General features: G+C 61.2%; 54 protein-coding genes (1 of these 54 running past the window's edge). 12 read left to right on the top strand and 42 right to left on the bottom strand.

Annotated elements, in window-relative coordinates; all coding sequences use genetic code 11:
• Positions 1–41: 41 nt before the first annotated feature.
• The 7 genes from AC30D9_RS16605 to AC30D9_RS16575 form a co-directional block, all read right to left on the bottom strand.
• Positions 42–812, bottom strand: a complete 771-nt coding sequence (locus AC30D9_RS16605) for an iron-containing redox enzyme family protein (RefSeq protein ID WP_490144417.1) — start codon at positions 810–812, stop codon at positions 42–44.
• Positions 813–889: 77 nt separating this feature from the next.
• Positions 890–3,349 (bottom strand): EAL domain-containing protein, encoded by a 2,460-nt coding sequence (locus tag AC30D9_RS16600; RefSeq protein ID WP_307571505.1) that lies wholly within the window; start codon positions 3,347–3,349, stop codon positions 890–892.
• 190 nt (positions 3,350–3,539) lie between these two features.
• Positions 3,540–5,366 carry an ABC transporter ATP-binding protein gene (locus AC30D9_RS16595; RefSeq protein ID WP_490144416.1) on the bottom strand — a complete coding sequence of 609 codons (1,827 nt, stop codon included), beginning with the start codon at positions 5,364–5,366 and terminating at the stop codon, positions 3,540–3,542.
• Entirely contained in the window at positions 5,359–5,961 is a 603-nt protein-coding gene (locus AC30D9_RS16590; RefSeq protein ID WP_307571636.1) for a DsbA family protein, read from the bottom strand. Before AC30D9_RS16590 ends, AC30D9_RS16595 begins: the two co-directional genes overlap by 8 nt.
• 36 nt (positions 5,962–5,997) lie before the next feature.
• The gene (trhO, locus tag AC30D9_RS16585; protein WP_134923331.1) at positions 5,998–6,939 is read right to left on the bottom strand and encodes an oxygen-dependent tRNA uridine(34) hydroxylase TrhO; all 942 of its coding nucleotides are present in this window, start codon (positions 6,937–6,939) and stop codon (positions 5,998–6,000) included.
• 296 nt (positions 6,940–7,235) lie between these two features.
• Positions 7,236–7,535 carry a BolA family protein gene (locus tag AC30D9_RS16580; RefSeq protein WP_003199206.1) on the bottom strand — a complete coding sequence of 100 codons (300 nt, stop codon included), beginning with the start codon at positions 7,533–7,535 and terminating at the stop codon, positions 7,236–7,238.
• A 12-nt stretch (positions 7,536–7,547) separates the two neighbouring features.
• Positions 7,548–8,069 (bottom strand): DUF2059 domain-containing protein, encoded by a 522-nt coding sequence (locus AC30D9_RS16575; protein ID WP_042732949.1) that lies wholly within the window; start codon positions 8,067–8,069, stop codon positions 7,548–7,550.
• 202 nt (positions 8,070–8,271) lie between these two features.
• Between AC30D9_RS16575 and AC30D9_RS16570 the strand changes: the two genes are divergently transcribed.
• Complete coding sequence (locus AC30D9_RS16570; protein WP_109751384.1) at positions 8,272–9,666, top strand: class II fumarate hydratase; 1,395 nt, start codon at positions 8,272–8,274, stop codon at positions 9,664–9,666.
• Between the two features lie 127 nt (positions 9,667–9,793).
• Here AC30D9_RS16570 and AC30D9_RS16565 read toward each other — a convergent pair whose 3' ends face one another.
• Entirely contained in the window at positions 9,794–10,756 is a 963-nt protein-coding gene (locus AC30D9_RS16565) for a DMT family transporter (RefSeq protein WP_134923330.1), read from the bottom strand.
• Positions 10,757–10,945: 189 nt separating this feature from the next.
• Between AC30D9_RS16565 and AC30D9_RS16560 the strand changes: the two genes are divergently transcribed.
• Positions 10,946–11,143, top strand: a complete 198-nt coding sequence (locus AC30D9_RS16560) for a DUF6316 family protein (RefSeq protein WP_134923329.1) — start codon at positions 10,946–10,948, stop codon at positions 11,141–11,143.
• A gap of 177 nt (positions 11,144–11,320) precedes the next feature.
• On the opposite strand, the gene AC30D9_RS16555 is transcribed toward AC30D9_RS16560, so the two are convergent.
• Both AC30D9_RS16555 and pap read right to left on the bottom strand, forming a co-directional pair.
• The gene (locus AC30D9_RS16555) at positions 11,321–12,505 is read right to left on the bottom strand and encodes a thiolase family protein (protein ID WP_490144415.1); all 1,185 of its coding nucleotides are present in this window, start codon (positions 12,503–12,505) and stop codon (positions 11,321–11,323) included.
• 103 nt (positions 12,506–12,608) lie between these two features.
• Positions 12,609–14,123 carry a polyphosphate:AMP phosphotransferase gene (pap, locus tag AC30D9_RS16550; RefSeq protein ID WP_134923327.1) on the bottom strand — a complete coding sequence of 505 codons (1,515 nt, stop codon included), beginning with the start codon at positions 14,121–14,123 and terminating at the stop codon, positions 12,609–12,611.
• 150 nt (positions 14,124–14,273) lie between these two features.
• On the opposite strand from pap, the gene mnmC reads away from it, so the two are divergent.
• From mnmC to AC30D9_RS16525, 5 genes are all read left to right on the top strand, one after another.
• Complete coding sequence (gene mnmC / locus AC30D9_RS16545) at positions 14,274–16,256, top strand: bifunctional tRNA (5-methylaminomethyl-2-thiouridine)(34)-methyltransferase MnmC2/FAD-dependent 5-carboxymethylaminomethyl-2-thiouridine(34) oxidoreductase MnmC1 (protein ID WP_490144414.1); 1,983 nt, start codon at positions 14,274–14,276, stop codon at positions 16,254–16,256.
• A 278-nt stretch (positions 16,257–16,534) separates the two neighbouring features.
• Positions 16,535–18,307 carry an N-acetylglutaminylglutamine amidotransferase gene (locus AC30D9_RS16540; protein WP_490144413.1) on the top strand — a complete coding sequence of 591 codons (1,773 nt, stop codon included), beginning with the start codon at positions 16,535–16,537 and terminating at the stop codon, positions 18,305–18,307.
• A gap of 3 nt (positions 18,308–18,310) precedes the next feature.
• Positions 18,311–20,056, top strand: coding sequence for an N-acetylglutaminylglutamine synthetase (ngg, locus tag AC30D9_RS16535; RefSeq protein ID WP_307571508.1), 1,746 nt, complete (start codon positions 18,311–18,313; stop codon positions 20,054–20,056).
• A 178-nt stretch (positions 20,057–20,234) separates the two neighbouring features.
• Positions 20,235–21,425, top strand: a complete 1,191-nt coding sequence (locus AC30D9_RS16530; protein WP_134923324.1) for an osmoprotectant NAGGN system M42 family peptidase — start codon at positions 20,235–20,237, stop codon at positions 21,423–21,425.
• A 231-nt stretch (positions 21,426–21,656) separates the two neighbouring features.
• Complete coding sequence (locus AC30D9_RS16525; protein ID WP_003199186.1) at positions 21,657–21,884, top strand: YheU family protein; 228 nt, start codon at positions 21,657–21,659, stop codon at positions 21,882–21,884.
• Here the strand turns inward: AC30D9_RS16525 and csrA are convergent.
• From csrA to AC30D9_RS16510, 3 genes are all read right to left on the bottom strand, one after another.
• The gene (gene csrA, locus AC30D9_RS16520) at positions 21,873–22,073 is read right to left on the bottom strand and encodes a carbon storage regulator CsrA (RefSeq protein WP_057448496.1); all 201 of its coding nucleotides are present in this window, start codon (positions 22,071–22,073) and stop codon (positions 21,873–21,875) included. The genes AC30D9_RS16525 and csrA overlap by 12 nt on opposite strands.
• A 151-nt stretch (positions 22,074–22,224) precedes the next feature.
• The gene (locus AC30D9_RS16515; RefSeq protein ID WP_134926592.1) at positions 22,225–22,557 is read right to left on the bottom strand and encodes a YnfA family protein; all 333 of its coding nucleotides are present in this window, start codon (positions 22,555–22,557) and stop codon (positions 22,225–22,227) included.
• Between the two features lie 57 nt (positions 22,558–22,614).
• Positions 22,615–23,430 carry an SDR family oxidoreductase gene (locus tag AC30D9_RS16510; protein ID WP_134923323.1) on the bottom strand — a complete coding sequence of 272 codons (816 nt, stop codon included), beginning with the start codon at positions 23,428–23,430 and terminating at the stop codon, positions 22,615–22,617.
• 289 nt (positions 23,431–23,719) lie between these two features.
• Here AC30D9_RS16510 and AC30D9_RS16505 point away from each other — a divergent pair, with 289 nt between their 5' ends.
• Positions 23,720–23,872, top strand: a complete 153-nt coding sequence (locus AC30D9_RS16505) for a DUF3309 family protein (RefSeq protein ID WP_003183939.1) — start codon at positions 23,720–23,722, stop codon at positions 23,870–23,872.
• A gap of 65 nt (positions 23,873–23,937) precedes the next feature.
• On the opposite strand, the gene AC30D9_RS16500 is transcribed toward AC30D9_RS16505, so the two are convergent.
• The 11 genes from AC30D9_RS16500 to ccmA form a co-directional block, all read right to left on the bottom strand.
• Positions 23,938–26,031, bottom strand: coding sequence for an LTA synthase family protein (locus tag AC30D9_RS16500; RefSeq protein ID WP_490144412.1), 2,094 nt, complete (start codon positions 26,029–26,031; stop codon positions 23,938–23,940).
• A gap of 295 nt (positions 26,032–26,326) precedes the next feature.
• The gene (locus AC30D9_RS16495) at positions 26,327–26,734 is read right to left on the bottom strand and encodes a hypothetical protein (protein ID WP_109751374.1); all 408 of its coding nucleotides are present in this window, start codon (positions 26,732–26,734) and stop codon (positions 26,327–26,329) included.
• Positions 26,735–26,748: 14 nt separating this feature from the next.
• On the bottom strand, positions 26,749–27,951 hold the full coding sequence (gene ccmI / locus AC30D9_RS16490) for a c-type cytochrome biogenesis protein CcmI (RefSeq protein WP_307571509.1): 1,203 nt from the start codon (positions 27,949–27,951) through the stop codon (positions 26,749–26,751).
• The gene (locus AC30D9_RS16485) at positions 27,944–28,417 is read right to left on the bottom strand and encodes a cytochrome c-type biogenesis protein (RefSeq protein ID WP_134923320.1); all 474 of its coding nucleotides are present in this window, start codon (positions 28,415–28,417) and stop codon (positions 27,944–27,946) included. The genes ccmI and AC30D9_RS16485 overlap by 8 nt, the downstream gene beginning before the upstream one ends.
• The gene (locus AC30D9_RS16480; protein ID WP_307571510.1) at positions 28,414–28,950 is read right to left on the bottom strand and encodes a DsbE family thiol:disulfide interchange protein; all 537 of its coding nucleotides are present in this window, start codon (positions 28,948–28,950) and stop codon (positions 28,414–28,416) included. Before AC30D9_RS16480 ends, AC30D9_RS16485 begins: the two co-directional genes overlap by 4 nt.
• Complete coding sequence (locus tag AC30D9_RS16475; RefSeq protein WP_490144411.1) at positions 28,947–30,935, bottom strand: heme lyase CcmF/NrfE family subunit; 1,989 nt, start codon at positions 30,933–30,935, stop codon at positions 28,947–28,949. The genes AC30D9_RS16480 and AC30D9_RS16475 overlap by 4 nt, the downstream gene beginning before the upstream one ends.
• 3 nt (positions 30,936–30,938) lie before the next feature.
• Positions 30,939–31,394, bottom strand: a complete 456-nt coding sequence (gene ccmE, locus AC30D9_RS16470) for a cytochrome c maturation protein CcmE (protein WP_109751369.1) — start codon at positions 31,392–31,394, stop codon at positions 30,939–30,941.
• Complete coding sequence (ccmD, locus tag AC30D9_RS16465; protein ID WP_134923317.1) at positions 31,391–31,567, bottom strand: heme exporter protein CcmD; 177 nt, start codon at positions 31,565–31,567, stop codon at positions 31,391–31,393. Before ccmD ends, ccmE begins: the two co-directional genes overlap by 4 nt.
• Positions 31,564–32,319: a heme ABC transporter permease gene (locus AC30D9_RS16460; RefSeq protein ID WP_134923316.1), complete on the bottom strand. Its 756-nt coding sequence runs from the start codon at positions 32,317–32,319 to the stop codon at positions 31,564–31,566. The genes ccmD and AC30D9_RS16460 overlap by 4 nt, the downstream gene beginning before the upstream one ends.
• Before the next feature lie 94 nt (positions 32,320–32,413).
• Entirely contained in the window at positions 32,414–33,082 is a 669-nt protein-coding gene (gene ccmB, locus AC30D9_RS16455; RefSeq protein WP_003199151.1) for a heme exporter protein CcmB, read from the bottom strand.
• The gene (gene ccmA / locus AC30D9_RS16450) at positions 33,079–33,714 is read right to left on the bottom strand and encodes a cytochrome c biogenesis heme-transporting ATPase CcmA (RefSeq protein WP_490144410.1); all 636 of its coding nucleotides are present in this window, start codon (positions 33,712–33,714) and stop codon (positions 33,079–33,081) included. Before ccmA ends, ccmB begins: the two co-directional genes overlap by 4 nt.
• Before the next feature lie 197 nt (positions 33,715–33,911).
• Here ccmA and fliK point away from each other — a divergent pair, with 197 nt between their 5' ends.
• Positions 33,912–35,483 carry a flagellar hook-length control protein FliK gene (fliK, locus tag AC30D9_RS16445; protein WP_307571513.1) on the top strand — a complete coding sequence of 524 codons (1,572 nt, stop codon included), beginning with the start codon at positions 33,912–33,914 and terminating at the stop codon, positions 35,481–35,483.
• Complete coding sequence (locus tag AC30D9_RS16440; protein WP_307571514.1) at positions 35,480–35,809, top strand: EscU/YscU/HrcU family type III secretion system export apparatus switch protein; 330 nt, start codon at positions 35,480–35,482, stop codon at positions 35,807–35,809. Before fliK ends, AC30D9_RS16440 begins: the two co-directional genes overlap by 4 nt.
• Positions 35,810–36,056: 247 nt before the next feature.
• Here the strand turns inward: AC30D9_RS16440 and AC30D9_RS16435 are convergent, their stop codons facing one another.
• The 14 genes from AC30D9_RS16435 to flhA all read right to left on the bottom strand — a co-directional run bounded on the left by AC30D9_RS16435 (position 36,057) and on the right by flhA (position 50,650).
• Positions 36,057–36,452 (bottom strand): DUF2802 domain-containing protein, encoded by a 396-nt coding sequence (locus tag AC30D9_RS16435; RefSeq protein WP_060738629.1) that lies wholly within the window; start codon positions 36,450–36,452, stop codon positions 36,057–36,059.
• A complete protein-coding gene (locus tag AC30D9_RS16430) occupies positions 36,453–36,938 on the bottom strand; it encodes a chemotaxis protein CheW (RefSeq protein WP_003199144.1) in 486 nt (161 codons plus the stop codon). It lies immediately after the preceding gene.
• Between the two features lie 72 nt (positions 36,939–37,010).
• A complete protein-coding gene (locus tag AC30D9_RS16425; RefSeq protein ID WP_134923312.1) occupies positions 37,011–37,883 on the bottom strand; it encodes a CheW domain-containing protein in 873 nt (290 codons plus the stop codon).
• Between the two features lie 96 nt (positions 37,884–37,979).
• Positions 37,980–38,771: a ParA family protein gene (locus AC30D9_RS16420; protein WP_018606550.1), complete on the bottom strand. Its 792-nt coding sequence runs from the start codon at positions 38,769–38,771 to the stop codon at positions 37,980–37,982.
• A gap of 49 nt (positions 38,772–38,820) precedes the next feature.
• Complete coding sequence (motD, locus tag AC30D9_RS16415) at positions 38,821–39,705, bottom strand: flagellar motor protein MotD (RefSeq protein ID WP_134923311.1); 885 nt, start codon at positions 39,703–39,705, stop codon at positions 38,821–38,823.
• 216 nt (positions 39,706–39,921) lie between these two features.
• Entirely contained in the window at positions 39,922–40,662 is a 741-nt protein-coding gene (locus AC30D9_RS16410) for a flagellar motor protein (protein WP_003199135.1), read from the bottom strand.
• Positions 40,662–41,792 carry a protein-glutamate methylesterase/protein-glutamine glutaminase gene (locus AC30D9_RS16405; RefSeq protein WP_134923310.1) on the bottom strand — a complete coding sequence of 377 codons (1,131 nt, stop codon included), beginning with the start codon at positions 41,790–41,792 and terminating at the stop codon, positions 40,662–40,664. The genes AC30D9_RS16410 and AC30D9_RS16405 overlap by 1 nt, the downstream gene beginning before the upstream one ends.
• A gap of 48 nt (positions 41,793–41,840) precedes the next feature.
• Positions 41,841–44,096 carry a chemotaxis protein CheA gene (locus AC30D9_RS16400; RefSeq protein WP_134923309.1) on the bottom strand — a complete coding sequence of 752 codons (2,256 nt, stop codon included), beginning with the start codon at positions 44,094–44,096 and terminating at the stop codon, positions 41,841–41,843.
• Positions 44,097–44,126: 30 nt separating this feature from the next.
• Positions 44,127–44,912 (bottom strand): protein phosphatase CheZ, encoded by a 786-nt coding sequence (locus tag AC30D9_RS16395; RefSeq protein ID WP_057448511.1) that lies wholly within the window; start codon positions 44,910–44,912, stop codon positions 44,127–44,129.
• An 18-nt stretch (positions 44,913–44,930) separates the two neighbouring features.
• Positions 44,931–45,302, bottom strand: a complete 372-nt coding sequence (locus AC30D9_RS16390; protein ID WP_003199125.1) for a chemotaxis response regulator CheY — start codon at positions 45,300–45,302, stop codon at positions 44,931–44,933.
• A 167-nt stretch (positions 45,303–45,469) separates the two neighbouring features.
• Positions 45,470–46,216 (bottom strand): RNA polymerase sigma factor FliA, encoded by a 747-nt coding sequence (gene fliA, locus AC30D9_RS16385; protein WP_109751358.1) that lies wholly within the window; start codon positions 46,214–46,216, stop codon positions 45,470–45,472.
• Positions 46,213–47,043: a flagellar synthesis regulator FleN gene (gene fleN, locus AC30D9_RS16380; RefSeq protein ID WP_003184001.1), complete on the bottom strand. Its 831-nt coding sequence runs from the start codon at positions 47,041–47,043 to the stop codon at positions 46,213–46,215. The genes fliA and fleN overlap by 4 nt, the downstream gene beginning before the upstream one ends.
• A gap of 116 nt (positions 47,044–47,159) precedes the next feature.
• A complete protein-coding gene (gene flhF, locus AC30D9_RS16375; RefSeq protein WP_134923308.1) occupies positions 47,160–48,509 on the bottom strand; it encodes a flagellar biosynthesis GTPase FlhF in 1,350 nt (449 codons plus the stop codon).
• Between the two features lie 11 nt (positions 48,510–48,520).
• Positions 48,521–50,650 carry a flagellar biosynthesis protein FlhA gene (gene flhA / locus AC30D9_RS16370; RefSeq protein ID WP_490144409.1) on the bottom strand — a complete coding sequence of 710 codons (2,130 nt, stop codon included), beginning with the start codon at positions 50,648–50,650 and terminating at the stop codon, positions 48,521–48,523.
• A 342-nt stretch (positions 50,651–50,992) separates the two neighbouring features.
• Between flhA and AC30D9_RS16365 the strand changes: the two genes are divergently transcribed.
• On the top strand, positions 50,993–52,900 hold the full coding sequence (locus tag AC30D9_RS16365; protein WP_490144408.1) for a hypothetical protein: 1,908 nt from the start codon (positions 50,993–50,995) through the stop codon (positions 52,898–52,900).
• A gap of 316 nt (positions 52,901–53,216) precedes the next feature.
• Positions 53,217–54,383 carry an RHS repeat-associated core domain-containing protein gene (locus AC30D9_RS16360; protein ID WP_490144407.1) on the top strand — a complete coding sequence of 389 codons (1,167 nt, stop codon included), beginning with the start codon at positions 53,217–53,219 and terminating at the stop codon, positions 54,381–54,383.
• Positions 54,384–54,396: 13 nt separating this feature from the next.
• Here AC30D9_RS16360 and flhB read toward each other — a convergent pair whose 3' ends face one another.
• The 4 genes in view from flhB to fliP are tightly spaced (at most 23 nt apart) and all read right to left on the bottom strand, a layout consistent with a single transcriptional unit that may run on beyond the window.
• Positions 54,397–55,533: a flagellar biosynthesis protein FlhB gene (flhB, locus tag AC30D9_RS16355; protein ID WP_307571520.1), complete on the bottom strand. Its 1,137-nt coding sequence runs from the start codon at positions 55,531–55,533 to the stop codon at positions 54,397–54,399.
• Between the two features lie 2 nt (positions 55,534–55,535).
• On the bottom strand, positions 55,536–56,318 hold the full coding sequence (fliR, locus tag AC30D9_RS16350) for a flagellar biosynthetic protein FliR (protein ID WP_134923305.1): 783 nt from the start codon (positions 56,316–56,318) through the stop codon (positions 55,536–55,538).
• Between the two features lie 4 nt (positions 56,319–56,322).
• Positions 56,323–56,592, bottom strand: a complete 270-nt coding sequence (fliQ, locus tag AC30D9_RS16345) for a flagellar biosynthesis protein FliQ (RefSeq protein ID WP_134923304.1) — start codon at positions 56,590–56,592, stop codon at positions 56,323–56,325.
• 23 nt (positions 56,593–56,615) lie between these two features.
• Positions 56,616–56,665 carry the final stretch of a flagellar type III secretion system pore protein FliP gene (fliP, locus tag AC30D9_RS16340; RefSeq protein WP_060738641.1) on the bottom strand. Its footprint extends 700 nt past the window's final position, so only the last 50 of its 750 coding nucleotides appear in the window; the start codon falls outside the window, past its right edge; the stop codon is at positions 56,616–56,618.

Below are 56,665 nucleotides of genomic sequence, written 5' to 3'. Positions count from 1 at the left end.
CTCGCTCCCACATGGGGTGTCGCTATCGGTAGCGGAAGAAATCAGCTCCCGGCCAGCGCCAGGCGCTCACGGGTGGAAGAAGATTTTCCCACAGACTCCGACTGCTCCAGTTGCATGCAACGCTCCAGGAACAGGTACATGTAGTCGTAGCTCTTGCACACGGCTTGGCGCAGCTCCGTTTGCAGGGCCTTGCTCGGATTCATCCCCGCCAGCGTACAGATGATTTCCAGGGCTTCCCAAGGGTGGGCGTCATCATACTGGGCATGCATCTTCAGCCATTTCATGGCCCGCTTGCGATCTTCCTCGGCGAAAGCCGCCGCATAGACGCCAGTGGAACACACCAGCGCCGACCACTCTCCCGTCGCCCCCTCAATGGCATAGTTGGTCGCGGCGATGGCCACGATCAGCGAATCCGAGGAGCTGGTGTGCCAGCACCAGTGGCTCAAGGCATGAAGCTCGGGTGGCACATGCTGGGCTTGCAGGTCTTCCAGGCTCACGCCATGGGCGGCGCTCCAGTTTACCCAGTAGTCGGCGTGGTTGAGTTCGACACGAATATTACGCATCAGCCAGCGACGCGCCATGTCCTCGCCGGGATGGCGGGCGAAGCGGGTCTTGGTGAGGTTCTGTGCCATGTATAAAGCGAACTGTTCGACGACCGGCCAACCACCGATGAGGTAGTGGCGCATGGTCCTGGCGCTGAGCTTGTTGTCGCGCATGCGCTGATACAGTTCGTGTTCGACAACCCGGCGCTTGCTCTCGCTGCAATCGGTAATGAGCTGCTGTGCCCATTTCGGATAGCTCGTGGGGTCCATGAGCGGGCCTGTTCGGTTGAATGTGTCGATCACTGTCGGGCTCCTTTTGATTGTGATTTTCCGGATCAACAAGAGGTTCAGCGGAACGTGCCGGGGGCCTTGAATAACAACGGCTGGGGCCGGGCCGGCCGACATTGCAACGTGTCGCAGGTAAACAATTGCGGGCGTTCGATCACATACCCCTGAGCATAGTCCACCCCAATCTCCAGCAATGCCTGCTCGATCTGGGCGGTTTCAACAAACTCGGCAATCGTGCGCTTACCCATGACGTGGCCGATGTGATTGATCACTTCGACCATTGCACGGTTAATCGGGTCGTCCAGCATATCCTTTACGAAACTCCCATCGATCTTCAGGAAGTCTACAGGTAAATGTTTCAGGTAAGCGAATGAAGACATTCCGGCGCAAAAGTCATCCAGCGAGAAGTAACATCCCAAGCTCTTGAGTTCATTGATAAAGCGGATTGCACTGCCCAAATTCGAAATAGCGCTGGTTTCTGTAATTTCAAAACAAATCATTTCTGGCGGAATCGAGTAGGCCGCGAACTGTTTACGCAGGAAATCAAGAAACGCCTGATCTCCGATAGTAGTGCCTGACAGATTGATCGCACACATCGCCATGGGCCCCTGTCGCGAATCATTCAGGCACTGGCGGATGATCTTGAAGACATTCTCTACCACCCAACGGTCCAGGGACGTCATCAGGCCATAACGTTCCGCCGCGGGAATGAAACTGTCCGGCAGGATCATCCGGCCGGCTTCATCGTGCAGGCGCAGCAGGATTTCAATGTGCCCGCCACCATGATCGCCCGGCCCCAGCGCGGCGATTTCCTGGGCATAGAGGCAGAAGCGATTTTCCTCCAGGGCCATGTGCAAGCGCTGAACCCAGGCCATCTCGCCAAAGCGCAGGGACAGCTCCGAGTCGTCGGCATGATAGACCTGGACCCGATTGCGCCCCTTTTCCTTGGCCATGTAGCAGGCCATGTCGGCAGCCCGCAGGGACGCCTCCAGGGTGGTCGGCGTCTGGGCGATATGCACCAGGCCGATGCTCACGGTGGTCACGAACGGCCGACCCTTCCAGACAAAGTGCAGGTTCTGCACGGTCTGACGCAGCCCTTCGGCGATCTTTTCCGCCGCTTCCGGCGAACAGTTTTCCAGCAAGATCCCGAACTCATCCCCGCCCAACCGGGCCAGGGTGTCGTTTTCCCGCAGGCCTGATTGCAGCAAGGCGCAGATATGCCGCAACAATTCGTCGCCCGCGGCATGGCCGCAGGTGTCGTTGACCAGCTTGAACTGGTCCAGGTCGAGAAACATCAAGGCATGGCGCCCGACCTGGCGGGTAAGGTTGTGCAAAGCCTGCTCGAGGCGATACTCGAACTCCCGGCGGTTCGCCAGGCCAGTCAGGGCGTCATGGGTGGCCTGCCACGACAGGTTGGCGATGTATTGACGCTCCTGGGTCATGTCATGCAGCACCAGCACGGCGCCGCTGACCTTGCCCGCATGACGGATCGGCGCGCCCACCAGGGTGACCGATACGGTGCTGCCGTCCAGGCGCTGGATCAGTTTCGAATGCTCGCTGGCGCCGCTGAGCCGACCGCTGAGGATGTGCTCGATCAGGGTCAGCCCCTCGGTCTGGGCATTGTCATCGAGCAAATTGAACAGCGCGGCCAGGGGCAGGCCCGTGGCGTGTTCGGTTTTCCAATGGGTCATCGCCTCGGCAGCGGGGTTCATGTAGGCGATGGCACCCTCGACGTCAGTGGTGATGACCCCGTCGCCAATGGATTGCAGGGTGATCTGTGCCCGTTCTTTTTCCATCTGCAGCGCATTGGCGAACACTTGCCGCTGGGCCAGCAGTTTATGGGTACGCAACAACGCCAGGACGATCAACCCGAGGGCGGTGGCGAAATTGGTCACCAGCAAGAGTCGCAGGATGAAACGCGACCCCTCGCCCAGTGCATCGCTGAAGGCCTTGGCGGCCGGGGTGACGGAGTCGTTGATCGCAAAGATCTGGGCCTTCCAGCCGCGGATATCCAGCTCCGACGCCAGGCCTGCATTAATGCTGCCGTGCATCTGCCGGGCGACGTCGTCCAGCTCGATCAGGTAGCCGTCGCCCACCGTCCAGAGATCGATGGCTTCTTCCAGGTAGCTGAAGTGACGGAAATTCAGATAGAGCCAGATCAGGCTCGACACATCGTCCGGGTGATTGCCGCCCTTGAGGATGCCGGCCCTCGCTGCTTCCAGGTCCGGCGGTTCGCGGTCCAGCGCCACCCGCAGTTCATGGCCGCCCTCGGGGACGGCGATGGCTTGCTGGTATTTGCGGAAGATCGCCTCGTCGCGACTGTCGGCGTACAGATTGAGGTAATAGATGGCGTCTTTCTGGCCTTTGGACCAGAGACTCTCCCCCGCCACGTAGCCGCGAACGGCGGACAGCACGTAAAGACTGACGCCGCCAAGCAATGCCTGAAATAGCACAACGGCGATAAAGGGCCAGACGATGCCCAGCAGCCGAGGTGTTCCGAGAGTCTGCTTTTGCTTCATGAGGTCCCTTGCACAGGTATTGCCGGACGAACACCCGCCAGAATTCCGCTCCTGACTCAATAGCCTAGGCTAGTTTTCAACCGTTCGAACGAATGAATGAACAGATCGATAGGCTTTGCGTGGAATTCGGAAAAATCGGCGGGTTTGCCTGCTTTTTTTCCGATACTAAGCGCAGAAAAGCTGCGCAAACTCAAGGCTGCTGTATCTGTTGCAAGTGACCGTAAAGTCGGGCGTAGAGGCCGCCCTCGGCAATCAACTGTAAATGGTCGCCGTCCTCGGCGATTTGCCCTCCGTCGAACACCAACACCCGATCGGCCTGCTTCACCGCCGAGAGCCGGTGGGCGATGATCAGCGTGGTGCGTGCACTCAAGAAGCGCGCCAGGGCCTGGTGAAGGTTGTACTCGGTGGCAGCATCCAGTGCCGAGGTGGCCTCGTCGAGAATCACCACCCGGGGGTTGGCCAGTACCATGCGGGCGATGGCCAGCCGTTGACGCTGCCCGCCCGACAACCGCACCCCGGAACGCCCTACTACACTCTCCAGGCCCTGGGGCAGCGCCCGTACGGTGGCATCGAGCTGGGCGATTTCCAGTGCCCGCCAGCAATCGTCGTCACTGCACGCACGGCCCATGGCGAGGTTGGCCCGCACCGTGTCATTGAACAGCGCCGGATGTTGCAACACCACTGCAACATTCTCCCGGATGGTCTCCAGGCCGATCTCCTGTTGCGTGGCTCCACCGAAACGAATGCTGCCTGACTGCGGCGTATACAACCCCAGCAGCAACTGCACCAAGGTACTCTTGCCACCGCCGCTGGCGCCGACGATAGCGACTTTCTCGCCCGGCGAGATGGACAGGTTCAACTGGTTGAGCACCAGCTCTTCGCCGTAACCGAAACTCAACCCCTGGATATCGATACCCACGGTGTCACGCCCCTTGAACGGATCGACGACACCCGTGTACTGAGGCTCGTCGGCCCGGGCCAGCAGTTCATTGATCCGGTTCAAGGCGCCGCCGGCGGCATAAAAGGCGTATTGCAGATTGAGCAGTTGCTCGACCGGACCGATCATGAACCAGAGGTAGCTGAACACCGCCAGCATCTGGCCGATCGACAAGTCGGAAAACACCACGGTAAGCATGGCCGCCGCGCGGAAAATGTCGATGCCGAACTGGAACAGCAAACCACTGGCGCGGTTCGAGGCATCGGTTTTCCACTGCGAACTCACGGCGTAATCACGGACCTCCTTGGCACGCATCCCCAAGCGGCCAAGGAAATAACCCTGGCGGTTACCGGCGCGCACTTCCTGGATGGCATCCAGGGTTTCGGTCAAGGCCTGGGTGAAGCGCGAGGTGCTGTCGTTCTCCAGTTTCTTGAGGTGCTTGACTCGCTTGCCCAACTGCACCGTGGCGTAGATCACCAGCGGGTTGAACAGCAGGATCAACAGCGCCAGTTCCCAGTGCATCCATACCAGGATCCCGGCCGTGCCCACCAGGGTCAACATCGCCACCAGGAAACGGCTGAGAGTTTCGCCGATGAATTTGTCGAGGGTGTCCAGGTCGGTGACCAGGTGAGCTGCCACGGTGCCGCTGCCCAGGCTTTCGTACTCGCCCAGGGAAATTCGCTTGAGACGCTCGATCAGCCGGATGCGAATGCGATAGACGATGTCCTTGGCCAACCTGGCGAACAGGCGCGCCTGCACCACGTTGAACAGCAATGCGCCACAGCGCAGGGCCAGGGTCACAAGCAACATCAGCCCGATATAACCGGCAGCGCGCTGCCATTCCATGGGCAATGCATGGTTCATGACTTTCAAGGCCGCATCGCCATGCCCCAGCAACACCTCGTCGACCAGCAATGGCAACAGCAACGGGATCGGCACGCTGCACAGCGTCGCCAGCACCGCCACGCCGTTAGCGATCCACAGGGCTTTTTTATGTTTGAGGGCCAGGCGGCGGATTTCCGCCCAGCTCAGCCGGTCGATGCGCGGCGAAGCCGATGCAGCTTGCGGCCGCTCAGGCACAGGCCGCGCGCTCGAGCCAACGGCCCAGCAAAGGCGACAGCTGGCTCAGGGGCTGATATCCGTTGGTCAGCAAGGCCAACTGGCCGTCACGCTCGGCCAACAGCGTGGGAAACCCGGCAATGCCCAAGTCCTGCACCCAGGTGAAATCCGCAGCGGTAGCCGCATGTTGGTCGGCGCGGTCGAAAGCCGCGGCGAATTCGATGCGTGGCAGCCCGGCCTGTTCGGCCAGTTCCACCAGGACGCTGGCGTGGGTGACGTCACGGCCTTGCACATAAAAGGCTTCCTGGATCAGCTTCAACAGCTTCCAGGCCAGGTCCGGGGCCAGGCTGCGGGCCGTCACCAGTGCACGGCAGGCAGGCTCGGTGTCGTAGACGAAACCGTCCGGCAACGCACCTTCAAGCTTGAAGGGCTGGCCGGTGGCCTGGGTGACAGCTTGCCAATGTTCAAGAATGTAGCGACGGGTGGTCGGCTCCAGCGCCGAACCGCTGCCAGTGCGCAAACCGCCCACCACCAGGTGCAACTCTACCCCTGCGGCCTGCGCCTGCTCCACCAACGCCTCGGCCACCGGTGCAAAGCCCCAGCACCAGGAACACATCGGGTCCATCACATAGAGCAAGCGTGACGCCATGGTTCAGGCCTCGGAAGATGTCTGCTTATAGTTGTAGCCGATCGGGTGCGGCATGTTGCGAGCCTTGGCCAATTCGATCTGCTTCTGCCGGTCGATGGCGCTACGCCGGGTTTTCTCGCTCAACTTATCCCAGCAATGCGGGCAACTGATGCCCGGCACATAGTGCTCCGAGGCGCGGTCTTCGACGCTGACCGGGGTACGGCAAGCGTGACATTGATCGTAGTCGCCTTCGCTGAGGTCGTGGCGAACGGTCACGCGGTTGTCGAACACGAAGCAGTCGCCACGCCACTTGGTTTCTTCCTGAGGCACCTCTTCGAGGTATTTCAGGATGCCGCCCTTGAGGTGATAGACCTCGTCGAACCCCTGGCCAAGCATATAGCTGGAGGCTTTTTCACAACGAATGCCGCCGGTGCAGAACATCGCGACTTTCTTGTGTTTGGCCGGGTCGAAGTTGGCCTTGATGTACTCGGGGAATTCGCGAAAGCTGGTGGTCTTGGGGTCGATCGCGCCTTCAAAGGTGCCGATGGCCACTTCGTAATCGTTGCGGGTATCGATCAGCAACACTTCCGGATCGCTGATCAGCGCATTCCAGTCCTGCGGTTCGACATAGGTGCCAACCTGCTTGTTCGGATCCACGCCCTCGACGCCCAGGGTGACGATTTCTTTCTTGAGCTTGACCTTGGTGCGATAGAACGGCTGCTCGTCGCAGTACGATTCTTTATGGTCGATGTCGATCATGCGCGGATCGTTCTTGAGCCAGGCCAGCAGGCCGTCGATACCTTCGCGAGTGCCGGAGACCGTGCCGTTGATGCCTTCTTCGGCGATCAGCAACGTGCCTTTGATGCCGTTGTCGAGCATGGCCTTGAGCAAGGGCTCACGCAGCTCGACGTAATCTTCCAGGGTGACGAACTTATACAGTGCCGCCACGACAATGGGTTGTGTCATGGGTGTTTCTCCAGGTGGCTACCCTCGTAAAGGGTGAACCGGATGCGAAAAAAAACGCGCCGGGTGAGCGGCGCGTTGCGGATTCTAACAAAAAACATGTGGGTTGCAGGACTGCAATCCAAGGCCGGATACAAAACCTTTGTGGCGAGGGGATTTATCCCCGCTGGGGTGCGAAGCAGCCCTCAGCCTTTGGAATCGCCGCATATCAAATGGATTGCGTAACTGGCTTCAGGGGCGCTTCGCACCCCAGCGGGGATAAATCCCCTCGCCACAGAAAGCTCCCTCACCACCGCCGATCAGTGTTTGCTGCCACCGGCACAGGTCGGCGAAGCCGGGGCGGCGTCGATCTGCGCCCATTCTTCAGGGGTGTAGGTGTGCAGCGCCAACGCATGGAATTCGCCCATCAGCTCGCCCAGCGTGCCGTAGACCTTCTGGTGACGCTTGACGCGATTGAGCCCCTCGAACTGCTGGCTGACCACCACGGCCTTGAAGTGGGTCTGCAGGCCACGGCTGTGCATGTGGCTTTCATCCAGCACTTGCAAGTACTCAGGCTGCAAGAGCCCGAGTGTCGATTCGATGCGTTGTTGCATGCTCATACCGGGCTCCGCTTACGGCTTTTTCTTGGCGGGGGCAGCGGCTTTTGGCTCGAGCTCGGCCGTCATGTCGGCCAGCAGCTTGTTGACCACCGGTACCGCGCTTTCCAGCTTGGCCTGGGTCAGTTGGGCCGATTGCTGGGTCAACTGTGGCATTTTTTCCAGGACTTTCTTGCCCAATGGCGATTGGTAGAAGGCTACCAGGTCCTTGAGCTCCGACTCGCTGAAGTTGCTGGTGTAGAGCTTGACCATGTCCGGCTTGAGCTTGTTCCAGCCGATAGCCTGGTCCAGCGCGGCATTGGCCTTGGCCTGGTAGGTTTCCAGGGTGGCTTTTTTCGACTCAGGGGCCTTGGTCTGTTCAAAGCGCTGGGCAAACATCTGCTGCACTTGCATGTACACCGGAGTGCCCAGTTTGTCAGCGTGCGCCAGGGTCAGGAACGCTTCGGCGCTGGCGTTGTGGCTGGCGGTATCGGCGAAAACAGGGCCGCTGGCACACACCAGAGCAACTGCGGTACAGATGGCACGAAGACGGGTCATCGAGTTTCCTTTCATTACAGGCGAGGTAAAACCCCAAGGGCGACCATTCTGCGCCTAAAAAACGCCGGGCCTCAACCCCGAAGCTTGCCGGGTCCGATTGACGGGCCGGATCCGCCACGCCTAGATTGGGGGAAGATTGAGGGAACCGGTACCGCCCATCTGGGCCTAAACTGCGCATTCAGCCTTTAAGGAGTTTGACCCGATGAGCCGTATCGAAACCGACAGCCTGGGCCAGGTTGAAGTCCCGGACGACGCCTACTGGGGCGCCCAGACACAGCGTTCCATGATTAATTTCGCCATTGGCAACGAACGCATGCCACTGTCGGTGCTGCACGCCTTGGCACTGATCAAGAAAGCCGCCGCACGGGTCAATGATCGCAACGGCGACTTGCCCGCCGACATCGCCCGCCTGATCGAGCAGGCCGCCGACGAAGTGCTGGCCGGCCAGCATGACGACCAGTTCCCGCTGGTGGTCTGGCAGACCGGCAGCGGCACCCAGAGCAACATGAACGTCAACGAGGTGATCGCCGGGCGTGCCAACGAACTGGCCGGCAATCCCCGTGGCGGCAAGAGCCCGGTGCACCCCAACGACCACGTCAACCGTTCCCAGAGCTCCAACGACTGCTTCCCCACCGCGATGCACATTGCCGCCGCACAGGCCGTCCACCAGCAATTGCTCCCGGCTATCAGCGAGCTGTCCGGTGGCCTGGCGGAACTGGCGGCGCGCCATATGAAGCTGGTCAAGACCGGCCGTACCCACATGATGGATGCCACGCCGATCACCTTTGGCCAGGAACTGTCGGCGTTCATTGCCCAGCTCGATTACGCCGAACGGGCGATCCGCGCGGCGCTGCCGGCGGTCTGCGAACTGGCCCAGGGCGGCACGGCGGTCGGCACCGGGCTCAATTCGCCCCATGGTTTCGGTGAAGCGATCGCCGCCGAACTGGCAGCGCTGTCGGGTCTGCCATTCGTTACCGCACCGAACAAGTTTGCCGCGCTGGCCGGCCATGAACCCCTGACGTCCCTGTCCGGCGCACTGAAAACCCTCGCCGTGACCCTGATGAAAATCGCCAACGACCTGCGCCTGCTGGGCTCCGGACCACGGGCCGGGTTCGCCGAAGTGAAGTTGCCGGCCAACGAACCGGGCAGTTCGATCATGCCCGGCAAGGTCAACCCGACCCAATGCGAAGCCTTGTCGATGCTGGCCTGCCAGGTCATGGGCAACGACGTGACTATCGGCTTTGCCGCCAGCCAGGGCCATTTGCAGTTGAATGTGTTCAAACCGGTGATCATCCACAACCTGCTGCAATCGATTCGCCTGCTGGCCGATGGCTGCAGCAACTTCCAGCAGCATTGCATCGCCGGACTGGAGCCGGACGCCGAGCAGATGGCCGCGCACCTGGAGCGTGGGTTGATGCTGGTGACCGCGCTGAACCCGCACATCGGCTACGACAAGTCGGCGGAAATCGCCAAGAAAGCCTACGGCGAAGGGCTGACCCTGCGTGAGGCGGCCCTGCAACTGGGGTACCTGACCGATGAGGAGTTCGATGCCTGGGTGAGGCCGGAGAACATGCTGGAGGCGGGTAGCCAGGGCTAACGCCGGCCCCCATGTGGGAGCGAGCCTGCTCGCGATAGCGATGTATGAGTCGACTCTTCATCGACTGTCAGGCCGCATCGCGAGCAGGCTCGCTCCCACAGTGGATTCATGTCAGACATGCCACCTTCTATCGCTCTACAGCCAAACGCTCGCGCCGTGCCTTGAGCCCGGCGATGAGCGACGGCCCCAGCGCAACCAGCGCCGACCCCAGCACCACCAGCACCGCCCCGCCATAGCCCAACAGATTGATCTGCTCGGCATGGACATAGTCGGGCCACCACCAGGCCGCCATCGCCACTGCGGCAAAGGTCACCAACGGCGTTATCGCCAGGGTCGCGCTGACCCGGGACGCTTCCCAGTGGGCCAGGGCCTCGGCGAACGCGCCATAGGCAATCAGGGTGTTGAGGCAGCAGGCGAGCAACAGCCAGCCTTGCAACGGACTCAATTGCAGCGCCTCCAACGGATGTACCCAGGGTGTGAGCAGCAACGCGCAGAACAGGTAGATCACCATCATCACCTGCAACGAATTCCACACCGTCAACAGTTGCTTCTGGCCCAAGGCATAGAACGTCCAGACCGTCGACGCCAGCAACACCATCAGGACCCCGGCGGTGTAGTCACTCAGGGACGTCAGCAACTCGCCCAGGCGCTGGTTGAAAAACAGCGTGAAGCCAATCAACAGCACCGCCAGGCCAATGCCCTGCCCCACGCTGAAACGCTCCTTGAACACGAACAGACTGGCGACCAGCAACATGATCGGCCCCATCTGCACCACCAGTTGTGCGGTGCCAGGGCTCAAGCGGTTCAGGCCCATCAGGTACAACACGTAGTTGCCCACCAGCCCGAGCACCGCCATCGCCACCAGCCAGCCACCGCGTGGGCCGAGGACCTTGCGACTGGGCAGACGCCGAGTGGTTGCCAAATAGATGAACAACAAACCGCCGGACACCAGCAAGCGAAACCAGGTCACGGTGACCGGGTCCATCACTTGCAACACTTGCTTGAGCTTGATCGGCAGGATGCCCCACAGCAAGGCGGTCAACAGGGCAAGGAACAGGCCATAGACCCAGCGACCGGACGATATGTGCATGCAACCCTCGAAGCTCAAGACATGAACGACCATTCTAGGCGTCTATCGCTCCGCGACACAGGGACAGTTGGGTAAAGGCCGCCCATGGGATTGTATGGGTCGCAGCCGTCGATCGGCTGGCCAGGCGAGAATCAAGGACTGCGCATATGCTCATTTGAAACTGACCTCGCTGCACCCTGGAGACCCGATATGCTTGGCAAACGCGCCCTGGATCCCGCCCCTACGACCATTTTTCGCAGCGACCGGATCTGCCGGGTCAACGGCGAGTATTATTTCAATACCCGCGAAGGCACCCAGGAAGGGCCATTCGCCAGTCGCGAGGATGCCTTGCGGAAAGTGGAGGAGTATGTGCAGCGCATGCTGCAACTGTCGCAAGTCGCCAGCTAGCGCAGCTCTCGCAGCTGACGTCGCTCTCTTGTGGCGAGGGGATTTATCCCCCCCAAAAACAGACAACTCTGTCAACCTGATACACCGTGCTTGTGGTTTTTAGGGTTGCTGCGCAACCCAGCGGGGATAAATCCCCTCGCCACAAGCAACTGCTCTCGCCAACTTTCAGGTCGTGGGTTACCTCACCACCTCGAACAACCCCGTAGCCCCCATCCCCCCGCCCACGCACATGGTCACGATGCCGTAGCGCAGGTTGCGTCGTTGCAGCTCGCGCACCAGATGCCCCACTTGCCGTGAGCCGGTCATGCCGAACGGATGGCCGATGGAGATCGAGCCGCCATTGACGTTGTACTTTTCCGGATCGATTTCCAGTCGGTTGCGGCTGTACAGGCACTGGGAAGCAAATGCCTCGTTGAGTTCCCACAGGTCGATATCGGCAATCTGCAAGCCCTTGGCCTTGAGCAGCTTGGGCACTGAAAACACTGGGCCGATGCCCATCTCGTCCGGCTCGCAACCGGCCACGGTGAAGCCACGGAAAAACGCCTTGGGCTTGAGCCCCAGCGCCAGGGCTTTTTCCAGGCTCATCACCAAGGTCATCGAGGCCCCGTCGGACAACTGCGACGAATTGCCCGCCGTCACCGATCCGTCTTCGGCGAACACCGGTTTCAGGCCGGCCAGGCTTTCGTAGGTGGTGTCCGGGCGGTTGCAATCATCGCGATCGACCACACCATCGAGAATCTGCACCGCGCCGGTCTGCTTGTCCTCGACCCGGTACTTGACCGCCATCGGGATGATTTCGTCATCGAACAGCCCGGCCGCCTGGGCCTTGGCGGTGCGCTGCTGGCTCTGCATGGCGTAGCGGTCCTGCTCCTCGCGGCTGACCTGGTAACGGCGGGCGACGATCTCGGCCGTCTGGCCCATGGGGAAATAAATCCCCGGCACCTGCTCCTTGAGCAGCGGGTTGATCAGGTTGTCGGTGTTGACGCTTTTCATCGTCAGGCTGATGGACTCCACGCCGCCGGCCACGATGATGTCGCTGCAACCGGAAGCGATCTGGTTGGCCGCGATGGCGATGGCTTGCAGGCCAGAGGAACAGAAACGGTTGAGGGTCATGCCGGCGGTGCCGACGCCCAATTGCGAGAGCACCGCCACGTTGCGCCCGATGTTGTAGCCCTGGGCGCCTTCATTGGACCCGGCCCCGACGATGCAATCCTCGACGCTGGCCGGGTTGATGTCGTTGCGCGTCAGCAGGACATTGACGCAGTGAGCCGCCATGTCGTCCGGACGGGTCATGTTGAACTTGCCGCGAAAGGACTTGGCCAGGCCGGTCCGTACGCTGTCGACGATCACCACTTCACGCATGGCTGTACCTCATTGTTGTAGTCGGTTGAGAGTGAATCGAGCATAGATCCACTGCATAACCGACCGCGACAATCATTCACCCCGCGTATGCGTGTTCATCGTCCTAGCGCTTCTTCTTGCGAGCCTGTCTTGCGCTGCGCTCGAAAGCCGCCTCCAGCGCCTGGTTGAGGGTGCGCAACACCTTGACCCGCGCCCAGCGCTTGTCGTTGGCTTCCACCAAGGTCCAAGGGGAAATCTCAGTGCTGGTGCGGTCGACCATGTCGCACACCGCGGCGCGGTAGGCGTCCCACTTGTCGCGGTTGCGCCAGTCATCCTCGGTGATCTTGAAGCGCTTGAACGGGATGTCCTCACGCTCCTGGAAACGCTCCAGCTGGGTTTCCTTGTCGATGGCCAGCCAGAACTTGACCACCACCACGCCAGCATCGGCAAGCTGCTCCTCGAAATCGTTGATTTCACCGTAGGCCCGCAGCCAGTCGGCCTGGCTGCAAAACCCCTCGACCCGTTCCACCAAGACACGGCCGTACCAGGAACGGTCGAACATGGTGAACTTGCCCCGCGCCGGAATATGCCGCCAGAACCGCCACATGTAAGGGTGGGCACGTTCTTCTTCCGTGGGCGCGGCAATCGGTACGATGCTGTATTGGCGTGGGTCCAGGGCCGCCGCGACCCGCCGGATCGCCCCGCCCTTGCCTGCCGCGTCATTGCCTTCGAATACCGCCACCAGGGCATGCTGGCGCATGCGTTTATCCCGCAGCAGGCCGGCGAACCGCGCCTGCTCGGTGATCAGTTGTTCTTCATAGTCAGCCTTGTCCAGGCGTCGAGTCATGTCCAGGCTATCGAGCAGCGTGAGCTCGCCGTCCAGCACGGGCAGCGGCGCCACACTGACCTTTTGCGGCTTGACCTTCGATCGGTCCAGGGCCTGGCGCAAGCCGTCGAGCAGAATCCGTCCGACGGTGAGGCTGCGATAACAACTGTCCATGCCTTCGATCACATGCCACGGTGCGTAATCGCGACTGGTGCGGCGCAGCACCCGCTCACCGTATTTGACGAACTTGTCGTAGGTCTGGGACTGCTGCCAGTCCAGCGGGCTGATGCGCCAGCTGTGCAGCGGATCATCCTTGAGCCCCTTGAGCCGGGCCTTCATCTGTTTCTTGGACAGGTGAAACCAGAACTTGAAGATCAGTGCGCCTTCGTCGCAGAGCATTTTTTCCAGGCGCTCGGCACCCGCAATCGCCTGGTCGAGCCGCGGGTCCTTGAACTCGCCATGGACCCGGCCCTGCAGCATCTGGCTGTACCAGTTGCCGAAGAAAATCCCCATGCGCCCCTTGGCCGGCAGCATCCGCCAATAGCGCCAGGCCGGTGGCCGCGCCAGTTCCTCGTCGGTCTGCTGGTCGAAGGTGCGCACTTCGATCAGCCGCGGGTCCATCCACTCATTGAGCAACTTCACCGTCTCGCCCTTGCCCGCGCCTTCGATGCCGTTGATCAGCACGATGACCGGAAACCGGCCCTGCTGCTGCAACTCGAACTGCGCCTCCAGCAGCGCTTCACGCAGGGCCGGGACCTCGGCCTCAAAAGTGTCTTTATCAATGGCATGACCGATTTCAGCGGATTCAAACATGGGCAGCTCCTTCCGGGGATGGGCCAAGACTAGCGGATTGGATGCGGCCCTGTGCAGCAGATTCCATCCAGATGCGCGCTCTGTTGCGATGGGTCAAGCAAGCCGATACCGATCGGCTAGAATGGCCGCTCAGTTTTGACCGAGCCTGCCATGACGCCCATCCAGCAACACGCCCAACTCGACTGGGATGACCAGGGGCGCCCGCGCTCGCGGGTGTTCGATGATGTGTATTTTTCCGACCAGTCGGGCCTGGACGAAACCCGTTATGTGTTCCTTGAGCAGAACAACCTGGCCGAGCGTTTCGCGGCCCTGGCCGATAACGGGCGGCTGGTGATCGGCGAAACCGGATTTGGCACTGGCTTGAATTTTCTCTGCGCCTGGCAACTGTTCGAGCAGTGCGCACCCACCGGGGCACGGCTGCATTTCGTCAGTGTCGAAAAATACCCCTTGAGCCCCCAGGACCTGCGCCGGGCACTGGAACTGTGGCCGCAACTCAAGCATCAGGCGGAGCAATTGCTCGAGCAGTACGTCGCCATCCACCAAGGCTTCCAGCGCCTGTCCTTGGCGGGTGGGCGAGTGACATTGACCTTGTTGGTCGGCGATGCCCTGGAGCAGTTGTCACAACTGGACGGGCAGGTCGACGCCTGGTTCCTGGACGGCTTCGCCCCGGCGAAGAACCCCGAGATGTGGACCGCCGAGCTGTTCGCCGAACTGGCCCGGTTGGCGGCACCCGACGCCACCCTGAGCACTTTCACCAGCACCGGTTGGGTCCGCCGGTCGCTGAACGCGGCAGGCTTCCAGATGAAGCGCACGCCGGGGATCGGCCATAAATGGGAAATCCTTCGCGGGGTGTTCATCGGTTGGCCAGACCAGACACCGACCCCGCCCCCCGTCAAACCGTGGTACGCCCGCCCCACCCCGCTCATCGGCGAGCGCCGGGCACTGGTGATCGGCGGCGGCCTGGCCGGTTGCGCCAGCGCGGTCAGCCTCGCCGCCCGAGTCTGGCAGGTGACGCTGCTGGAGCGTCATGCCGGGTTGGCCGAGGAAGCTTCCGGCAACCCCCAGGGCGTGCTGTACCTGAAGTTGTCGGCCCACGGCACCGCCTTATCGCAGATGATCCTCAGCGGCTTCGGCTACACCCGACGCGTGCTCGAGCAGTTGCAACGCGGCGTTGACTGGGACGCCTGCGGCGTCTTGCAATTGGCCTTCAACGGCAAGGAAGCCGAACGTCAGGCGCAACTGGCCGAGGCGTTCCCAAGGGATTTACTGCACACCCTGGATCAGTCCGAGGCGCAGGGTCGGTCCGGCATCGACCTGGCCTGTGGTGGTTTGTTTTATCCCGAGGGCGGTTGGGTGCATCCGCCGGCGTTGTGTCGCTGGCAAGCCTCGCAGCCAGGGATTGATGTGCAACCCCATCATGAAGTGCTGCAACTGCGCCGAGTCGACGGCCAATGGCAGGCATGGGACGGCGAACGCTGCCTGGCCAGTGCGCCGGTGGTAATCCTCGCCAGTGCGGCCGAGATCAAACGCTTCGAACCGGCTGCCGACTTGCCGCTCAAGCGCATTCGCGGACAAATCACCCGCCTGCCACAAACCACTCGCAGCCAGAGCCTGGCGACCGTGGTTTGCGCCGAAGGCTATGTGGCGCCGCCGCGGCTGGGCGAACATACCCTGGGCGCCAGTTTCGATTTCAACAGCGACGATCTGACCCCCACCGCCGCCGAGCACGCCGGCAACCTGCGGATGCTCGAAGAAATCTCCCAAGACCTGGTGGAGCGCCTGAACGCCGGCGACCTGGACCCGCAACACCTCGAAGGCCGCGCGGCGTTCCGTTGCACCAGCCCGGATTACCTGCCGATTGTCGGACCGTTGGCCGACCGCCAGGCCTTTACCGAGGCCTATGCGGCCCTGGGCAAGGACGCCCGCCAGGTGCCGGACGCCCCCTGCCCGTGGCTCGATGGCCTGTACATCAACAGCGGTCACGGTTCCCGCGGCCTGATCACCGCCCCCCTGTCGGGCGAACTGATCGCCGCCTGGCTGGACAACGAACCGCTGCCACTGCCCCGCAGCGTCGCCGAGGCCTGCCATCCGAACCGGTTTGCGTTGCGGGCATTGATTCGGGGCAAGGCCTGACGCCGATTTTTTGCCCCCACCACAAATCCTGTGGGAGCGAGCCTGCTCGCGATCGCGGTGTGTCAGTCAACCCAGGTACCATCTGATCCACCGCGATCGCGAGCAGGCTCGCTCCCACATTATCCTTGAGTTATACGGCAGACCAAGCGGCCCTCACCCGTCGCCTTATAACGCATCGATCTAAAACTCACAGCAATCCCCCCGGTCAGTTTCAGGGTACCCGCCATGTCGGCGCGTGCTGCTTGACCCCTCCCCAACGGAAAAACCGGTAAGGACTTATGTGCGGATTAGCTGGAGAGTTACGCTTCGATCAACAACCTGCGGACCTTGCGGCCGTAGAGCGAATCACCCATCACCTGGCCCCTCGCGGCCCTGATGCATGGGGTTTTCATAGCCAGGGACCGATTGCCCTGGGCCATCGGCGCCTGAAAATCATGGATCTGTCGGACGGCTCGGCCCAGCCGATGATCGACAATCAACTGGGCCTGTCCCTGGCCTTCAACGGCGCGATCTACAACTACCCGGAACTGCGCACTGAACTCGAAGGCCTGGGCTACACCTTCTATTCCGGTGGCGACACCGAAGTACTGCTCAAGGGCTACCACGCCTGGGGCGAAGCGCTGCTGCCCAAGCTCAACGGCATGTTCGCCTTCGCCATCTGGGAACGTGATGCCAAGCGGCTGTTCATCGCCCGCGACCGCCTCGGCGTCAAGCCGCTGTACCTGTCGCGCACCGGCCAGCGCCTGCGTTTCGCCTCGGCGTTGCCGGCGCTGCTCAAGGGTGGCGACATCAACCCCATGCTCGACCCGGTGGCGCTCAACCATTACCTGAATTTCCACGCGGTGGTCCCGGCGCCCCGCACCTTGCTGGCCGGCATTGAAAAACTGCCGCCCGCCACCTGGATGCGGATCGAAGCCGACGGCACCACCGAGCAAAAAACCTGGTGGACCCTGCCCTACGGTCCCCGGGCCGACGAACAGCACCTGAACCTGGAAGACTGGATTGACCGCGTGCTCGACAGCACCCGTGAAGCGGTCGCCATTCGCCAGCGGGCCGCCGTGGATGTCGGCGTGCTGCTTTCCGGCGGGGTGGATTCGAGCATGCTGGTGGGTCTGTTGCGCGAAGTCGGTGTTGAAGACCTGTCCACATTCTCCATTGGTTTCCAGGATGCCGGCGGCGAGCGCGGTGACGAGTTCCAGTATTCGGACCTGATCGCCAAGCACTACGGCACCCGCCATCACCAATTGCGCATCGACGAAAAAGAGATCATCGAGCAACTGCCGGCAGCGTTCCGTGCCATGAGCGAGCCGATGGTCAGCCACGACTGCATCGCCTTTAACCTGCTGTCGCGGGAAGTGGCCAAGCATTGCAAAGTGGTGCAAAGCGGCCAGGGCGCCGATGAGCTGTTCGCCGGTTATCACTGGTACCCGCAGGTCGATGGCGCCAGCGATCCGTACGCGGCCTATCGCGCCGCCTTCTTCGACCGCAGCTACGAAGAATATGCCGCCACCGTGCAGCCCAAATGGCTGACGGCCAACGACGCCGCCGGTGATTTCGTCAAGGAGCATTTCGCCCAGCCAGGCGCCGATGCCGCGGTGGACAAGGCCTTGCGCCTGGACAGCACGGTGATGCTGGTGGACGACCCGGTCAAACGCGTCGATAACATGACCATGGCCTGGGGCCTGGAAGCGCGCACGCCGTTCCTGGACTACCGCTTGGTGGAACTCTCGGCCCGGGTCCCGGCGAAGTTCAAGCTGCCCGATGGCGGCAAGCAGGTGCTCAAGGAAGCCGCCCGGCGGGTGATCCCCAGCGAGGTGATCGACCGCAAGAAGGGCTATTTCCCAGTGCCTGGCCTCAAGCACCTGGAAGGCGACACGCTGGCCTGGGTCCGCGAATTGCTGCTCGATCCAAGCCAGGATCGCGGCCTGTTCAACCCGGCCATGCTCGACCGCCTGCTGACCGACCCCAATGGCCAGCTCACGCCGTTGCGCGGCTCGCGGTTGTGGCAACTGGCGGCGCTGAACCTGTGGCTCAGCGAGCAAGGAATCTGATCGATGAAACCTCACGCAACCGTTCACAACCAACGCCTCTTGCGTGGCCAGGCGCCGTCCTATGAACGCCTGCAGGCACGCCTGGCCGAAGACGGCAGCGAATTGGGCGCCGACCCGATCGCGGTGCATTGCGGCTGGGGCCGACTGCTGATCGGCCACACCTTCCCGGACCCGGCGAGCCTGGCCCGTGAGCTGCTCAACGAACAACCCGGCGAACGCGACATTGCCTTGTACGTCGCAGCGCCCCAGCAGGTACTGGGGCTGGAACCGGCGCAATTGTTCCTCGACCCATCCGACACTTTGCGCCTGTGGTTCAGCGACTATCGTCAGGCCACGCGGGTGTTTCGCGGGTTCCGCATCCGTCGGGCCCAGGGCGAGACCGATTGGCAGGCCATCAACCAGCTCTATCAAGCCCGGGGCATGCTGCCCATCGACCCGCAGCGACTGACCCCACGTCATGAAGGCGGCCCGGTCTATTGGTTGGCCGAAGACGATGACACCGGTGCGGTGATCGGCAGCGTCATGGGCCTGAATCATCAGAAGGCCTTCAACGACCCGGAAAACGGCAGCAGCCTCTGGTGCCTGGCCGTCGATCCGCAATGTCAGCGGCCCGGTGTTGGCGAAGTGCTGGTGCGTCACCTCATCGAGCACTTCATGAGCCGTGGCTTGAGTTACCTCGACCTGTCGGTATTGCACGACAATCGCCAGGCGAAAAACCTCTACGCCAAACTCGGCTTTCGCAACCTCTCGACCTTCGCCATCAAACGCAAGAACGGCATCAACCAGCCATTGTTCCTCGGGCCAGGTCCCGAGGCGCAGTTCAATCCTTATGCGCGAATCATTGTCGAAGAAGCTCACCGGCGTGGCATCGAAGTGCAGGTGGACGACGCCGAGGCCGGCTTGTTCACCCTGGTTCACGGCAGCCGTCGGGTGCGCTGTCGCGAGTCCCTGAGCGACCTGACCAGCGCCATCAGCATGACCCTGTGCCAGAACAAAAGCCTGACCCACAAGGTGCTGAAGAACGCCGGCCTGAACCTGCCGGCCCAACAGTTGGCGGGCAATGCCGATGACAACCTGGCGTTTCTCGACGAGCACGAACGGGTGGTGGTCAAGCCGCTGGACGGTGAACAAGGCCAAGGCGTGGCGGTGGACCTGCGCACCATCGAGGAGGTGCAAAGCGCCATCGAAGCGGCTCGACGGTTCGACAGCCGGGTGCTGCTGGAAAGCTTCCACGAAGGACTGGACCTGCGGATCCTGGTAATCGGTTTTGAAGTGGTGGCGGCGGCGATCCGGCGTCCGGCGGAAGTGATCGGCGACGGCCGGCACACCATCGGCGCGTTGATCGAAGCCCAGAGCCGCCGACGACAAGCGGCCACGGGCGGCGAAAGCAAAATCCCGATGGATGCCGAGACCTTGCGCACGCTCAGCGCGGCCGGGTTCGACTATGACAGCGTGCTGCCCGCCGGGGAGCATCTGTTCGTACGGCGTACGGCAAACCTTCACACCGGAGGCATTCTGGAGGACGTCACCAGCATTCTGCATCCGACCCTTGTCGATGCGGCCGTGCGTGCCGCCCGGGCGCTGGACATTCCCATGGTCGGCCTCGACCTGCTCGTGCCGGCGGCCGATCAACCCGAGTACGTATTCATCGAAGCCAACGAACGCGCAGGCCTGGCCAACCACGAACCACAACCCACCGCCGAGCGTTTTGTGGATTTGTTGTTTCCCCATAGCCAGGCGGTGGCCTAGCCCTTCTTCCGTGGCGAGGGAGCTTGCTCCCGCTGGGCTGCGAAGCGGCCCTTCTCCGCGGCCCTCCGGGTTTTTGCATCGACCTGGAGCTCAAAAGGGACCGCTCCGCGGTCCAGCGGGAGCAAGCTCCCTCGCCACAGGTTCCCTACTTCAATTTAATGTTCCGTGAGGAGTTTCCATGATCAGCAAAATTCCAGAACCGGATCTCGAATACCTGCAGAAAGTCCTGCTGGAAATGCTCGCCATTCCCAGCCCCACCGGCTTCACCGACACCATCGTGCGCTATGTCGCCGAACGACTCGAAGAGCTGGGTATCGCTTTTGAAATGACCCGCCGTGGCACGATCCGCGCCACGCTCAAGGGCCGCAAGAGCAGCCCTGACCGGGCAGTATCGGCCCACTTGGACACCATTGGCGCTGCCGTGCGGGCCATCAAGGACAATGGCCGCCTGACCCTGGCCCCGGTGGGTTGCTGGTCCAGTCGGTTTGCCGAAGGCAGTCGGGTCAGCCTGTTTACCGACACCGGCGTGATTCGGGGCAGCGTGCTGCCGTTGATGGCTTCCGGGCACGCATTCAACACCGCCGTGGATGAAATGCCCATCAGTTGGGACCACATCGAGCTGCGCCTGGACGCCTATTGCGCCACCCGCGCCGATTGCGAAAGCCTGGGTGTGGGCATCGGCGATTACGTGGCCTTCGATCCCTTGCCGGAATTCACCGAAAGCGGCCATATCAGCGCCCGGCACCTGGACGACAAGGCCGGGGTCGCAGCGCTGCTGGCGGCGCTCAAGGCTATTGTCGACAGCGGCGAAGAACTGCTGATCGATTGTCACCCCCTGTTCACCATCACCGAGGAAACCGGCAGCGGCGCGGCGGCTGCACTGCCCTGGGATGTGAGCGAATTCGTCGGCATCGACATCGCGCCAGTCGCACCTGGCCAGCACTCAAGCGAACATGCGGTCAGCGTGGCGATGCAGGACTCCGGAGGCCCTTACGACTATCACCTGTCGCGACACTTGTTGAAACTGGCCAAGGAAAACGAGGTACCCGCACGCCGCGACCTGTTCCGCTACTACTTCAGCGACGCTCATTCGGCCATCACCGCCGGCCATGACATCCGCACCGCCCTGCTCGCCTTCGGCTGCGACGCCACCCATGGCTACGAACGTACCCACATCGACAGCCTGGCCGCCCTCAGCCGTCTGCTCGGCGCCTACATCCTCAGCCCGCCGGTGTTCGCCAGCGACGCGCAGCCGGCCCAAGGCTCGCTGGACCGCTTCAGCCACCAGATCGAGCACGATGCACAGATGGAAAGCGATACCCGGGTACCGTCGGTGGATAGCCTTGTGGGGCAGCGTTCCGATAGCTGATCCAGCACGCGATGCCGGCTGACATATGACTCTTTCGGGGTCTACACAAATCCAATTGTGGGAGCGGGCTTGCTCGCGAAAGCAGTAGGTCGGCCAGCGTATAGGTTGAATGTACCGCCGCCTTCGCGAGCAAGCCCGCTCCCACAAGGATTTGCAATGGTCAAAAAACCCAGGCTAGCCGCAACAGCCCATTGGCCGTAGCATCGCCCTATTGTCTAGCCGAGGTACCCCATGCTCATCCCCCACGACCAACTCGAAGTCGACACGCTCACTCGCCTGATCGAAGATTTCGTGACCCGCGACGGCACCGACAATGGTGACGACACGCCCCTGGAAACGCGGGTTCTACGGGTCAGGCAAGCCTTGACCAAAGGCCAGGCGTTGATCGTCTTCGACCCCGAAAGTGAACAGTGCCAACTGATGCTCAAGCACGACGTGCCCAAGCACCTATTCGACTGAACAGGCCTTGCGAGTGGCTTGGGCCTTTCTCTTCTGGATCTTGTCGTAGATTTCGGAGCGATGGACATCGACGTGCCGTGGCGCTTCCACGCCAAAACGCACGGTGCCACCGCTGACCGACAGCACACGGACGGAAATATCGTCCCCGATGGAAATCAACTCACCTACAGCGCGGCTTAGTACAAGCATGGTTCTTGTCCTTAAGAATGTCTGGACCCTGACCATGCCCGGCCTGTTTCCTGTTCTCAAGACACCCGCGAGAATTCAGTAAGGCCCTACAAGCAAAGCTCCTGTGGCTGACGGAAACTTCCTGCAAAACCCTATCGGATCGCAGGTGGTTTCAGGGTGCCGAGAGCCGTGGGCCGAATAGAATCACACTCGCCCCCAACACGCAGAGCGCCACGCCAATCCAGTCGGAACCCAATGGCCGTACCCGCTCCACCATGGCCAGCCAGCCGATCGAGGCAATGATATAGATACCGCCATAGGCGGCGTAGGCACGCCCGGCGTACGTCGCTTCGATGCGGGTCAGTAACAGGGCGAACAACGTGAGGCTGAGCAACGCCGGGACGATCCACCAGGCGCTCTTGTCCTGGCGCAGCCACAACCAGAAGGCGTAGCAGCCCGCGATCTCAAACAGCGCGGCGAGAAAGAACCATAGGTAATTGAGCATGCAGATGTCCATCAGGAAGGCCGAATGGCGCCATCCTGAGGACATCGGGCAGCCAGGTCAATTCAGGTTTTGCCGGGCCTTGGCGCGCATCTTGTCGGCCATGGCGGTCATTTCGTCGTACAGCAATTGTGGGTTCTTCTGCTTGAGGGCCCACGCCATGCGCCCCTGTTCATGGGGCAGGATCATGAACTGGCCCTGGCCGACCTGCTGGTAGATGTAGTCGGCAATATCCGCGGCGCTGATCGGTGAGCTTTCCAGCAACTTGCCAACCTGGGCCTTCATGGCCGGGGTCGGGCCGCGGAAGGAGTCCAGCAGATTGGTCTGGAAGAACGACGGACACACCACGTGTACGCCAATTTCCTGCTGCGCCAACTCCACCAACAGGCTTTCCGACAATGCCACTACGCCGGCCTTGGCCACGTTGTAGTTGCTCATGGCAGGCCCCTGCATCAGGGCCGCCATGGAGGCGATGTTGATGATCTTGCCGCGGCTTTTCTCCAGCAGCGGCAAGAACGCCTTGCAGCCCTTGACCACGCCCATCAGGTTGATCGCGATCTGCCAGTCCCAATCCTCCAGGGAGAGTTCACTGAAGAACCCGCCCGAGGCAACGCCGGCATTGTTGACGATGATATCGATGCCGCCGAGTTTTTCTTCACAGGCCTGGGCGAATGCAGTCAATTGACTGTAGTCGCGCACATCGCAGCGCTGGATGAAGCCGTCGCCACCGGCGGCGCGCACCAGCTTGAGGGTTTCCACAAGGCCCGGCTCGCTGACATCCGACAAAGCCAGGCGCCAGCCTTCTCGGGCCCAGCGCAGCGCGATTTCGCGACCCAGGCCGGAGCCGGCACCAGTGATCATCATGCGATTTTGCATAGCAAACAGCCTTGTTCCGGGAGAGATAGGCCGAGTGTAGCGAAGGAGTTCTGCGGACCCACGCTCCATCAGATTGCTGAATGGCGAGGGCAAACCGTAATGGGTTTTGATCGAAGCGCGCCCTTTGTGGGTATTGGGCCGCACAATTGCACTTTCATACGAGCACAAAAAACTTTGAATTTTTTACAGGACGTTACGGTCGGAATTATTAAGCCGCCCGGATTTAACGCATGCGCGCTGGCAGTTGAAAGTTGTATCACCCCAGAACTGACCAATAAGGAAATCTACAATGGGCACAATTCTTATCATTATCCTGATCCTCCTGCTGATCGGTGGTCTTCCGGTCTTCCCGCACTCCAGAAGTTGGGGTTACGGTCCCTCCGGTATCATTGGTGTAGTGTTGGTGGTGCTGTTGGTCCTGTTATTACTGGGCAAGATATAAACCACCAAGTAAGCGCAAAAAAAAAAGAGGCCTTTGCAGGCCTCTTTTTTATGCTCGCCGTTTTATCAATCCGGCTTGCCGTCAACGACGCCAGCGGTGTTATCCAACAGGCTCTTGGTCGCCGTTTGCAGGAACGATTCGAGCTTGAGTTTCATCTGCGCGGTATCCGCTGCATCCGGGATGATTTCCGCATGCGGGTTGGCGCCCAGCTCATAGCGATACATCTTCGGCGCCATTTCCTTTTCCTTCGGCAGTACCAGGATCTGGTCGTCGCGGATGATCGCCGTGGTCTGTTCGCTGCCCGACGGCTTGATCACACCAAAGCCGGGGTCGCCTTGCGGCAGGTTCAGCAGGTCACGGCCCCAGCACTGGTTGCGTACTTGCCCGCCGATCCGGCCCATGATGGTCGGCACGATGTCGACCTGAGTACCCACGGTATGGTTACGCTGGCCGAACTTCTCCTGGACTCCCGGGCCGATCAGCAGCATCGGCACGTTGAAACGGCCCAGGTCCATTTCGGTGATCTGGCGTTCGTTGCCAAAACCATGGTCGCCGACCACCACGAACAGGGTTTCCTTGAAGTACGGCTCCTTGCGGGCCTTTTCGAAGAACTGGCCCAGTGCCCAGTCGGCGTAGCGCATGGCAGTCAGGTGTTCGTTCAGGCTGCCGCGGTCGGTGACCCGCTCCACGGGCAACGGTGTCGGCAGGGCATACGGGGTGTGGTTGGACAGGGTTTGCAGCAAGGCATAGAACGGCTTGCCGTTTTCCCGTGCCTTGAGCTCGATCAGGCCACGGTCGAACATGTCCTGGTCGGACACGCCCCAGGTCGGGTCGGAGAACACCGGGTTGACGAAGTCGTTACGCCCGATGAAGTTGGTCATGCCCTGGCTGCTGAAGAACCCCGACTGGTTGTCCCAGGCGAAATCGCCGTTGTAGACATACACGTCGTCGTAGTCACGGGCGCTGAGCAGTTGCGGCAGGCCCGACAGCTTGTGGCTGCCCTCCGGCGTCTGCATCAGGTATTCGAAACCCGGCAGGTTCGGGAAGCACGCCATGGTGGCGAACATGCCTTGGTGGGTGTGGGTGCCATTGGAGAAGAAACGGTCGAACAACAGGCCCTCCTTGGACAGCTTGTCCAGGTAAGGCGTGATGTTGCCCGGCGCGCCCAGGGCGCCCACCGAGTGACCGGCCATGCTTTCCATGAGGATCACGACCACATTCTTGATCGGCAGGGTCTTGTCCGCCGGCGGCGTGTAGTCCCGGCGCACGGCGGCGGTCTCGGTGTCCACGAGTTTATCGTCAGGCATCACCAGCATGTCGCGCACGGTCTGCTGTGCCAGTGGTTGCTCAAGGGTGGCTTTCCAGATGTTGTCGCGGTCTTCGGACATCCGGCTCTTGGCCGCGGCCACCAGCGACAGCGTGCCGTTGAGGCCCAATTGGTTGGCGAAGTTCGAATCGGTGGTGTAGACGTCACCCCAGCGCAGGGGCGGCCCCTGGCGCAAGGTGCCGCGAGCGGCGGTCACGGCGACCAGCAGGCAAACCACGAACACCGCGACACGCCCATACCACGGGGCGACCTGCCGGGTACCGATGGTGCCGCCACTGAACGGCCCACGGGGCCGAGTGGCGCGGTCGGCGCCCTTGAACGCCAGGCTCAGGATAAGGGTGCCGCCGACCCAGGCCAGCAGGTAGCGCACCACCGGGAAACCGTACCAGAGCATGCTCATCACGGTTTTCGGGTCTTCCTTTACATATTGGAAGACCAGGCCGTTGAGGCGCTGGTGGAATTCACGGTAGAAATCCATCTCCATCAAGCCCAGGAACAGCGCGATGCTGGAGGTGACGGTCAGCCAGAAACGAAAGAACCCGCGGGCCGCCATGGCCCTGGCGCTGAACAACGCCAGCAGCAACGGGATGCAGAGGTAGACCACCAGGCGCAGGTCGAAACGCAGGCCATTGGCGAACGCTTCAACGAAGGTCGAGGCCGGGGTGTCGAGGATCATCTCGCGGTTATAGACCAGCAGCGCCACGCGCAGCAGGCTGAACATGACCATCATCACCAGGGCGCAAAGCAACGTGTAGGCCAGGTGCGATTTGACGGTCGGTTGCAGCAGGCGATGCGTATTGCGCTGCTGACTCAGGGCGTCCGGGATTGCCATGTCGTTTAAGGACCCTATTGGAGTTGGAGTGACAAAAAGAAACAACGGCGCGCCCTCTGTTGACCAAAGCCTGGTCTCGGGGCTTGCGCGAGAGCGCAAATGTTGCACGAACGGCTATGGCATTGCCATTAAATAACCGGCGGCGATATAAGCGCGGGGGATTGTCCGCAAGATTTTGTGAAAATTTCGTTCAAAGAATATCCGGAAACACAAAAAGCCCGGCCTGCCGGCAAGGTGAAGCCGGGCCTCATTGTGGCGAGGGGATAAATCCCCTCGCCACAGGGTTGTACGGTGCTTAGTGGAATTGCCGCCCCAAGCCCGCCGGCACACCTTCGATGGTGGTGTCTTCCCATGGGCCATTGGGGCTGACTGAACGGCTCCAACCGTTGTTCCAGCGGTAATAGGTACGCTGGCGATAGAACGTGTTCGTCTGGTTGTCCAGCACATAGACGCCAAGCTTGGCGTCCCAGTGGCTGTTGCCACCCGGCGGCGGGGCGAAACTGGCAGAGGTACGTGGCACCGGCTTGGCCGGTTTGTTCGGGATGACAGGCTTGCCCGGTGGTGTGGACGGGACCGGCTTGGTGGTCGGGGTCGACGGAGGGATCGGTGGCAGCGGTGCCGAGGGCTCCGACGGACGCTGGACCGCACAAGCGCTCAGGCCCATGACGAGCGTGAGCAGGGTGATACGAGCGATGGCGGTCATGGTGCGAATTCCTGTTATTTGTCCGGGCTGTCGATGGTCAGTTGTTGCTGCGCCGTGGTGCTGCTCGCCAGGGGCTGGCTGCGGCCGATCCACTCACCGGCGGTCGGCTGGCCGGCCCGGGAGATGCGCGCCACCAGTTGGACTTCGGGGAAGTTCGACAGTTTCAACTGCGGCATCATTGCGTCCCCGTCACCCAGCTCCACCGTGATCGGCAGATCGGCGACGGTCATGCGCTTGGCCGCCAGCGGCGCCGGCGGGCCGCTGACGGCGCGGGCGAAGATGAACACGCTGTCGCCCGGCTGCACCTTGGCCTTGAGTCCCGGTGCCAGGTCGACGCGCACCTTGAGCAGTGCCGCAGCCTTGGTCACAGGAGCCTGGACGACCTTGCCACCGCTGGCTTGCAGCTTCTCGGTGGCGCGATTGATACCGCCCTGCAACGCCTCACGGGATTTGTCACCCTCCGGCAGTTGCACCAGCAGACGCCCCCAGTAATCGATCGCCTCCTGATAGCGCTCGCCTTCGAACGCGGCGATACCCAGCAGGCCAAGACTGGTGACCTCCTTGGGATCGAGTTTCAGCGCTTCATCGGTCAGGGCCTGGACCTTGTCCGACCATTTCTTGCCGTCGGCAAAATACTGCGCCTGGGCCCATTGCCCGAGCAGCTCGGGTTGTCGTCCGGCCAGCGCCACGGTGCGCTCGAAAATCTTCGCCGCATCCGCCGGCCGATCCTGGGCCATGTAGGTACGGCCGAGGAAATACAAACCCTCGGCGGAGTCCGGCTGCGCCGCCACCGCCCGTTCCAGGCGCTGGGTCATTTCCTCCATCGACTGCGGTGCCTGGGCGAATTCACGGGTCAGCTCGACTTTGTCGCTGGCACCGAAGTGCAGGTACAGCGCCAGGCCCAACAGCGGCACCAGCACGGCGGCGAGCAACGGCAATGGCTTGCCCAATCGGGACTCCCGTGGCACATCGGCGCCCTCGGTGTCGGCGAGCAGCTCGCGGGCGGCTTCGGCGCGACCAGTGTCCAGTTGCGCGGCGTTGAGCACGCCCTCCTCTTGCTCGGCCTGCAACTCGGCGATGCGTTCCTGGTACAGCGCCACGTTGAGCGCGGTACGGTCCTCCTCTCGTTGAGCGCGACGACCACGCAGCACAGGGATCAACAGAAAACTCAGGGCAACCAGAAGAAGCAGACCTGCGGCGAGCCAAAAATCAATCATGCTTGGTTTTATCCAACAGTTGGTCGAGGCGCTGGCGCTCTTCGACAGAAAGCGTGTCCGGGGCGGCCGTGCGCTGGACCCGGCGCCGGCGCACGATCATCGCGATGACCACGAAACCACCGAGCAACAGCCCGGCGGGGCCGAACCAGAGCAGCGCGGTCTTGGAGGACAGGGCGGGGTTGTAGCGCACGAACTCACCGTAGCGATCGACCATGAAATCGATGATCTGCTGGTTGTCCTTGCCTTCACCGAGCATGCGGAAGATTTCCTTGCGCAGGTCGGCGGCAATCGGTGCATTGGAGTCGGCGATGTCCTGGTTCTGGCACTTGGGGCAGCGCAGTTCCTTGGTCAGTTCGCGAAACCGTTCGCGCTCGCCGTCGTTGGCGAATTCGTAGGTGTCGATGGCGGCATGGGCCACACCGACCAGGCTCAAGCCGAGGATGGCGGCCGCCAACCAGCGCTTCATGGCTTGGCCTCGTCCACCAGGGCCTGATACTTGGCGGCCAGTTTCTCGCGCCAGACCTGCTCATCGATCACGCCGACGAACTTGTCGCGAATAACGCCCTTGGCATCGATGAAGAAGGTTTCCGGCGCGCCGTACACACCCAGGTTCAGGCCCAGGGAACCGTCTTCGTCACGAATGTCCAGTTGATACGGATTGTGGAACTCGGCCAGCCACTTCAAGGCGTCGGCGTTGACGTCCTTGTAATTGACGCCGTAGATCACCACGCCGTTCTGGGCCAGCTTGTTCAGCACCGGGTGCTCGACCCGGCAGGAAATGCACCAGGTGCCCCATACGTTGACCAGCGCCGGCTTGCCCAGCAGGTCGGCGCGGGTCAGGGTCTTGTCACCTTGCACCGATGGCAGGGAAAACTCCGGGAACGGCTTGCCAATCATCGCCGAAGGCAATTCAGTCGGGTTCAGGTAAAGCCCTCGGAACAAAAACACTGCCATCAACAGAAACAGCGCCAGCGGCACCAACATCAACCAACGTTTCATGCAGTGGCTCCTGTCACGCCCAGGGCTTCACGCACCCGGGTTTTCACCTTGACTCGATATCGACGATCCAGCGCCGCCAGCACCCCACCCAGGCCGGTGAGCAAGCCACCGAACCAGATCCAGCGCACGAACGGCTTGACGTGGACCCGCACCGCCCACGCGCCGTCGCCCAGGGACTCGCCCAACGCGACGTAGAGATCGCGGGTGAAACCGGCATCGATCCCGGCTTCGGTCATGACCGAGTTCTGCACGGTGTAGAGGCGCTTTTCCGGATGCAGCACGGTAATTTCCTCACCGTTGCGAAGAACCCGTACGGTGCCTTTGTCGGACGTGAAGTTCGGCCCCTCGAAGTGTTTGGCCCCCTCGAAGACGAACTGATAGCCGGCCAGGTCCATGGACTCGCCCGGTGCCAGGCGCAGGTCGCGCTCGGCGCTGTTCTGGCTGGACAGCACCACGCCCAGGGCGCAGACGGCGATGCCCAGGTGGGCGACCTGCATGCCCCAGTAACTGCGGGTGAGGGTCGGCAGGCCTTTGATCAGGCCTTTGTGACGAGTCTTGTCGAAGATGTCCCGAACGCCCGCCAGCAACACCCAGGCCGCCAGCACGAACGTCGCCAGCACCGCCCAGTTGAAGTCGCCATAGGCCACGCCGGCCACCACGGCCAGGGCCGCCGTGCCCAGCAATACCGGGGTCAACATGCCCAGCAGCCACTTGACCGGGGTGTCTTTCCAGCGCACCAGCACACCGATGGCCATCACCACCATCAGGATTGCCATCAGCGGGATGAACAGCGCATTGAAGTACGGTGGCCCGACCGACAGCTTGGCGCCGGACAGCGCGTCGAGTACCAGCGGGTACAAGGTTCCCAGCAGGATCATCGACGCGGCCACCACCAGCACCAGGTTGTTGCCCAGCAACAGGGTTTCCCGGGACCAGAGGTTGAAGCCGACCTGGCTCTTGACCACCGGCGCGCGCAGGGCGAACAACGTCAGCGAACCGCCGACCACGAACAACAGGAACATCAGGATGAACACGCCACGTTCAGGGTCCGAGGCAAAGGCATGCACCGACGTGAGCACGCCGGAGCGCACCAGGAACGTCCCCAGCAGGCTCAACGAGAACGCCGCGATGGCCAGCAGCACGGTCCAGCTCTTGAACACGCCACGTTTTTCCGTGACCGCCAGGGAGTGAATCAGCGCCGTGCCCACCAGCCAGGGCATGAACGAGGCGTTTTCCACCGGGTCCCAGAACCACCAGCCGCCCCAGCCGAGTTCGTAGTAGGCCCACCACGAGCCCAGGGTGATGCCGATGCCGAGGAAGGCCCAGGCGACGATGGTCCACGGACGCGACCAGCGTGCCCAGGCGGCATCGAGCCGGCCACCGAGCAACGCGGCGATGGCGAAGGAGAAGGCCACGGAGAAGCCGACGTAGCCCATGTAGAGCATCGGCGGATGAACGATCAGACCGATGTCCTGCAGCAACGGGTTGAGGTCGCGGCCATCCGCCGGCATCTGCGGCAGGATGCGCTCGAACGGGTTGGAGGTGACGATCAGGAACAGCAGGAAACCGGTGCTGATCATGCCCATCACCGCCAGCACCCGGGCCAGCATCACCTGGGGCAATTGTCGGGAGAACACCGAGACAGCAAAGGTCCAGCCAGCGAGGATCAGGGCCCAGAGCAACAGCGAGCCTTCATGGGCGCCCCACACGGCACTGAACTTGTAGTACCAGGGCAAGGCGCTGTTGGAGTTGCTGGCGACATAGGCCACGGAAAAGTCGTCGGTCATGAACGCATAGGTCAGGCAACCGAAGGCGAACAGCATAAAGGCGAACTGGCCCCACGCCGCCGGCTGGGCCAGGCTCATCCACAAACGGTCACCACGCCAGGCCCCCAGCAAGGGCACCACGGCCTGCACCAGGGCAAAGCACAGGGCCAGGATCATCGCCAGGTGGCCCAACTCGGGAATAAAGATGCCGGTAGTCATCGATCAGCCCTCCTTCACAGGAGCGGGCGCCGACTGGCCGCTGTCTTTCAGGGCCTTGGTCACTTCCGGCGGCATGTATTTTTCGTCGTGCTTGGCCAGCACTTCGTCGGCCACCACCACGCCGTCGGCGTTGAGCTTGCCCAGGGCAACGATGCCCTGCCCTTCGCGGAACAGGTCCGGCAGGATGCCGCGATAGGTGATGGTCACGGTCTTGTTGAAGTCGGTGACATTGAATTTCACGTCCAGCGAATCCCCGGAGCGCACCAGCGAGCCTTTTTCCACCATGCCGCCGGCGCGGATACGGGTGTCCTTGGGCGCTTCGCCGTTGGCGATCTGGGTCGGGGTGTAGAACAGGTTGATGTTCTGCTGCAAGGCACTGAGGGCCAGGGCGACCGCGGCACCGACACCCACCAGGATCGCAAGAATGATGACAAGACGTTTTTTGCGCAGCGGATTCACTGACCGTTCTCCCGGCGCAGACGACGCGCCTCTTGTTGCAGATACCGCTTGCGGGCCACGATCGGCACCGCCACGTTGAGGGCCAGCACCACCAGGCAGATGCCATAGGCTGACCAGACATACAGGCCATGATGACCCATGGCGAGGAAATCGCCGAATGAAGCGAAACTCATCGAGCGACCTCCAGGCTGTTCTGTACTTCGGCCTTCACCCAACTGGCCCGGGATTCGCGCTTTAGCACTTCCAGGCGCATGCGCAGCAACAGCACCGCGCCGAAGAAACAGTAGAAACCCAGCGCGGTCAGCAACAGCGGCAGCCACATTTCAACGGGCATCGCCGGTTTTTCGGTGAGGGTGAACGTCGCGCCCTGGTGCAGGGTGTTCCACCACTCCACCGAGTACTTGATGATCGGGATGTTGATCACGCCGACAATCGCCAGCACCGCGCAGGCCTTGGCGGCACTGTCACGATTGCTGATGGCGTTGCCCAGCGCAATAAGACCGAAGTACAGGAACAGCAGGATCAGCATCGACGTCAGTCGCGCATCCCAGACCCACCACGAACCCCAGGTCGGCTTGCCCCAGATCGCACCGGTCACCAGTGCCACGGCGGTCATCCAGGCACCAATGGGCGCGGCGCATTGCAGGGCCACGTCGGCCAGCTTCATCTTCCACACCAGCCCGACCACACCGCACACCGCCAGCATCACGTAGATGGACTGGGCCAGCATCGCCGTGGGCACGTGGATATAAATGATGCGGAAGCTGTTGCCTTGCTGGTAGTCCGGCGGTGCGAAGGCCAGGCCCCAGACCACGCCAGAACCAATCAGCAGTAGCGCCGCGATGCTCAACCATGGGAGCAGTTTGCCGCTGATGCCGTAGAACCACTTGGGTGAGCCGAGCTTATGAAACCAGGTCCAGTTCATTACTGTTTCCATCACGGTTGCGGCTCGCCATCACGAACCGCCGGGGCGGCCTTTACTTCCAAAGAAGTGGTCAGTTTCTGACCAGGCCTCGTTATTATTCGCCGACGCTGATCTTCAGGCCAGCGGCTATTGCAAAGGGTGTCAAGGTTATCGCCAGGGCGGTCAGGCTCCCAAGCCACAGCAGATAACCCGTCGCGGGCATGCCTTGCAACGCCGCCTGCAAGGCACCACTGCCCAGGATCAAGACCGGGATATACAACGGCAGGATCAGCAGCGCCAGCAACAGGCCGCCGCGCTTCAACCCCACCGTCAACGCCGCGCCCACCGCACCGAGCAGGCTCAGCACCGGCGTGCCCAACAACAGCGATACCAGCAGCACCGGCATGCACGCGCCGGGCAGCCCCAGCATCATCGCCAGCAACGGCGAGAGCAGTACCAGTGCCAGCCCGGAAAAAACCCAGTGTGCCAGTACCTTGGCCAAAACCAGAAGGGCCAGGGGGTGCGACGAAAGGACCCACTGTTCCAGTGAACCGTCTTCGAAATCACTGCGGAAAAGCCCGTCCAGCGAGAGCAGGACCGATAAAAGCGCGGCGACCCAGACCAGTCCCGGAGACAAGGTTTGCAACAATTGAGTCTCCGGACCGACCGCCAACGGGAACAGCGCGATGACGATCGCGAAGAACACCAGCGGGTTGGCCAGTTCGGCCGGACGACGGAACAGCAGGCGTGCCTCGCGGGCAAGCAACAGGCCAAACACACTCATACGGCCCAGTTCCCCAGATCAATGTTGCGATAACCGGCTGGCATCCGCGCCAGCGTGTGGTGGGTGGTCAAGAGCACCATCCCGCCGTTTTCACAGTGCCGGGCCAAGTGTTCCTCGAGCTGGGCGACGCCCTGCTTGTCCAGGGCGGTGAACGGTTCGTCGAGAATCCACAACGGTGGGCTGTCCAGGTACAACCGGGCCAGGGCCACTCGGCGTTGCTGACCAGCGGACAAGGTGTGGCTCGGCACGTCTTCGAAACCGCGCAGCCCTACCGCCGCCAACGCCTGCCAGATCGCCTCGCGCCCGACCGGCGTATGCAATGCGCACAGCCAACTGAGGTTTTCTTCGGGGGTCAGCAAGTCCTTGATACCGGCGGCATGGCCGATCCAGAGCAGGTTACGGGCCAGTTCGCTGCGCTGGCTGTGCAAGGGCTGGCCGTTGAGCAACACCTGGCCTGCGGTGGGCTGCATCAACCCGGCCAGCAGGCGCAGCAGGCTGGTCTTGCCGCTGCCGTTGGGGCCACTGATCTGCACCATATCGCCACGCGAGAGTCTCAATTCGAGCTTTTCGAAAAGCAGCCGCAAGTCTCGCTCACAGGCGAGGCCGACGGTTTGCAGGAGAGGACTGGTCAAGGGATCGCGGGCCTTATACGGTTCAAGTCGGCGGTGCAGCGGCCGTTAAAGAGGTGCAGCATAGATGCTTTGACGACCTGTTCCACAGAGCTGCGTCAAACAATTGCAAGGTTTTCGCCACTCCCTGAAAGACGGGCGGCATTATACATGTCATGCCCTACTCTAAAGAGGGCTTATTTTCCCAGGTAAGACCGCAAATGACAGGCGACATGAACATCCTGCCGCTGCCCCAGCCCACCGCGACGACGCGTACGCCGGTGGTCAGTGGCGAGCTGCTCAAACTGCTGGTGCCGACCGAAGGCCTGATCAGCTCGGGCCAGACCGCCCAGGCCGAAGTGCTCTCGCTCAAGCAGGCCGACCAGACTTTCCAGTTGCTGCTCAAGGTCACCCTGGAGAGCGGCCGCCAGACCACCGTGCAGGCCACCAGCAGCCAGCCGCTGCCCCAGGGCACCAGCCTGGCCGTGACCCAGCCGTCCGCCAGCAACCTGGCGATTGCCGTGCAACAGGCCGTGGCCTCCAGCGTCGCCACCTTGACCCGCATCGACACGGCACAAATGCCGGTCGGCACGTTGCTGCAAGGCAAGGTATTGACCAGCCAGGCGCTGCCCTCGATGCCCGGGCAGCCGGTGGTCTATCGGTCATTGGTGAGCCTGCTCAACACCGTCCAGGCTGGCAGCACCCTGGACATCGACAGCCCGCAACCGCTGCGCATCGGCACGCTCTTGAGCGCCCAGGTGCAGGATGCCCAGACGCTGAAATTCGTTCCACTGAGCAACCGCCACGAGCAATTGGCGGTGAGCCAGCAACTGGTCACCCAAGTGAGCCGCCAGGGTTCGCTGGACAGTCTGATCACCGCCCTGCAAAACCTGCCGGTCACTGACGACACCGGCACCGAGCTGCGCGCCGCGGTGACTCGCTTGCTGGCTGGCCTGCCGGATGTCCAGCAACTGAGCACGCCCAAAGGCTTGGCCCAGGCCATGGTCGCCAGCGGCGTGTTCCTGGAAAGCAAATTGCTCGCCGGGCAACCACCGAGCCTGGTGCCGGACATGAAAGGCGACCTGTTGAAACTGATCGCCCAACTGACACCGGCCCTGCCCGCCTCCACTAACCTCGGCGCCGTCATTGCCGCCAACACACTGGCCCAGGTCCTGCCGAGTTTCGTGCGCAGCGCCCTGGGGATGCTCGGCCAGGTCAGCGCCAAGCCGCAACCCACCAGCTTTCCGCTGCCCTCGCGCCAGTTGAAAGAGCAGGACGAAGGCGGCGACCTGGAACACCTGCTGCGCCTGGCCGCTGCCGCCGTGTCACGCCTGCAAAGCCATCAGTTGTCGAGCCTGGAACAGACCGGGCTGACCGACGATGGTCGGCTGATGAGCACCTGGCAACTGGAAATCCCGATGCGCAACATGCAGGACATCGTGCCGTTGCAGGTCAAGTTCCAGCGCGAGGAAACCCCGCCCCGGGAGCAACCACAAGAGCGCCGGGAAGAACGCGAGCCGAAACAGCAGCTCTGGCGGGTGGAATTGGCGTTCGACATGGAACCGCTCGGCCCGTTGCAGGTTCAGGCCCAGTTGCTCAGCGGCAGCCTGTCCAGCCAGTTGTGGGCAGAACGGCCGTACACCGCAAGCCTGATCGAAAGCAACCTGACCGCACTACGCGAGCGCCTGGTAACCTGCGGCCTGAACGTCGGCGAACTGGACTGCCACCTCGGCACCCCGCCCCAAGGCCCCAAGACTCGCCTGGAACAACGCTGGGTGGACGAAACCGCATGACGACCCACACCGAACCCCGCCAGGCCATTGCCCTCAAGTACGATGGCCACCACGCCCCGACCCTCACCGCCAAGGGCGACGAAGCCCTGGCCGAGGAAATCCTGCGCATCGCCCGCGAAAGCGAAGTGCCGATCTATGAAAACGCCGAGTTGGTGAAGCTGTTGGCACGTCTGGAATTGGGCGACAGCATCCCGGAAGAGTTGTACCGCACGATTGCCGAGATCATCGCGTTCGCCTGGAACCTCAAGGGCAAGTTCCCCCAGGGCCATGACCCGAATGCGCCGAGTGTCGAAAAGGATGTGACCGAGCGTGGTGACGATTACTGATCTGTGGCGAGGGGATTTATCCCCGCTGGGTTGCGCAGCGCCCCCCTTTTTTGCGGTTGCTGCGCACCCGAGCGGGGATAAATCTCCTCGCCACGGGGGCTGGGCTGGAAAGATTGGGGCGCCAGAAAAACCTGTGGGAGCGAGCCTGCTCGCGATGACGGACTCACATTCAACATCGCTATTGACTGTCACACCGCTATCGCGAGCAGGCTCGCTCCCACATTAGTTGGATCGGGGGCTAGAGCGATCAGCCGCCTCGGTGCAGCTTGCTCATCAACTCCGCCTCGGCCTGGGTCAGGCCGCAGGCTTGGGTCAGTTCATCGACGCTGGCGCCCATGCCCACCAGGCGGGCGGCCTGGGCGAAGGACAGGCTGGAGGGGTCGCGCTGTTCCAGTTGGGCGAGTTTATCCGGCAACGGCGCGACCACGGCACGCAGCTCATGGAGCGCTTCGCCCATGCGCACGGTGCCGTTCTGGTAATCGTCGACGCGCTTGGCCAGGTCCTTGATGCGCTGGTCGCGCAGCGCATCGCCCTGGGCCTGCTGAGCGGCAATCTGCCGCTGGCCGCGTATGTACGCCAGGAACATCGCCAGCGTGCCTGCCCAGAAAAGGAACAGGACAATGACTGCTACCTCAAGAATCAATCAGATACTCTCCAGTTCCGACCACTCTTCTTCGCTCATCATCTTGTCCAGTTCAACCAGAATCAGCAACTCGTTGTTCTTGTTGCACACGCCCTGGATGAACTTGGCCGACTCTTCGTTACCCACGTTCGGCGCAGTCTCGATTTCCGACTGGCGCAGGTAAACCACTTCGGCGACGCTGTCGACCATGATGCCAACCACTTGCTTGTCGGCTTCGATGATGACGATCCGGGTGTTGTCGCTGATCTCGGCATTCATCAGGCCGAAGCGCTGGCGGGTATCGATCACCGTGACCACATTGCCACGCAGGTTGATGATGCCCAGCACGTAGCTCGGTGCACCCGGTACCGGGGCGATCTCGGTATAGCGCAGCACTTCCTGAACGCGCATCACGTTGATGCCGTAGGTTTCGTTATCGAGCTTGAAGGTCACCCATTGCAGAATCGGATCTTCAGAACCCTTTTGAGACGACGCCTTATCATTCATACCCTGACCCCTCGAAAAACCGCCTGTGGCGGCGTGTATTCTGTCCGGCGACGCTGCGCGCCCCCGGTTGTCTTATTTCGGTTTCTGGACCGGCTTGCTGCCGCCCAGGTGTTTTGCCCCGCCGCTGGCGATCAGCTCCGCCAGTTCGGAAACGTCCAGCAAGGCGCACATGTGTTCGATCACCGTACCGGCCAGCCATGGCCGTTGCCCTCGATGGCTGCGCCACTTGATCTCGTTCGGGTCCAGGCGCAGCGAACGGCTGACCTGATGCACCGCCAATCCCCACTCGTAACCCTGCACAGAAATCACGTATTGCAGGCCCTGGCGAAAGTCATCGCGATAACGGTCCGGCATGACCCAGCGCGCGGTGTCCAGCACCTTCAGGTTGCCGGCCTGGCTCGGCAGGATCCCGAGGAACCAGTCGGGCTGGCCAAACAACGGCGTCAACTCCTGCCCGGCCAGGGAATAAATCGATCCCAGGCATACCAGCGGCACCGCCAGGGTCAACCCGGCCACATCGAACAACAAACACTCGAACGGTTCGGCAGCCCAGGCCGGACGGTCGTCGCCCGGCACCGGAGGCGGTGGGTTGCTCGGCGGCAAGTGGACTTCCACCACCGGCGTCACCAGGCCCTGCAGCAGCGGGGCAACGGTGGAGACCGGCGCCAGGATCGGCGCAGGCGCGTCCATTACCGCCACCTGAGGCTTGATAAACGGTGCCTCGACCGCTGCCGCCATAACTGATTTCTGTGCATCACGGGCCTGCTCTTCGAGCACGGCCGCTTGAAATTCGTCCAGCACACCCTTGGCTTCGACGTGCTCGGGCGACGCCTCGATCACACTTGGCTGCGGTGGCAATTCTTCGGTCGCTTCCTGCAACAGCCCATCCAGATAGGATTGCAGGGCCATTTGCGGACGCGAGGTTGTCTTTATCGGGCGGCTCATGGGAACAGTGCGCCACTTGAAGAGGTTATCGGCATGAATGCGGTAGGACTTGAGCGTTCGCAAGCGAACACAGTGCCAGTGGAAAGCCTCGTCACCTTAAGCCACCTGCTGCGGAACAAGCTGCTGGGCCAGCAGGTGCTTGAGCAGCGCCCGGTAGGCCAGCACGCCACGGCTCTTGCCATCGAATTGCGAAGGGGTGACTCCGGCCCGGCTGGCGTCGCGCAGGCGGGTATCGACGGGGATATAGCCTTGCCAGATGTCATCCGGATACATGTCCCGCAATACGCGCAGGGTGCCCAGGGACGCCTGGGTGCGACGATCGAACAAGGTCGGCACGATGTTGAAGGCCAGCGTCTGCTTGCGCGAGCGGTTGACCATCGCCAGGGTATTGACCATGCGCTCCAGGCCTTTGACCGCCAAGTGCTCGGTCTGTACCGGGATTACCAGTTGCTGGCTGGCAGCCAAGGCATTGACCATCAGCAAACCCAGCAACGGCGGGCTGTCGATGATCGCGTAATCGAAATCCTGCCACAGCTGCGCCAGACTCTTGGCGATCACCAGGCCAAGGCCGCTCTGCCCGGGCGACTGTCGCTCCAGGGTGGCGAGGGCGGTGCTCGAGGGCAACAGGGAGATTCGCTCGTCGCTGGTGGACAACAGCAACTGCCCCGGCAAGCCCTCGGGCACAACGCCCTTGTGCAGGAACAGGTCGTAGTTGCTGTGCTCCAGGCTATCGGGATCGTAGCCGAAATAGCTGGTCATCGAGCCATGGGGGTCCAGGTCGACGATGACCACGCGCTTGCCCGCCTCGGCCAGCAACCCGGCTAAAGCGATGGAAGATGTGGTCTTGCCCACACCACCTTTTTGATTGGCGACTGCCCAGACTCTCATTCGGATCGTTCCTCCCGGCCGAAACAGGCTCGACCGAGAAATAGCTCGGTTATAAAGCGGGTGACGGAGAATTGACGGCACTCTGTCTTCCCGGCGGCTTGACCGGAGCCGGTGCAGTTTGTGTGCCAGCCCGCTTCAATGCCGCATCCGGGGTTGCATTGGCCGTACCGGTACCGGTCAGGCTACGACGCACATCGAGGTTGCGCGACACTACCAGCACCACCCGTCGGTTGCGCGCACGCCCCTCGGCAGTGGCATTATTGGCGACCGGCTGGAACTCGCCGTAGCCCACCGATGCCAGGCGCCCAGGGTTCACACCCTGCATCGCCAGCATGCGCACGATGCTCGCCGAACGGGCCGAGGACAACTCCCAGTTGGTCGGGTACTGCGCGGTACGGATCGGCTGGTCGTCGGTGAAGCCTTCGACATGGATCGGATTGTCAAAGGGCCTCAGGATCGCCGCCACCTTGTCGATGATGTTGAAGGCCATGTCGCTGGGCATCGCGTCGCCGCTGCCGAACAACAGGCTGGAATTGAGCTCGATCTCGACCCACAGCTCATTGCCGCGCACGGTCATCTGGTTGGAGCTGATCAAGTCGCCGAACGCGGCGCTGATGTCGTCGGCGATGCTTTTCAATGGATCACTGCCACCGGCGATACCGGCATCGACCTGTTCGCTGTCCTTGATCAAGGGTTTGGCCGGGGTGCTGCTCTTGGGCCGCTCATCGCCGATAGGGATAGGCTTGAGGGCGCGGTCGGAGTCGGTAAAGACACCGATCAACGCCTCGGAAATGACTTTGTACTTGCCTTCGTTGACCGACGAAATCGAATACATGACCACGAAAAAGGCGAACAGCAACGTAATGAAGTCGGCATAGGAAACCAGCCAGCGTTCATGGTTGACGTGTTCTTCATGATGCCTGCGACGTGCCATGTTAGAACGTGCCCATAGTAAATGACGAAACAGAGCCTGCCGCCGCCCTTGTGGCGAGGGGGTTTATCCCCGCTGGGTTGCACAGCAGCCCCAAAGCAAACAACTCGATCAATCTGGCACACCGAGACGCCAGGTTTTGGGGCCGCTTCGCGGCCCAGCGGGGATAAATCCCCTCGCCACAAGGGCGGCACATGCCTGAACGCCCTACGCTTTTCATCAGTCCATGAAGCCTTGCAGCTTCAGTTCAATGGAGCGCGGGTTTTCACCTTCGGCAATCGACAGGATCCCTTCGAGCAGCATTTCGCGATAGCGCGATTGGCGCAACGCGATGGACTTGAGCTTGGCCGCGATGGGCAACAGCACCAGGTTGGCACTCGCCACGCCGTAGATCGTGGCGACGAACGCCACGGCGATGCCGCTGCCCAACTGCGACGGGTCGGCCAGGTTGCCCATCACATGGATCAGCCCCATCACCGCGCCGATGATGCCGATGGTCGGCGCGTAGCCGCCCATGCTCTCGAATACCTTGGCCGCTTCGATGTCGCGGCTTTCCTGGGTGTAGAAGTCCACTTCCAGAATGCTGCGGATGGCTTCCGGCTCAGCGCCGTCCACCAGCAATTGCAGGCCTTTGCGCGAATAGCTGTCGGGTTCGGCATCGGCCACCCCTTCCAGACCCAGCAAGCCCTCCTTGCGAGCGGTCAGACTCCAGTTCACTACCCGGTCGATACCGCCGGCCAGGTCGACCCGCGGCGGGAACAGGATCCAGATCAGCACTTGCATGGCGCGCTTGAAGGCACTCATGGGCGACTGCAACAGCGCAGCGCCAATGGTGCCACCGAGCACAATCAATGCCGCCGGGCCGTTGGCCAGCGCGCCCAGGTGACCGCCTTCCAGATAATTACCGCCAATGATGGCGACGAACGCCATGATGATGCCGATCAGGCTGAGCACATCCATTACAGGCAGGCCTCGACCAGGTGTCTACCGATGTCGTCCAACCCGTACACCGCGTCGGCAAGATCGGCTTTTACGATGGCCATTGGCATGCCGTAGATCACGCAGCTGGCTTCGTCCTGGGCCCAGATCGCACTACCGCCCTGCTTGAGCAGGCGCGCGCCTTCGCGACCGTCGGCGCCCATGCCGGTGAGTACCACCGCCAGAACTTTGTCACCGTAGGACTTGGCCGCGGAACCGAAGGTAATGTCCACGCACGGCTTGTAGTTCAGACGCTCGTCGCCCGGCAGGATTTTCACCGCGCCACGGCCGTCGATCATCATCTGCTTGCCACCTGGCGCCAACAACGCCAGGCCGGGACGCAGGATGTCGCCATCCTCGGCTTCCTTGACGCTGATGTTGCATAGCTTGTCCAGGCGCTCGGCAAAAGCCTTGGTGAACGCCGCCGGCATGTGCTGGATCAGTACGATGGGGGCCGGGAAGTTGGCCGGCAACTGGGTCAGGACCCGTTGCAGCGCCACCGGGCCACCCGTGGACGTGCCGATGGCGACCAGCTTGTAGGCTTTACGCTTGGGGGCTGGCGACGATGCACTGGCGGCGGGCGCCGGACGGCCAGGAGCCGGTGCCGGAGCGCTGCGTACCGGGGGCGGATTGAAGCTGCCCGACGACGTCGGCGCCGGACTCGGCGCCACGACAGGGGCTGGCGCGGGAGCGCTGTAGCCACCGACACGCCGGTTGCTGCGGGAAATACTGTGGACCTTTTCGCACAGCAACTGCCGGACCTTGTCGGGGTTGCGCGAAATGTCTTCGAAATTTTTCGGCAGGAAATCCACCGCACCCGCGTCCAACGCATCGAGGGTCACCCGGGCGCCTTCATGGGTCAGGGACGAGAACATCAATACCGGAGTCGGGCAGCGCTGCATGATATGCCGCACGGCCGTGATGCCATCCATCATCGGCATCTCGTAGTCCATGGTAATCACGTCCGGCTTGAGTGCCAGGGCCTGATCGATCGCTTCTTTGCCGTTGGTCGCGGTACCGACGACCTGAATGCTCGTGTCCGCCGAAAGAATTTCCGAGACGCGGCGGCGGAAAAACCCCGAATCGTCCACCACCAGGACTTTAACTACCATAAACACTCCGTTAGACGAGGCGCGGCCCTGGGCCCCGCCCCTCCAGAATCAAATACGCCGGGCGGCGTAACGCTTGAGCATGCTTGGCACATCGAGGATCAACGCGATGCGGCCGTCGCCGGTGATGGTGGCGCCGGACATGCCCGGGGTCCCCTGGAGCATCTTGCCCAACGGCTTGATGACCACTTCTTCCTGGCCCACCAACTGGTCGACGACGAAGCCGATCCGCTGGGTGCCCACCGAAAGGATCACCACATGGCCTTCGCCCTGCTCCACATGGGCCGCGGAGCTGACCAGCCAGCGCTTGAGGTAGAACAGTGGCAGTGCCTTGTCCCGTACGATCACCACTTCCTGGCCGTCCACCACGTTGGTGCGCGACAGGTCGAGGTGGAAGATCTCGTTGACGTTGACCAGCGGGAAGGCGAAGGCCTGGTTGCCCAGCATCACCATCAGGGTCGGCATGATCGCCAGGGTCAACGGGACCTTGATGACAATCTTCGAGCCCTGGCCCTTGGTCGAGTAGATATTGATCGAACCGTTGAGCTGGGAAATCTTGGTTTTCACCACGTCCATGCCCACGCCACGGCCCGACACGTCGGAAATCTCGGTCTTGGTCGAGAAGCCCGGGGCGAAGATCAGGTTGTAGCACTCGGTGTCGCTCAGGCGGTCGGCGGCATCCTTGTCCATCACGCCGCGCTTCACCGCAATGGAGCGCAGTACGTTCGGGTCCATGCCTTTGCCGTCGTCGGAGATCGACAGCAGGATGTGGTCGCCCTCCTGCTCGGCGGCCAGGATCACCTTGCCGCTGCGGACCTTGCCTGAAGCTTCGCGCTCTTCCGGCGACTCGATACCGTGGTCGACCGCGTTGCGCACCAAGTGGACCAGCGGGTCGGCCAGGGCCTCGACAAGGTTCTTGTCGAGGTCGGTCTCTTCACCCACCAGTTCCAGGTTGATTTCTTTCTTGAGCTGGCGAGCCAGGTCGCGAACCAGGCGCGGGAAGCGCCCGAAGACTTTCTTGATCGGCTGCATGCGGGTCTTCATGACCGCGGTCTGCAGGTCCGCCGTGACCACGTCGAGGTTCGACACGGCCTTGGACATGGCTTCGTCCTGGCTGTTGAGGCCCAGGCGCACCAGACGGTTACGTACCAGCACCAGTTCGCCGACCATGTTCATGATCTCGTCCAGGCGTGCGGTATCGACCCGAACGGTGGTCTCGGCTTCGCTGGCCGGCTTTTCCGCTGGCGCGGCCGCTGGGGCGCGGGCGGGAGCCGGAGCAGCAGCGGCAGGCTTGGCGGGCTCGGCCTTGGGTTCCGGTGCCTTGGCAGCGGGTTTGGGCGCAGCCTTGGCCGCCGATGTCGCCGCAGTGGCGGCGGCAGGCGCAGCAGAAGCGGTACCGACTTCGCTGAACTTGCCCTTGCCATGCAGCTCATCGAGCAGTGATTCGAATTCGTGGTCGCTGATCAGGTCGCTGCCAGCGGCAGCGGCGGCGGGCTTGGCCGGTGTCGGCGCCGAAGCGATAGCCGAATCCAGAGCGTCCACGGCAAAGGTGCCCTTGCCATGCAACTGATCGAGCAACGCTTCGAATTCGTCGTCGGTGATGTCCGAACTGTCGCCTGCGGCTTTCGGGGCGGCCGGGGCCGTCGACGGAGCGACGGCATCAGGCGCGAACTGGCCCTTGCCATGAAGCTGGTCGAGCAGTGACTCGAACTCAGCATCGGTGATTTCATCGCTGGCAGCCCCATCGGCGGCTGGCGCAGCAGGTGCTGCCGGAGCGGCCGGCGCCTCGGCCTGGGCCTTGACGGTATTGAGCGAGTCCAGCAGTTGTTCGAATTCGTTATCGGTGATGTCGCCCGATTCCTCGGCGACCGGTTCTTCGACCACTGCCTCGGCAACCGGTGCGGCTTCGTCAGCCGATTGCGGCTCGGCCAGGCGCGACAGCGCGGCGAGCAGCTCGGGGGTGGCAGGGGTAATCGGCGAGCGCTCACGCACTTCGCTGAACATACTGTTGACCGCATCCAGCGCTTCAAGCACCACGTCCATCAGTTCCGAATCAACGCGACGCTCACCCTTGCGCAGGATGTCGAACACGTTCTCGGCAATGTGACAGCACTCCACCAGCTCGTTGAGCTGGAGGAAGCCGGCGCCTCCTTTTACAGTGTGGAAACCGCGAAAAATTGCATTGAGCAGATCCGCATCATCGGGTCGGCTTTCCAGCTCGACCAGTTGTTCGGACAGTTGCTCTAGAATCTCGCCGGCCTCAACCAGGAAATCCTGAAGGATCTCTTCATCGGCGCCGAAGCTCATTAATGGCTGCTCCTAAAACAGGGCTAAAACTCAGAATCCAAGGCTGGACAGCAAATCGTCCACATCGTCCTGACCGGACATAACGTCTTCTCTTTTATCGGCATGAATCTGCGGACCTTCACCCTGAGAGAGATGTTTTTGTGGATCTTTTTCAGCAAGCATCGCTTCACGGTCGTGTTCGATACCTGCAAAGCGGTCGACCTGGCTGGCCATCAACACCAGTTTGAGCAGGTTGCTTTCCACTTCGGTGACCAGCTGGGTCACACGCTTGATCACCTGGCCGGTCAGGTCTTGATAGTCCTGGGCCAGCAGAATGTCGTTGAGGTTGCTTGCCACGGCGCGGTTCTCGGTGCTGCTGCGCGTCAGGAAACCGTCGACCCGACGGGCCAGTTCCCGAAACTCTTCAGCCCCGACTTCGCGACGCATGAACCGGCCCCAGTCGGTGCTCAAGGCCTGGGCTTCATCGCTCAGGCCATTGACCAGCGGCGTGGCGCTTTCCACCAGATCCATGGTGCGGTTGGCCGCGGCCTCGGTCAGCTTGACCACATACCCCAGACGCTCGGTGGCGTCGGTGATCTGCGAGACTTCCTCGGCCTGCGGCATATTCGGGTCGATCTGGAAATTGACAATCGCGCTGTGCAATTCACGCGTGAGCTTGCCCACTTCCTGATACAGACCGCGATCACGGGTCTGGTTGAGCTCATGGATCATTTGAACCGCATCGCCAAAGCGACCTTTTTCAAGGCTGTCGACCAGTTCGCGGGCATGTTTTTTCAGGGTCGATTCGAAATCGCCCATTGAAGATTCGTTGTCCATAGCTCCCCCGTGGCGCCGTTAACCGATGCGTTCGAAGATTTTTTCGATCTTCTCTTTCAACGCCTGGGCCGTGAAGGGTTTGACCACATAGCCGTTGACACCGGCCTGGGCCGCTTCGATGATCTGCTCGCGCTTGGCTTCGGCAGTGACCATCAGCACCGGAAGATGCTTGAGTTTTTCGTCGGCACGCACTTGGCGCAGCAGGTCGATACCGGTCATGCCCGGCATGTTCCAGTCGGTGACCAGAAAATCGAAGTTGCCACTGTGCAACATAGGGAGCGCAGTGGTCCCGTCATCTGCTTCGGCCGTGTTGGTGAACCCAAGGTCACGCAACAGGTTTTTTATGATCCGCCGCATCGTTGAGAAGTCATCAACGATGAGGATTTTCATGTTCTTGTCCAATTCGACCTCCAAGCAGTCTTAAACGCGCCCAGCACCTGGACGCGCCATTTCAATCAATCCGGCACAACACTCGACAACAGTCTGGAGCACAACGGATGGAGACTGGCGCAGTACTTGCCAGGCCAGCCTCGTTCGCAGTGTCCCCACACTGCCTGTCAACGCGCTCGCCACTCCCCCAAACGCCCCCGCAAACGGGCCGCGCACTGGCTGTGTAACTGGCTGACCCGCGATTCGCTGACCCCCAGGACCTCACCGATTTCCTTGAGGTTCAGCTCTTCGTCGTAGTACAGCGCCAAGACCAGTCGCTCACGCTCCGGCAAATTGGCAATCGCATCCGCCAGCGCGCTCTGGAAACGTTCATCTTCCAGGTCACGCGATGGCTCCATGTGAGCACTCGCGCCATCCTCGTGCAGCCCCTCGTGTTCACCACCGTCCTGCAACAGGTCGTCGAAACTGAACAGGCGGCTGCCCAAGGTATCGTTCAAAATCCCGTAATAATCATCGAGACTCAACTGGAGTTCGGCCGCAACCTCGTGATCTTTAGCGTCACGCCCGGTTTTAGCTTCAATTGCCCGAATTGCATCACTGACCATGCGAGTATTGCGGTGCACCGAGCGTGGCGCCCAATCGCCCTTGCGGACTTCATCGAGCATGGCCCCGCGAATGCGAATACCGGCATACGTCTCGAAACTGGCGCCCTTGCTCGCGTCGTATTTGTTCGACACTTCGAGCAGGCCGATCATGCCCGCCTGGATCAAGTCTTCGACCTGGACACTGGCCGGCAACCGCGCCAGCAAGTGGTAGGCGATACGCTTGACCAGTGGCGCGTAACGCTCGATCAATTCGTATTGGGCGTCCCGTGCCGATTTTTTGTAGAGATGGTTGTAACCGCTGGCTGTCATAGCACGGGCCCTGCTGTTTGTTGCACAAGACGCTCGACGAAAAATTCCAGATGCCCGCGCGGGTTGGCCGGCAACGGCCAGGTATCGACCTTCTGGGCGATCGCCTTGAACGCCAGCGCGCACTTGGAACGTGGAAAGGCTTCATAAACGGCACGTTGCTTCTGGACAGCCTTGCGTACGCTTTCGTCGTAGGGCACGGCGCCGACATATTGTAGGGCGACGTCCAGGAAGCGATCCGTGACCTTTGTCAACTTGGCGAACAGGTTGCGGCCCTCCTGCGGGCTCTGGGCCATGTTGGCCAGGACGCGGAAGCGGTTCATGCCATAGTCGCGGTTCAACAGCTTGATCAAGGCATAGGCGTCGGTGATGGACGTCGGTTCGTCGCAGACCACCAGCAGCACTTCCTGGGCAGCGCGTACGAAACTGACGACCGAGTCGCCGATACCGGCCGCGGTGTCGATCACCAGCACATCGAGGTTGTCGCCGATGTCGCTGAAAGCCTGGATCAGGCCGGCGTGCTGGGCCGGGGTCAGGTGAACCATGCTCTGGGTGCCGGAGGCAGCCGGCACGATGCGAATCCCGCCCGGCCCCTGCAACAGCACGTCGCGCAGTTCGCAACGGCCTTCGATCACGTCCGCCAGGGTGCGTTTGGGTGTAAGCCCCAACAGCACGTCGACGTTCGCCAGGCCCAGGTCGGCGTCCAGCAGCATGACCCGTCGGCCAAGCTCTGCCAGAGCCAGGGACAAGTTCACTGACACGTTAGTCTTCCCGACGCCACCTTTGCCGCCGGTCACCGCGATCACCTGTACGGGATGCATGCTGCCCATGTTCGTTCTTTACCTTGTCTTACTTAGACGGAGGCCACATTACTGGCTGCGCGTTCGCATACGGAACAATGCATGGCAGACCATCGATGTAGGTACAAAAAATATTCATGATTACCTCAGCCAACCTGCTTGGTCGGGCTGTGGTAGATATCAGCGAACATATCAGCCATGGCTTCTTCGCTGGGTTCTTCCTGCATTTGCACACTCACGGCTCGGCTGACCAGTTGATGACGGCGCGGCAGATGCAAATCATCCGGGATCCGCGGCCCGTCGGTCAGGTAGGCCACCGGTAGTTCATGACCGATCGCCAGGCTCAACACCTCGCCCAGGCTTGCCGTTTCGTCCAGCTTAGTCAGGATGCAGCCGGCCAGCCCGCAGCGTTTGTAGCTGTGATATGCGGCGGTTAGAACCTGTTTCTGGCTGGTGGTTGCCAACACGAGATAATTTTTTGACTTGATGCCACGTCCGGCCAGGCTTTCGAGCTGCATGCGCAGGGCCGGATCGCTGGCTTGCAGGCCCGCGGTATCGATCAGTACGACGCGCTTGCGCAGCAACGGTTCCAATGCCTGGGCCAGGGACTGGCCCGGATCCACATGGGTCACCGACACGTTGAGGATCCGTCCCAGGGTCTTGAGTTGCTCCTGGGCACCAATGCGGAAACTGTCCATGCTCACCAGGGCGATGCTCTGGGCGCCGTACTTGAGTACGTAGCGGGCGGCGAGCTTGGCCAGGGTGGTGGTCTTGCCCATGCCGGCAGGACCGACCATGGCAATCACCCCGCCCTCTTCCAGCGGCTCGACTTCCGGCGTGACGATCATCCGCGCCAGGTGCGCCAGCAACATGCGCCAGGCCTGGCGAGGCTCTTCGATACCATTGATCAATGCCAGCAGGTCACGGGACAACGGGCCGGACAGGCCGATGCGTTGCAGGCGACGCCACAGGTTGGCCTGGGCTGGACGGCTGCCTTGCAGCTGGTTCCAGGCCAGGGAGCCGAGCTGGACTTCCATCAATTCGCGCAGGCTATTGAGCTCAAAGCGCATCGAGTCCAGGGCACGCGGGTCGACACCCCGGGCAGGTGCTGCGGGTGCCGGTTCAGGACGACGCGGTTCGGCTTGGGCCTGCTCGATCAGCGGCTCGGCAGCGGTCAACGGCAAGCCGGCAGTCAGCGGCTGACCGGCGAACAATTGACGATTGGTGCCTGCCACTGCCTCGCCTTCGCTGCTGCGCAGGCTCAGTTCGGCCTGGGCGCTGGCGATGCGTGATTGGGTCTTGCGCAGCTCGTCTTCGAGCTCCATGTTCGGAACGCGTGGGGCCAGCGCCGACAATTTGTAATCCAGGGCGGCCGTCAGCTCGACACCGCCGGCGATCCGGCGATTACCGATGATGGCTGCTTCAGCGCCCAGCTCGTCACGAACCAGCTTCATGGCCTGACGCATATCGGCGGCGAAAAAACGCTTCACTTGCATAAACCACTACCTCAGCCGTTGGGCCCTACTGTCGCAACGATGGTCACTTGCTTGTTGTCCGGTATTTCCTGGTACGCCAGCACATGCAGCCCCGGGACCGCGAGGCGCCCGAATCGCGAGAGCATCGCGCGAATCGGACCGGCCACCAGCAGGATCACCGGTTGGCCTTGCATCTCTTGCCGCTGGGCTGCATCGATCAGCGAACGCTGCAGCTTCTCGGCCATGCTTGGCTCCAGCAGAACACCCTCTTCCGAGCCTTGTCCTGCCTTCTGCAGACTATTGAGCAATATCTGTTCCAACCTTGGTTCCAGAGTGATCACAGGCAGCTCGGACTCAGTGCCTACAATGCTTTGGACGATTGCGCGGGATACGCCGACCCGAACCGCGGCCACCAAGGCGGCGGTATCTTGACTCTTGGACGCGTTGTTGGCGATAGCCTCGGCGATACTGCGTATGTCGCGCACCGGCACTTGCTCGGCCAGCAACGCCTGCAGCACCTTGAGCAACTGCGACAACGAAACCACACCCGGCACCAGCTCTTCCGCCAGCTTCGGCGAGCCTTTTGCCAGTACTTGCAGGAGTTGCTGGACTTCTTCGTGGCCGATCAGCTCGCTGGAGTGCTTGTACAGGATCTGGTTCAAGTGGGTCGCCACCACCGTACTGGCATCCACCACGGTATAGCCGAGGGACTGGGCCTGGGCCCGCTGGCTGATTTCGATCCACACCGCTTCCAGGCCGAAAGCCGGATCCTTGGCGGTGATGCCGTTGAGGCTGCCGTAGACCTGCCCGGGGTTGATCGCCAGTTCGCGGTCAGGGTAGATCTCGGCTTCGGCCAGGATCACCCCCATCAAGGTCAGCCGATAGGCGCTCGGCGCCAGGTCGAGGTTGTCACGGATATGCACGGTAGGCATCAGGAAGCCCAGGTCTTGGGAGAGCTTCTTGCGCACCCCCTTGATCCGCGCCAGCAACTGACCACCCTGGTTGCGGTCGACCAATGGAATCAGACGATAGCCGACTTCCAGGCCGATCATGTCGATTGGCGTCACATCATCCCAGCCCAATTCCTTGGTTTCCATGGCACGGGCCGGCGACGGCAGCAGTTCCTGCTGGCGCTTGACCTCTTGCAGGGCCTGGATTTTCTGCACGTTCTGCTTTCTCCAGAACAGGTAGGCACCGCCCGCGGCCACGGCAGCCATGCTCAGGAAGGAAATATGGGGCATCCCCGGCACCAGGCCCATCACCGCCATCAGGCCGGCAGCAACGGCCAGGGCCTTGGGCGAGGCGAACATTTGCCGGCCGATCTGCTTGCCCATGTCTTCGGAGCCCGAAGCACGGGTCACCATGATCGCGGCCGCTGTGGATAACAACAGTGATGGCAATTGCGCCACCAAACCGTCACCGATGGTCAACAAGGCGTAAACCCTGCCAGCGTCGCCGAAAGTCATGTCGTGCTGGAAGATACCGACGGCCATGCCGCCGATCAGGTTGATGAACAGAATCAGCAGGCCGGCGATGGCGTCACCGCGCACGAACTTGCTGGCACCGTCCATGGAACCGTAGAACTCGGCTTCCTGGGCCACTTCCAGGCGACGCAGCTTGGCCTGGCTCTGGTCGATCAGGCCGGCGTTGAGATCGGCGTCTATCGCCATCTGCTTGCCCGGCATCGCATCGAGGGTGAAACGCGCGCTCACCTCGGAAATCCGCCCGGCGCCCTTGGTCACCACGACGAAGTTGATGATCATCAAGATGGCGAAGACCACGATACCGACCACGTAGTTACCGCCGATCACCACCTCACCGAAGGCCTGGATCACCTTACCGGCGGCAGCGTGCCCGTCCTGGCCGTGGAGCATGACCACCCGGGTGGACGCCACGTTCAGCGCCAGGCGCAACAGCGTGGCCACCAGCAGGATGGTCGGGAATACGGCGAAATCCAGCGGCCGCAGGGCGTATACGCACACCAGCAGCACGACAATCGACAGGGCGATGTTGAACGTGAAAAACACGTCCAGCAGGAACGGTGGTACCGGCAGCATCATCATGGCGAGCATGACCAGCAGCAACAGCGGCACGCCCAGATTACCCCGGCTGAGGTCTACGACATTGCTGCGCGCGGTGCTGAGTAACTGAGAGCGATCCACCAATATTCCCCGTTCCTGTGAAGCAAACTTTTGACGCCCGGAGCGCCGTAAAACCTGCATGTGCAAAAAGCCGTCCAACTTTTGCGGGAACTGGAAATATCGCTCGCTCATGAGGCTCCAGGCCTTAAATTCCGCGCACCCGCCGATATGAGCCTCGGAGCAAAGGACTAATGGCCATCTTCGTATATAGGCCCGATCACACTTGCCGCTAACACTCCTGAAGCGGAACGTCAACCTGACACTTATGAGAGTGGTTGAGACAGACGCGGAGGTATTGAATGAGTGACAGAGCGACTGTGGAGATATCGAGGACAGCCGCAACAACCCAGAGGGGGGCTTGCCATGACCGACAATATTTCCCTTGCCGTGCAAATGGATGTGAATCCAGACGACCTGGACGAAAACGGTGTATTGAAGCCTTATAGGGCTCCAGAGTTTCCCCCGTACCCTACCGACGAATTGGAAACCTGCGATGAGCAGTCATCCAACGGTGACGCGCCTCCAGACGAAGAATTTCTTTCGTCACCCAGGATCGGCTGGTGCCCGAGTGGCAGCGTCAGTGATGGCATCTGCTCACCATTCAATAATATCCGTACTGACTGGATGGGCCGCTATGCCACCAGCAACCTGCGGATTGATGAATTGATCCTGCCCGGCACCCACAACGCCGGCATGGACAAGCAGGCTTCTTACTCCAACAGCTACGATACCTGCCAGGACGTGTCGCCTCACAGCCAATTGCAAACAGGCATCAGGGCGCTCGACCTGAGGGTCCAGTTTTTCAGTGGCTACCCGCAAGGTGATCGGAGAAGGTTCGCAATCTTCCACAGCTCGAACTCTGGCAGGAACATTGAAGGTGACGTTTTGCAGGCCGTCATCAATCTCCACACGGCCCACCGCAACGAGGTGGTCATCCTCGACTTTCATGACTTCAAGAATTTCACCGTCGCGGCACACCGCGAACTGGCCACGGTTATCAAGAATCGCCTGGGCAGTAAATTAATAGAGCCCAAATGGAAGGCCCTGGTGCTCAGGCAGCTATGGGCCCTGCAGAGAACCGTTGTGATCGCCTACAACGATGAGCAACGAGACCCGCTGTTCTGGCCGGGCGTTAACCAGCGCTGGATCGGCAAGGATCGGCCCTCCAGCAGCGAATTGAAGAGTTTCATCGATCGGGTTGGCAACGAGACAAAGCCCGACTATCAATTGCGCGCCATCCAGGCCCATAAATACACCCTGGTCTATCAACCGGACGATATGTCATCGGACGTCATGAACTGGTTTGCAGCGGGTGAAAATAATTCGCCGATCATGAAGTTCTTTATCATCAACACCGATTGGTCCTTGCGTCACCGCTTTGTCGATAATTGCATCTATGCCAACAGCCTCAGAAACAGAAAAAGAGCCTCCGTACATTGGACCCCCAATAATATTCCGGGGGGCATGATGGACGACGACTACCACGCAATCGTCGTTGAAACCTCCAATGGTAATTGGTCCTCATCGCTGTTCGCCCCCTCCAACCCGCCGGACGCAGCCACGATGCTGATCATTTGCCGCGCCCAGTTGCAAACCCTGTTGCATACATCCAACAGTGACTTTCCAAATGGGATCATTACGCTGGCGCAAAATAACGTGGTGCTCTTTCAATACACCCATAAGAAGTGGGTATTGCAAAATACCCGGACTTATACTCCCAACAGCTCGGGAAACACGGTTCCTGCCCCGCTCGCCGATGAAAAACTCATTAAGTACCAGACAGGGGATGGTAATTGGACGGAACACATCAGCCTACCGATGTCTGCACCGACCTACAGCTATGTCGAGATATCATCGAGCGCCGGCTATTACAGCCAGATCCATCGTCAATCCGGGCGGAGAGTCTACCGCTGCCAACGGGGAGACAAATATCTCTTCATGTTCAATCAAGGCGTCTGGCAGCCGGTCAAGCCAGCCATACACTCCTACGGCGCGGCCCAGGCCGGGGCCCAGATGGCAGATACCGGCACAGAGCAGACGCGGGTGCACTTCAAGGATGGCGACTGGATCGCGCAAATCACCCTGCCTGCCAATGCATGGCAGGGCGACACTGTTACCCTCACCTCCAACGCAACCTATACCGCTACCGTCATGGGCACCAATCTCGAATCAGGCGCCTCCGCACAACTGAGAAGAGGCGACACCCTTCACTATCGATACGTTGCCAGCATCGGCAAGTGGCGCAGTTGGCAGGGGCTGGATAACGAATGAAAAAACTTTGAACTGCCGACGGCAGCTTTCCCCTCTTCCCATACCCCTCGCTGACAACGCAGGGCCGTTCAAGGGCCGATGAACATCTAGGAATCACGCCGCAAATTCGGCGAAATTGGCAAGTCCTTGAGGGTTCGGGACGCTTGCCCTTGCCCCGCGCGGTGCGGGCGGATCTGGTGGACGTAGGCCTTCTTGAAACAAAACAAAAGTCCTGTCGGACGATGGATATGGAACAAGAAACACTAACAATTCTGCTAGTTACCCTCCCCAGTCCGAATCTCGATAATGACATTCCTCATCGCCATTGGGCGTAGTCATGCCAACCATTCCCCTTTGCAGCTACCGCTACGATCCGTTGGATCGCCTTACGGGCCATGCCGTGGAGGCCTACGCCCCGATCCAGCGGTTTTACTGCAAATCACGCCTGGCCACCGAGATTGATGGCGTCGTCAACCGGTCATTTTTCCAACACGACGACCAACTGCTGGGCCAGGCTGAAACCCAGGCCGGTGAAAGGAAGGCGACGTTGTTAGCGACCGATCAACAACGCTCGGTCTTGCATGCCATCGCCCCTAACGAATCGCAATCCTTCGCCTATTCGTCCTATGGACATCGCCCTATCGGCAACGGTTTGCTGAGCCTGCTCGGCTTCAATGGGGAGCGACCGGACCCGGTGACTGGGCATTATTTGTTGGGGAATGGTTACCGAGCGTTCAACCCAACGTTAATGCGGTTTAATAGCCCTGATCGTTTTAGTCCATTTGGCGTCGGTGGATTGAACGCTTATGCATATTGCTCAGGCGACCCGATAAACAGGAGCGATCCTAACGGAACGATGGGGCTTTTCAAAAATTTTCCGCGTTTGTTTCGAAGAGCTGCCACCTCCAGACACTCCACCCCCCCTGTGCCCTTGAAGCAACATTTAAGCGGCCCCGATACCTTATATGAAAAGGGACTCAGAAGGTTACGCATCGAGACGGATTTCCACCACCATCAGGTTATCCAGAGGAAAGGTTGGGATGAGCATATTACAACGTTCGAGCACCACCTCGAAGGGCGAGGTCCAGTCTACAAAACTGTAACGTCTTCACTGGTACCCAACACATTAGACCTTACAGGAATGGCCTATTCAAAAATAACGAATTTCAATAAAACTCTTTCAAGCGGTCTAAATAATCCGGGTTTAGTTCTTGCGTCGGAACACCTCGAACCCTATTCCCGAGTCAATTTCTACAACCATATTCATGACTACCTAGGAAACCAGAAAATGTACTATAAAGCAGATAATGTAGGAGTTGTAAGATACGTAGCGGACTTCAACAAGTTGCGCATCCATAACAAATTTTTACGTAAAGCAAAATCGGGAAGTTTGCAAGGGGTCGATCCGATTTGGGCAGAAGAGTGGGATCCCGTCCTAAGTCGTGGCGATTATGATCGTTGGGAAGAGACGATTCGGAATATGCCGCGTCCCAACCCTCAATAATCCTGTGGGAACCTCAGGAATCACGCCGCAAATCCGGCGGAATCGGCAAGTCCTTGAGCGGCTCTGGACGCTTGCCTTTACCCGCGCGGTGTTGGCGGATCTGGTAGACATACGCCAACACCTGGGCCACGGCCAGGTACAGGCCCCCGGGGATTTCCTGGTCGAGTTCGGTGGAGTAGTAGATCGATCGCGCCAGCGCCGGAGACTCGAGCAGCATCACTTCATTGGCCACGGCGATTTCACGGATCTTCAGCGCCAGGAAGTCACTGCCCTTGGCCAGCAACACGGGGGCATTGCCTTTTTCGGGGTCGTACTTGAGGGCGACGGCGTAGTGAGTCGGGTTGGTGATGACCACATCGGCATCGGGAATCGCCGCCATCATCCGCCGCTGGGAGACCTCGCGCTGCAACTGACGGATCCGCTGCTTGACCTCCGGCTTGCCCTCCTGATCCTTGTGTTCGTCACGGATCTCCTGCTTGGTCATCATCAGCTTCTGCTTGCTCTGATAAAGCTGGATCGGCACATCGATGGCGGCGATCAGCATCAGGCCACAGGCCATCCACAGCGTGCTCCAGCCTACCAATTGCACGCTATGGATGATGGCCTGTTCCAGCGGCTCATGGGCGATACGCAGCAAGTCGTCGATGTCCGACTGCAAGACCGTCAGCGCGACAAACAGGATCAGGAAAAACTTGCCCAGCGCCTTGAGCAACTCCATCACCGCGGTGGTAGAAAACATGCGCTTGAGACCCGCGGCCGGGTTCATCCGGCTGAACTTGGGGGCCATGCTTCCCGCGGCGAACAACCAGCCTCCCAGGGAAATCGGACCGATAATAGCGGCCAACAACAAGAACAGCAGCACCGGCTGCACCGCCAGGATCGCGATCTTGCCCGAGTGCAGCAGGTACTGGGCCATGGACCCGGGACTAAGCAGCACTTCGCGGGGCAGGGAAAAATTCAGGCGCATGATTTCCAGCAGGTCCGAGGCCAGCCCGCCACCGTAGATCAACAAACCACCCGCACCGGCCAACATCACCGCCAGGGTATTGAGCTCCTTGGAGCGGGCGATCTCACCCTTTTCCCGGGATTCGCGCAGGCGCTTTTCCGTGGGGTCTTCTGTCTTGTCCTGGCCACTCTCGCTCTCGGCCATGGTCAGCGCGCCTGTGCCATGTCGCGTAGCAGCTGCAAGGCCTCAGTGGCCAGGGGCTGGTACTGGTTGAGAATGTCTCCCATGCTGATCCAGAAAATCACCATGCCCAGCACCAGGGTCAGCGGGAAACCGATAGAAAAGATGTTCAGTTGCGGCGCCGCCCGGGTCATCACGCCAAAGGCGATGTTGACCACCAGTAGCGCGGTGATCGCGGGCAACACCAGCACCATCGCCGCCCCCAGGACCCAACCGAGCTTGCCGGCGATTTCCCAGAAATGGTTGACCAGCAAGGCGCTGCCCACGGGCATGGTGGTGAAACTCTCGGTCAGTACCTCGAACACCACCAGGTGGCCGTTCATGGCCAGGAACAGCAGGGTCACCAGCATCGTCAGGAACTGCCCGATCACTGCGGTATTGACCCCGTTGGTGGGGTCGATCATGGACGCGAAGGCCATGCCCATCTGGATGGAAATGATTTGCCCGGCCACCACGAACGCCTGAAAGAACAGCTGTAGCGAGAACCCCATCAGAGCGCCGATGAGGATCTGCTCGGCCACCAGCATCAGCGCGCTGAGGTCCAGCGCATGAACCGGCGGCATCGGCGGTAGCCCGGGTGCGATGACCACGGTAATCGCCAAGGCGAAATACAGACGTACGCGCCTGGGCACCAGGGTCGTGCCGAAGACAGGCATGCTCATCAGCACCGCGGTGACGCGAAACAGCGGCAGGATGAAGGATGCCACCCAGGAACTGATCTGGGTGTCCGTCAGCGCGAGCATCGACATGTGGTCAGCCGATCAACTGCGGAATACTGCCGTACAACTGCAGGATGTATTCCATGAAGGTTTGTACCATCCAGGGGCCGGCGACAATCAACGTCACCAGCATCACCAGCAGGCGCGGCAGGAAGCTCAGGGTCTGCTCGTTGATCTGGGTCGCGGCCTGGAACATCGCCACCAGCAATCCCACCAACAGGCTGGGGATCACTAGCACGGCCACCATCACGGTCGTCAGCCAGAGCGCTTCGCGGAACAGGTCTACCGCTACTTCAGGCGTCATATCTTGCTACCCGCACGAAAGGTCTAAACACCGCCGAAACTGCCCGCCAGGGTACCGATGATCAACGCCCAGC

The sequence above is a fragment of the Pseudomonas sp. DF11 genome (assembly GCF_058148565.1).
This window is presented reverse-complemented; position numbering and strand designations above follow the sequence as displayed.

Excerpts from the sequence above, each read along its gene's own strand:
- AC30D9_RS16525 (WP_003199186.1), top strand. The coding sequence starts at position 21,657 with ATGCTCATCCCCCACGACCAACTCGAAGTCGACACGCTCACTCGCCTG.
- AC30D9_RS16480 (WP_307571510.1), bottom strand. The coding sequence starts at position 28,950 with ATGAAACGTTGGTTGATGTTGGTGCCGCTGGCGCTGTTTCTGTTGATG.
- AC30D9_RS16405 (WP_134923310.1), bottom strand. The coding sequence starts at position 41,792 with ATGGTAGTTAAAGTCCTGGTGGTGGACGATTCGGGGTTTTTCCGCCGC.
- AC30D9_RS16365 (WP_490144408.1), top strand. The coding sequence starts at position 50,993 with ATGACCGACAATATTTCCCTTGCCGTGCAAATGGATGTGAATCCAGAC.
- AC30D9_RS16485 (WP_134923320.1), bottom strand. The coding sequence starts at position 28,417 with ATGAAGCGCTGGTTGGCGGCCGCCATCCTCGGCTTGAGCCTGGTCGGT.
- AC30D9_RS16565 (WP_134923330.1), bottom strand. The coding sequence starts at position 10,756 with ATGCACATATCGTCCGGTCGCTGGGTCTATGGCCTGTTCCTTGCCCTG.
- trhO (WP_134923331.1), bottom strand. The coding sequence starts at position 6,939 with ATGACACAACCCATTGTCGTGGCGGCACTGTATAAGTTCGTCACCCTG.
- ccmI (WP_307571509.1), bottom strand. The coding sequence starts at position 27,951 with ATGATTGATTTTTGGCTCGCCGCAGGTCTGCTTCTTCTGGTTGCCCTG.
- fliQ (WP_134923304.1), bottom strand. The coding sequence starts at position 56,592 with ATGACGCCTGAAGTAGCGGTAGACCTGTTCCGCGAAGCGCTCTGGCTG.
- fliA (WP_109751358.1), bottom strand. The coding sequence starts at position 46,216 with ATGACAGCCAGCGGTTACAACCATCTCTACAAAAAATCGGCACGGGAC.
- motD (WP_134923311.1), bottom strand. The coding sequence starts at position 39,705 with ATGGCACGTCGCAGGCATCATGAAGAACACGTCAACCATGAACGCTGG.
- ccmB (WP_003199151.1), bottom strand. The coding sequence starts at position 33,082 with ATGAGTGTGTTTGGCCTGTTGCTTGCCCGCGAGGCACGCCTGCTGTTC.
- AC30D9_RS16590 (WP_307571636.1), bottom strand. The coding sequence starts at position 5,961 with ATGTGTTCCTGGTGCTGGGGCTTTGCACCGGTGGCCGAGGCGTTGGTG.
- AC30D9_RS16530 (WP_134923324.1), top strand. The coding sequence starts at position 20,235 with ATGATCAGCAAAATTCCAGAACCGGATCTCGAATACCTGCAGAAAGTC.
- AC30D9_RS16600 (WP_307571505.1), bottom strand. The coding sequence starts at position 3,349 with ATGAAGCAAAAGCAGACTCTCGGAACACCTCGGCTGCTGGGCATCGTC.
- AC30D9_RS16505 (WP_003183939.1), top strand. The coding sequence starts at position 23,720 with ATGGGCACAATTCTTATCATTATCCTGATCCTCCTGCTGATCGGTGGT.
- AC30D9_RS16540 (WP_490144413.1), top strand. The coding sequence starts at position 16,535 with ATGTGCGGATTAGCTGGAGAGTTACGCTTCGATCAACAACCTGCGGAC.
- AC30D9_RS16440 (WP_307571514.1), top strand. The coding sequence starts at position 35,480 with ATGACGACCCACACCGAACCCCGCCAGGCCATTGCCCTCAAGTACGAT.
- AC30D9_RS16400 (WP_134923309.1), bottom strand. The coding sequence starts at position 44,096 with ATGAGCTTCGGCGCCGATGAAGAGATCCTTCAGGATTTCCTGGTTGAG.
- AC30D9_RS16575 (WP_042732949.1), bottom strand. The coding sequence starts at position 8,069 with ATGACCCGTCTTCGTGCCATCTGTACCGCAGTTGCTCTGGTGTGTGCC.
- ccmD (WP_134923317.1), bottom strand. The coding sequence starts at position 31,567 with ATGAGTTTCGCTTCATTCGGCGATTTCCTCGCCATGGGTCATCATGGC.
- AC30D9_RS16360 (WP_490144407.1), top strand. The coding sequence starts at position 53,217 with ATGCCAACCATTCCCCTTTGCAGCTACCGCTACGATCCGTTGGATCGC.
- mnmC (WP_490144414.1), top strand. The coding sequence starts at position 14,274 with ATGACGCCCATCCAGCAACACGCCCAACTCGACTGGGATGACCAGGGG.
- fleN (WP_003184001.1), bottom strand. The coding sequence starts at position 47,043 with ATGGGCAGCATGCATCCCGTACAGGTGATCGCGGTGACCGGCGGCAAA.
- pap (WP_134923327.1), bottom strand. The coding sequence starts at position 14,123 with ATGTTTGAATCCGCTGAAATCGGTCATGCCATTGATAAAGACACTTTT.
- csrA (WP_057448496.1), bottom strand. The coding sequence starts at position 22,073 with ATGCTTGTACTAAGCCGCGCTGTAGGTGAGTTGATTTCCATCGGGGAC.
- AC30D9_RS16390 (WP_003199125.1), bottom strand. The coding sequence starts at position 45,302 with ATGAAAATCCTCATCGTTGATGACTTCTCAACGATGCGGCGGATCATA.
- fliK (WP_307571513.1), top strand. The coding sequence starts at position 33,912 with ATGACAGGCGACATGAACATCCTGCCGCTGCCCCAGCCCACCGCGACG.
- AC30D9_RS16420 (WP_018606550.1), bottom strand. The coding sequence starts at position 38,771 with ATGAGAGTCTGGGCAGTCGCCAATCAAAAAGGTGGTGTGGGCAAGACC.
- AC30D9_RS16570 (WP_109751384.1), top strand. The coding sequence starts at position 8,272 with ATGAGCCGTATCGAAACCGACAGCCTGGGCCAGGTTGAAGTCCCGGAC.
- flhF (WP_134923308.1), bottom strand. The coding sequence starts at position 48,509 with ATGCAAGTGAAGCGTTTTTTCGCCGCCGATATGCGTCAGGCCATGAAG.
- AC30D9_RS16495 (WP_109751374.1), bottom strand. The coding sequence starts at position 26,734 with ATGACCGCCATCGCTCGTATCACCCTGCTCACGCTCGTCATGGGCCTG.
- AC30D9_RS16430 (WP_003199144.1), bottom strand. The coding sequence starts at position 36,938 with ATGAATGATAAGGCGTCGTCTCAAAAGGGTTCTGAAGATCCGATTCTG.
- AC30D9_RS16515 (WP_134926592.1), bottom strand. The coding sequence starts at position 22,557 with ATGCTCAATTACCTATGGTTCTTTCTCGCCGCGCTGTTTGAGATCGCG.
- fliR (WP_134923305.1), bottom strand. The coding sequence starts at position 56,318 with ATGTCGATGCTCGCGCTGACGGACACCCAGATCAGTTCCTGGGTGGCA.
- AC30D9_RS16475 (WP_490144411.1), bottom strand. The coding sequence starts at position 30,935 with ATGACTACCGGCATCTTTATTCCCGAGTTGGGCCACCTGGCGATGATC.
- AC30D9_RS16580 (WP_003199206.1), bottom strand. The coding sequence starts at position 7,535 with ATGAGCATGCAACAACGCATCGAATCGACACTCGGGCTCTTGCAGCCT.
- AC30D9_RS16555 (WP_490144415.1), bottom strand. The coding sequence starts at position 12,505 with ATGCGTGAAGTGGTGATCGTCGACAGCGTACGGACCGGCCTGGCCAAG.
- AC30D9_RS16425 (WP_134923312.1), bottom strand. The coding sequence starts at position 37,883 with ATGAGCCGCCCGATAAAGACAACCTCGCGTCCGCAAATGGCCCTGCAA.
- AC30D9_RS16510 (WP_134923323.1), bottom strand. The coding sequence starts at position 23,430 with ATGCAAAATCGCATGATGATCACTGGTGCCGGCTCCGGCCTGGGTCGC.
- AC30D9_RS16395 (WP_057448511.1), bottom strand. The coding sequence starts at position 44,912 with ATGGACAACGAATCTTCAATGGGCGATTTCGAATCGACCCTGAAAAAA.
- flhB (WP_307571520.1), bottom strand. The coding sequence starts at position 55,533 with ATGGCCGAGAGCGAGAGTGGCCAGGACAAGACAGAAGACCCCACGGAA.
- AC30D9_RS16500 (WP_490144412.1), bottom strand. The coding sequence starts at position 26,031 with ATGGCAATCCCGGACGCCCTGAGTCAGCAGCGCAATACGCATCGCCTG.
- AC30D9_RS16460 (WP_134923316.1), bottom strand. The coding sequence starts at position 32,319 with ATGAACTGGACCTGGTTTCATAAGCTCGGCTCACCCAAGTGGTTCTAC.
- AC30D9_RS16410 (WP_003199135.1), bottom strand. The coding sequence starts at position 40,662 with ATGGATGTGCTCAGCCTGATCGGCATCATCATGGCGTTCGTCGCCATC.
- AC30D9_RS16560 (WP_134923329.1), top strand. The coding sequence starts at position 10,946 with ATGCTTGGCAAACGCGCCCTGGATCCCGCCCCTACGACCATTTTTCGC.
- ngg (WP_307571508.1), top strand. The coding sequence starts at position 18,311 with ATGAAACCTCACGCAACCGTTCACAACCAACGCCTCTTGCGTGGCCAG.
- AC30D9_RS16605 (WP_490144417.1), bottom strand. The coding sequence starts at position 812 with ATGGACCCCACGAGCTATCCGAAATGGGCACAGCAGCTCATTACCGAT.